57 protein-coding genes (1 of these 57 only partly in view) are annotated in these 55,103 nt (G+C 70.2%); 29 read left to right on the forward strand and 28 right to left on the reverse strand.

Annotation, left to right across the window (positions count from 1 at the left end; all coding sequences use genetic code 11):
* Together OG371_RS08400 and OG371_RS08405 are read left to right on the forward strand one after the other, a co-directional pair.
* Positions 1-717: the 3' portion of a glycoside hydrolase family 3 N-terminal domain-containing protein gene (locus OG371_RS08400; protein ID WP_329067257.1), read on the forward strand. Its footprint begins 483 nt before the window's first position; the window shows 717 of its 1,200 coding nt (coding positions 484-1,200); the start codon falls outside the window, past its left edge; it ends in the stop codon at positions 715-717.
* Between the two features lie 93 nt (positions 718-810).
* A complete protein-coding gene (locus OG371_RS08405) occupies positions 811-1,722 on the forward strand; it encodes an alpha/beta hydrolase family esterase (RefSeq protein ID WP_329067259.1) in 912 nt (303 codons plus the stop codon).
* Between the two features lie 54 nt (positions 1,723-1,776).
* On the opposite strand, the gene OG371_RS08410 is transcribed toward OG371_RS08405, so the two are convergent.
* Complete coding sequence (locus tag OG371_RS08410; RefSeq protein WP_329067261.1) at positions 1,777-2,637, reverse strand: hypothetical protein; 861 nt, start codon at positions 2,635-2,637, stop codon at positions 1,777-1,779.
* A 276-nt stretch (positions 2,638-2,913) separates the two neighbouring features.
* Here OG371_RS08410 and OG371_RS08415 point away from each other — a divergent pair, with 276 nt between their 5' ends.
* A complete protein-coding gene (locus OG371_RS08415) occupies positions 2,914-3,057 on the forward strand; it encodes a hypothetical protein (RefSeq protein WP_329067263.1) in 144 nt (47 codons plus the stop codon).
* Between the two features lie 5 nt (positions 3,058-3,062).
* Here OG371_RS08415 and OG371_RS08420 read toward each other — a convergent pair whose 3' ends face one another.
* Genes OG371_RS08420 through OG371_RS08430 form a run of 3 tightly spaced genes read right to left on the reverse strand, consistent with a single transcriptional unit; the run spans position 3,063 to position 7,618 of the window.
* The gene (locus OG371_RS08420) at positions 3,063-5,558 is read right to left on the reverse strand and encodes an Hsp70 family protein (protein ID WP_329067265.1); all 2,496 of its coding nucleotides are present in this window, start codon (positions 5,556-5,558) and stop codon (positions 3,063-3,065) included.
* Complete coding sequence (locus OG371_RS08425; RefSeq protein WP_329067267.1) at positions 5,542-6,087, reverse strand: hypothetical protein; 546 nt, start codon at positions 6,085-6,087, stop codon at positions 5,542-5,544. The genes OG371_RS08420 and OG371_RS08425 overlap by 17 nt, the downstream gene beginning before the upstream one ends.
* Before the next feature lie 10 nt (positions 6,088-6,097).
* Positions 6,098-7,618 (reverse strand): hypothetical protein, encoded by a 1,521-nt coding sequence (locus OG371_RS08430; protein WP_329067269.1) that lies wholly within the window; start codon positions 7,616-7,618, stop codon positions 6,098-6,100.
* A gap of 105 nt (positions 7,619-7,723) precedes the next feature.
* On the opposite strand from OG371_RS08430, the gene OG371_RS08435 reads away from it, so the two are divergent.
* From OG371_RS08435 to OG371_RS08445, 3 genes are read left to right on the forward strand one after another with little or no spacing between them, the layout of a single operon-like run.
* A complete protein-coding gene (locus tag OG371_RS08435; protein ID WP_329067271.1) occupies positions 7,724-8,743 on the forward strand; it encodes a C40 family peptidase in 1,020 nt (339 codons plus the stop codon).
* Between the two features lie 15 nt (positions 8,744-8,758).
* Positions 8,759-9,274 (forward strand): RNA polymerase sigma factor, encoded by a 516-nt coding sequence (locus tag OG371_RS08440; protein ID WP_329067273.1) that lies wholly within the window; start codon positions 8,759-8,761, stop codon positions 9,272-9,274.
* Positions 9,264-10,136, forward strand: coding sequence for a hypothetical protein (locus OG371_RS08445; RefSeq protein ID WP_329067275.1), 873 nt, complete (start codon positions 9,264-9,266; stop codon positions 10,134-10,136). Before OG371_RS08440 ends, OG371_RS08445 begins: the two co-directional genes overlap by 11 nt.
* An 8-nt stretch (positions 10,137-10,144) precedes the next feature.
* Here OG371_RS08445 and OG371_RS08450 read toward each other — a convergent pair whose 3' ends face one another.
* Entirely contained in the window at positions 10,145-11,173 is a 1,029-nt protein-coding gene (locus tag OG371_RS08450; RefSeq protein ID WP_329067278.1) for a LacI family DNA-binding transcriptional regulator, read from the reverse strand.
* A gap of 233 nt (positions 11,174-11,406) precedes the next feature.
* On the opposite strand from OG371_RS08450, the gene OG371_RS08455 reads away from it, so the two are divergent.
* The 6 genes from OG371_RS08455 (at position 11,407) to OG371_RS08480 (ending at position 18,312) form a co-directional block, all read left to right on the forward strand.
* Positions 11,407-12,669, forward strand: a complete 1,263-nt coding sequence (locus OG371_RS08455) for an ABC transporter substrate-binding protein (RefSeq protein ID WP_442876150.1) — start codon at positions 11,407-11,409, stop codon at positions 12,667-12,669.
* 2 nt (positions 12,670-12,671) lie between these two features.
* On the forward strand, positions 12,672-13,658 hold the full coding sequence (locus OG371_RS08460) for a carbohydrate ABC transporter permease (RefSeq protein WP_329067282.1): 987 nt from the start codon (positions 12,672-12,674) through the stop codon (positions 13,656-13,658).
* Positions 13,655-14,512 (forward strand): carbohydrate ABC transporter permease, encoded by an 858-nt coding sequence (locus OG371_RS08465; protein WP_329067284.1) that lies wholly within the window; start codon positions 13,655-13,657, stop codon positions 14,510-14,512. Before OG371_RS08460 ends, OG371_RS08465 begins: the two co-directional genes overlap by 4 nt.
* A gap of 2 nt (positions 14,513-14,514) precedes the next feature.
* Positions 14,515-15,903: a GH1 family beta-glucosidase gene (locus OG371_RS08470; protein ID WP_329072958.1), complete on the forward strand. Its 1,389-nt coding sequence runs from the start codon at positions 14,515-14,517 to the stop codon at positions 15,901-15,903.
* Between the two features lie 119 nt (positions 15,904-16,022).
* Positions 16,023-16,790 (forward strand): MerR family transcriptional regulator, encoded by a 768-nt coding sequence (locus OG371_RS08475; RefSeq protein WP_329067285.1) that lies wholly within the window; start codon positions 16,023-16,025, stop codon positions 16,788-16,790.
* Positions 16,791-16,866: 76 nt separating this feature from the next.
* The gene (locus tag OG371_RS08480) at positions 16,867-18,312 is read left to right on the forward strand and encodes an alpha/beta hydrolase (protein ID WP_329067287.1); all 1,446 of its coding nucleotides are present in this window, start codon (positions 16,867-16,869) and stop codon (positions 18,310-18,312) included.
* Between the two features lie 54 nt (positions 18,313-18,366).
* Here the strand turns inward: OG371_RS08480 and OG371_RS08485 are convergent, their stop codons facing one another.
* The gene (locus OG371_RS08485; RefSeq protein WP_329067289.1) at positions 18,367-19,080 is read right to left on the reverse strand and encodes an SDR family NAD(P)-dependent oxidoreductase; all 714 of its coding nucleotides are present in this window, start codon (positions 19,078-19,080) and stop codon (positions 18,367-18,369) included.
* 525 nt (positions 19,081-19,605) lie between these two features.
* Here OG371_RS08485 and OG371_RS08490 point away from each other — a divergent pair.
* Complete coding sequence (locus OG371_RS08490) at positions 19,606-20,949, forward strand: ricin-type beta-trefoil lectin domain protein (RefSeq protein WP_329067291.1); 1,344 nt, start codon at positions 19,606-19,608, stop codon at positions 20,947-20,949.
* 145 nt (positions 20,950-21,094) lie between these two features.
* The gene (locus tag OG371_RS08495; protein ID WP_329067293.1) at positions 21,095-21,340 is read left to right on the forward strand and encodes a hypothetical protein; all 246 of its coding nucleotides are present in this window, start codon (positions 21,095-21,097) and stop codon (positions 21,338-21,340) included.
* 30 nt (positions 21,341-21,370) lie between these two features.
* Here OG371_RS08495 and OG371_RS08500 read toward each other — a convergent pair whose 3' ends face one another.
* Positions 21,371-21,610, reverse strand: a complete 240-nt coding sequence (locus OG371_RS08500; protein ID WP_329067295.1) for a hypothetical protein — start codon at positions 21,608-21,610, stop codon at positions 21,371-21,373.
* A gap of 195 nt (positions 21,611-21,805) precedes the next feature.
* Positions 21,806-22,510, reverse strand: coding sequence for a GAF and ANTAR domain-containing protein (locus tag OG371_RS08505; protein WP_329072960.1), 705 nt, complete (start codon positions 22,508-22,510; stop codon positions 21,806-21,808).
* A 234-nt stretch (positions 22,511-22,744) separates the two neighbouring features.
* Here OG371_RS08505 and OG371_RS08510 point away from each other — a divergent pair, with 234 nt between their 5' ends.
* Positions 22,745-23,722 (forward strand): GlxA family transcriptional regulator, encoded by a 978-nt coding sequence (locus tag OG371_RS08510; protein ID WP_329067297.1) that lies wholly within the window; start codon positions 22,745-22,747, stop codon positions 23,720-23,722.
* A gap of 4 nt (positions 23,723-23,726) precedes the next feature.
* On the opposite strand, the gene OG371_RS08515 is transcribed toward OG371_RS08510, so the two are convergent.
* A complete protein-coding gene (locus OG371_RS08515) occupies positions 23,727-24,179 on the reverse strand; it encodes a winged helix-turn-helix transcriptional regulator (protein ID WP_329067299.1) in 453 nt (150 codons plus the stop codon).
* A gap of 82 nt (positions 24,180-24,261) precedes the next feature.
* On the opposite strand from OG371_RS08515, the gene OG371_RS08520 reads away from it, so the two are divergent.
* Entirely contained in the window at positions 24,262-25,446 is a 1,185-nt protein-coding gene (locus OG371_RS08520; RefSeq protein ID WP_329067301.1) for an MFS transporter, read from the forward strand.
* On the opposite strand, the gene OG371_RS08525 is transcribed toward OG371_RS08520, so the two are convergent.
* On the reverse strand, positions 25,413-26,306 hold the full coding sequence (locus tag OG371_RS08525; protein ID WP_329067303.1) for an NADP-dependent oxidoreductase: 894 nt from the start codon (positions 26,304-26,306) through the stop codon (positions 25,413-25,415). The two genes, OG371_RS08520 and OG371_RS08525, sit on opposite strands and share 34 nt — an antisense overlap.
* Positions 26,307-26,359: 53 nt before the next feature.
* Here OG371_RS08525 and OG371_RS08530 point away from each other — a divergent pair, with 53 nt between their 5' ends.
* Positions 26,360-26,953 carry a TetR/AcrR family transcriptional regulator gene (locus tag OG371_RS08530; RefSeq protein WP_329067305.1) on the forward strand — a complete coding sequence of 198 codons (594 nt, stop codon included), beginning with the start codon at positions 26,360-26,362 and terminating at the stop codon, positions 26,951-26,953.
* On the opposite strand, the gene OG371_RS08535 is transcribed toward OG371_RS08530, so the two are convergent.
* From OG371_RS08535 to OG371_RS08550, 4 genes are all read right to left on the reverse strand, one after another.
* Positions 26,950-27,801 carry an ion transporter gene (locus tag OG371_RS08535; RefSeq protein WP_329067308.1) on the reverse strand — a complete coding sequence of 284 codons (852 nt, stop codon included), beginning with the start codon at positions 27,799-27,801 and terminating at the stop codon, positions 26,950-26,952. The two genes, OG371_RS08530 and OG371_RS08535, sit on opposite strands and share 4 nt — an antisense overlap.
* 219 nt (positions 27,802-28,020) lie before the next feature.
* On the reverse strand, positions 28,021-29,157 hold the full coding sequence (locus tag OG371_RS08540) for an IS110 family transposase (protein WP_329067310.1): 1,137 nt from the start codon (positions 29,155-29,157) through the stop codon (positions 28,021-28,023).
* Between the two features lie 424 nt (positions 29,158-29,581).
* On the reverse strand, positions 29,582-30,112 hold the full coding sequence (locus tag OG371_RS08545; protein ID WP_329067312.1) for a DUF4232 domain-containing protein: 531 nt from the start codon (positions 30,110-30,112) through the stop codon (positions 29,582-29,584).
* A gap of 231 nt (positions 30,113-30,343) precedes the next feature.
* Positions 30,344-31,462, reverse strand: a complete 1,119-nt coding sequence (locus OG371_RS08550) for an FAD-dependent oxidoreductase (RefSeq protein WP_329067313.1) — start codon at positions 31,460-31,462, stop codon at positions 30,344-30,346.
* A gap of 98 nt (positions 31,463-31,560) precedes the next feature.
* On the opposite strand from OG371_RS08550, the gene OG371_RS08555 reads away from it, so the two are divergent.
* Positions 31,561-32,235 carry a TetR/AcrR family transcriptional regulator gene (locus tag OG371_RS08555; RefSeq protein WP_329067315.1) on the forward strand — a complete coding sequence of 225 codons (675 nt, stop codon included), beginning with the start codon at positions 31,561-31,563 and terminating at the stop codon, positions 32,233-32,235.
* Here OG371_RS08555 and OG371_RS08560 read toward each other — a convergent pair.
* The gene (locus OG371_RS08560) at positions 32,232-33,212 is read right to left on the reverse strand and encodes an ArsR/SmtB family transcription factor (protein ID WP_329067317.1); all 981 of its coding nucleotides are present in this window, start codon (positions 33,210-33,212) and stop codon (positions 32,232-32,234) included. The two genes, OG371_RS08555 and OG371_RS08560, sit on opposite strands and share 4 nt — an antisense overlap.
* A gap of 66 nt (positions 33,213-33,278) precedes the next feature.
* Between OG371_RS08560 and OG371_RS08565 the strand changes: the two genes are divergently transcribed.
* From OG371_RS08565 to OG371_RS08575, 3 genes are all read left to right on the forward strand, one after another.
* Positions 33,279-34,463, forward strand: a complete 1,185-nt coding sequence (locus tag OG371_RS08565) for an MFS transporter (RefSeq protein ID WP_329067319.1) — start codon at positions 33,279-33,281, stop codon at positions 34,461-34,463.
* A gap of 80 nt (positions 34,464-34,543) precedes the next feature.
* Entirely contained in the window at positions 34,544-35,962 is a 1,419-nt protein-coding gene (locus OG371_RS08570) for an FAD-dependent oxidoreductase (RefSeq protein WP_329067321.1), read from the forward strand.
* 78 nt (positions 35,963-36,040) lie between these two features.
* Positions 36,041-36,643 (forward strand): hypothetical protein, encoded by a 603-nt coding sequence (locus OG371_RS08575; protein WP_329067323.1) that lies wholly within the window; start codon positions 36,041-36,043, stop codon positions 36,641-36,643.
* Positions 36,644-36,646: 3 nt separating this feature from the next.
* On the opposite strand, the gene OG371_RS08580 is transcribed toward OG371_RS08575, so the two are convergent.
* From OG371_RS08580 to OG371_RS08590, 3 genes are all read right to left on the reverse strand, one after another.
* A complete protein-coding gene (locus OG371_RS08580; protein ID WP_329067325.1) occupies positions 36,647-37,444 on the reverse strand; it encodes a family 1 encapsulin nanocompartment shell protein in 798 nt (265 codons plus the stop codon).
* The gene (locus OG371_RS08585) at positions 37,441-38,499 is read right to left on the reverse strand and encodes a Dyp-type peroxidase (protein WP_329067328.1); all 1,059 of its coding nucleotides are present in this window, start codon (positions 38,497-38,499) and stop codon (positions 37,441-37,443) included. The genes OG371_RS08580 and OG371_RS08585 overlap by 4 nt, the downstream gene beginning before the upstream one ends.
* Before the next feature lie 89 nt (positions 38,500-38,588).
* Positions 38,589-39,224, reverse strand: coding sequence for a TetR/AcrR family transcriptional regulator (locus OG371_RS08590; protein WP_329067330.1), 636 nt, complete (start codon positions 39,222-39,224; stop codon positions 38,589-38,591).
* A 167-nt stretch (positions 39,225-39,391) separates the two neighbouring features.
* Here OG371_RS08590 and OG371_RS08595 point away from each other — a divergent pair, with 167 nt between their 5' ends.
* Genes OG371_RS08595 through OG371_RS08610 form a run of 4 tightly spaced genes read left to right on the forward strand, consistent with a single transcriptional unit; the run spans position 39,392 to position 43,880 of the window.
* Positions 39,392-40,195, forward strand: coding sequence for an SDR family NAD(P)-dependent oxidoreductase (locus tag OG371_RS08595; protein ID WP_329067331.1), 804 nt, complete (start codon positions 39,392-39,394; stop codon positions 40,193-40,195).
* Positions 40,196-40,223: 28 nt separating this feature from the next.
* Positions 40,224-41,351: a DUF5938 domain-containing protein gene (locus OG371_RS08600; RefSeq protein WP_329067332.1), complete on the forward strand. Its 1,128-nt coding sequence runs from the start codon at positions 40,224-40,226 to the stop codon at positions 41,349-41,351.
* Positions 41,352-41,367: 16 nt separating this feature from the next.
* The gene (locus OG371_RS08605; RefSeq protein WP_329067334.1) at positions 41,368-42,912 is read left to right on the forward strand and encodes an AMP-binding protein; all 1,545 of its coding nucleotides are present in this window, start codon (positions 41,368-41,370) and stop codon (positions 42,910-42,912) included.
* A gap of 38 nt (positions 42,913-42,950) precedes the next feature.
* Entirely contained in the window at positions 42,951-43,880 is a 930-nt protein-coding gene (locus tag OG371_RS08610; protein WP_329067336.1) for an aldo/keto reductase, read from the forward strand.
* Between the two features lie 66 nt (positions 43,881-43,946).
* Here the strand turns inward: OG371_RS08610 and OG371_RS08615 are convergent, their stop codons facing one another.
* Positions 43,947-45,095: a thioester domain-containing protein gene (locus OG371_RS08615; protein WP_329067339.1), complete on the reverse strand. Its 1,149-nt coding sequence runs from the start codon at positions 45,093-45,095 to the stop codon at positions 43,947-43,949.
* 469 nt (positions 45,096-45,564) lie between these two features.
* Here OG371_RS08615 and OG371_RS08620 point away from each other — a divergent pair, with 469 nt between their 5' ends.
* The gene (locus OG371_RS08620; RefSeq protein ID WP_329067341.1) at positions 45,565-45,951 is read left to right on the forward strand and encodes a hypothetical protein; all 387 of its coding nucleotides are present in this window, start codon (positions 45,565-45,567) and stop codon (positions 45,949-45,951) included.
* An 8-nt stretch (positions 45,952-45,959) separates the two neighbouring features.
* Here OG371_RS08620 and OG371_RS08625 read toward each other — a convergent pair whose 3' ends face one another.
* A complete protein-coding gene (locus OG371_RS08625; RefSeq protein WP_329067343.1) occupies positions 45,960-46,916 on the reverse strand; it encodes a GlxA family transcriptional regulator in 957 nt (318 codons plus the stop codon).
* Between the two features lie 125 nt (positions 46,917-47,041).
* Here OG371_RS08625 and OG371_RS08630 point away from each other — a divergent pair, with 125 nt between their 5' ends.
* Positions 47,042-47,743, forward strand: a complete 702-nt coding sequence (locus OG371_RS08630) for an alpha/beta fold hydrolase (protein ID WP_329067345.1) — start codon at positions 47,042-47,044, stop codon at positions 47,741-47,743.
* 22 nt (positions 47,744-47,765) lie between these two features.
* Positions 47,766-48,308, forward strand: a complete 543-nt coding sequence (locus OG371_RS08635; protein ID WP_329067347.1) for a carbonic anhydrase — start codon at positions 47,766-47,768, stop codon at positions 48,306-48,308.
* Between the two features lie 140 nt (positions 48,309-48,448).
* Here OG371_RS08635 and OG371_RS08640 read toward each other — a convergent pair whose 3' ends face one another.
* Positions 48,449-49,033, reverse strand: coding sequence for a helix-turn-helix domain-containing protein (locus OG371_RS08640; protein ID WP_329067348.1), 585 nt, complete (start codon positions 49,031-49,033; stop codon positions 48,449-48,451).
* A 95-nt stretch (positions 49,034-49,128) separates the two neighbouring features.
* On the opposite strand from OG371_RS08640, the gene OG371_RS08645 reads away from it, so the two are divergent.
* Positions 49,129-49,731, forward strand: a complete 603-nt coding sequence (locus OG371_RS08645) for a class I SAM-dependent methyltransferase (protein WP_329067349.1) — start codon at positions 49,129-49,131, stop codon at positions 49,729-49,731.
* Positions 49,732-49,963: 232 nt separating this feature from the next.
* Here the strand turns inward: OG371_RS08645 and OG371_RS08650 are convergent, their stop codons facing one another.
* From OG371_RS08650 to OG371_RS08680, 7 genes are all read right to left on the reverse strand, one after another.
* Positions 49,964-50,389 (reverse strand): hypothetical protein, encoded by a 426-nt coding sequence (locus OG371_RS08650; protein WP_329067351.1) that lies wholly within the window; start codon positions 50,387-50,389, stop codon positions 49,964-49,966.
* Positions 50,390-50,481: 92 nt separating this feature from the next.
* Positions 50,482-52,146: an alpha/beta hydrolase gene (locus OG371_RS08655; protein WP_329067353.1), complete on the reverse strand. Its 1,665-nt coding sequence runs from the start codon at positions 52,144-52,146 to the stop codon at positions 50,482-50,484.
* Positions 52,146-52,292 (reverse strand): hypothetical protein, encoded by a 147-nt coding sequence (locus tag OG371_RS47370; RefSeq protein ID WP_442876091.1) that lies wholly within the window; start codon positions 52,290-52,292, stop codon positions 52,146-52,148. The genes OG371_RS08655 and OG371_RS47370 overlap by 1 nt, the downstream gene beginning before the upstream one ends.
* A gap of 302 nt (positions 52,293-52,594) precedes the next feature.
* Positions 52,595-52,822 (reverse strand): hypothetical protein, encoded by a 228-nt coding sequence (locus tag OG371_RS08665; RefSeq protein ID WP_329067356.1) that lies wholly within the window; start codon positions 52,820-52,822, stop codon positions 52,595-52,597.
* A 77-nt stretch (positions 52,823-52,899) separates the two neighbouring features.
* Entirely contained in the window at positions 52,900-53,862 is a 963-nt protein-coding gene (locus OG371_RS08670; RefSeq protein ID WP_329067358.1) for a helix-turn-helix domain-containing protein, read from the reverse strand.
* A gap of 209 nt (positions 53,863-54,071) precedes the next feature.
* Positions 54,072-54,443, reverse strand: coding sequence for a hypothetical protein (locus OG371_RS08675; RefSeq protein WP_329067360.1), 372 nt, complete (start codon positions 54,441-54,443; stop codon positions 54,072-54,074).
* Between the two features lie 39 nt (positions 54,444-54,482).
* The gene (locus OG371_RS08680) at positions 54,483-54,872 is read right to left on the reverse strand and encodes an Imm1 family immunity protein (protein ID WP_329067362.1); all 390 of its coding nucleotides are present in this window, start codon (positions 54,870-54,872) and stop codon (positions 54,483-54,485) included.
* Positions 54,873-55,103: the final 231 nt, after the last annotated feature.

Below are 55,103 nucleotides of genomic sequence, written 5' to 3' on the forward strand. Positions count from 1 at the left end.
GCCCGTCAGCTCGCCGCCACGAAAACGCCGGCCGAGGTGCAAGCGCTCGGCGTCCAGCGCGGGCAGCAGCTGCGCGCCCGCGGGGTCACTGTCGACTACGCGCCCGACGCAGACGTCAGCGACGAACCGGACGACGCGGTGATCGGCGACCGCTCGTACAGCCCGGACCCGGTGAAGGTGCGGCAGTACGCGATGGCGTTCGCGAACGGGCTGCGCCAGAGCGGCATCACGCCGGTGCTCAAGCACTTCCCCGGCCACGGCCACGGCTCCGGCGACTCGCACAAGGGCACCGTCACCACGCCGCCGCTGGACCAGCTGCGGCAGGTGGACCTCCAGCCGTACCGCAACATCGCCGAGTACGGGAAGATCGAGGTGATGGTCGGCCACCTCGACGTGCCGGGCCTGACCAACGGCGTCCCGGCGTCCATCTCCCCCGCCGCGTACCAGCTCCTGCGCGGCGAATACCACTTCGCCGGCCCGGTGATCACCGACGACCTGGGCGGCATGAAGGCGATCACCGACCAGTACTCCCTGCCCGACGCGGTGCTCAAGGCCCTCCAGTCGGGCGCCGACGAGGCCCTGTTCTCCTCGGGCTCCGGCAATGTCGGCCAGGTGCTCGACCGGCTGACGAAGGCGGTCGCCGACGGGGACCTGCCGGCCGACCGCGTGGCCGCTTCGGTGCAGCGCGTGCTGACGTCGAAGGGCGTCTGCGGCTGAGCACTGCCGGGCGAACTCTATGAACTCAACACCGCCCTCGGTGTCCTCCGGTGTGATCCTGGTCCCGCTTGCCGGTCGATCAAGGAGGATCGAGTGTCGTGTAAACGTCTTCTCGCCGGAGCCGCGGTCGCGCTCGGGCTGAGCTGTCTCATCGCCGCTCCGGCGGCCGCAGCGCCGACGGGGATCGTCGACCGGCCGGTGGCCACCACCGGGTGCGGCAAGCCCGCGCCGGCCGGCGGGACGGGCCATCTGACGTCCGGCGGCGTCGCCCGCGATTACCTGATCCACCTGCCCGACGGCTACAACGCGCGGCGGCCGTACCCGCTGGTGCTTTCGTTCCACGGGCACGGGCGCACCTCGCAGTACCAGGAGGAGCTTTCGGGCTTCTCGAAGACGGACGCCATCGCGGTATACCCCCAGGGGGTCACCGGCACGGACGGCGAGTCGGCCTGGACCGGCGCGCCGTACTCCGCGCCGGTGGACGACGTGCTGTTCACCAGCGACCTGATCACCTCGCTGCAGCAGCAGCTGTGCGTGGACCCGGCCCGGATCTACGCCGCGGGCAAGTCCAACGGCGGCGGTTTCGTCGGCGTGCTCGCCTGCCGGCTGCCGAGCCGGATCGCCGCGTTCGCCCCGGTTTCGGGCGCGTTCTACCCCCAGGGCGGCGCGTGTCAGCCTTCGCGCCGGGCACCGTTGATCGACTTCCACGGCACGGCGGACACCACGATCCCGTACGGCGGCAACCCGGCCAAGGGCCTGCCGTCCATTCCGGACTGGCTGGCGGGCTGGGCCTCACGTGACGGCTGCTTCCCGCGTCCGCTGGAGTTCTCCTCGGCGCGCGACGTCGTGACGCAGTGGTGGCTCGGCTGCTCGCTGGTGCACTTCCAGGTGCAGCACGCCGGGCACGTCTGGCCGAGCACCAAGCCGAACCTGGACTCGGCGACGCCTACGACGATCGATGCGACGCCGGTGATCTGGCAGTTCTTCCGGGCGCATCCGCTGTAAGTGCTCGTGAGTGTTCATGCCGGTTCTAACCGTCATGAACACTCACGAGTCTCTTCAGGCGGGGGCGACCAGGAGCGTGACGGTGCGGTTGGCGTCCGGGTCGCCGTCCGGGTGGGCGGCAGTGGACTGGTCGGCGCTGCCCATCGCGAACGCCGTCAGCGGGAGGCCGCTCACGGTCGCCAGCACGCGGGCCGCCGACGCCGCCCGCGCGAGGGCGACCGTCGAGCCGCCGGTGGCGGGACCACCCGCGACTGTGACACCGTGGCCCAACACTGTCACGCGGACTGACTGTCCTTTGAGGACTTCGCCCCAGTGCTGGAGCGCCCGGCGTCCCTCGGCACTCGGCGACGTCGCGTTCGGAGCGAACAGGCCGGCGTCGAAGGACACTGAGACGTCCGTTTCGCCGGGCTTCGTGTGGACGCCCGGCGCGGCCAACGCGGTGGCGAGCGCGGCGAGGCGCTCGTGACGGGCGGCGGCCGCGGCGGCGTCACGGGACTTCGCGGCGTTCAGCCGGTCCAGCTCGGCCTGCAAGCTGGACGCGGCCGGTGCAGCACCGGCGGCCGACCCCGAGACGACCGCCGGCGCCGCCCCGAACGGCACCGTCACCACCACCACACCTCCCGCCACCAGGATCACGGCCGCCCCCGCCGCCAGCGCCCGCCACGGCACCTGCCGCCGACGCCCCCACCCCGACCGCACCCGCGCCACCCGCCGCCGCCCCGCCATGGCCGACGGTTCACCAGGCACCAGCTCCAGCACCCGCGCCCAGGCCTCATCGGCCGCGTCGAGGTTCCCGGCTTGGGCGTAGACCCGGGCGAGGAGGTCCAGGCGGGCTGGTTCACCGCCGCCGGGCCACGGAGTAATGCCACTGGCACCGCCGCTCGGCCGCGAGTTGCCGCCACTGTCCAGCGCCACCTCGGCATCTCCGAGCACCGAGGTGGTCGCGGTGTCCCCCTCAGGACCACTGCGACCGCCTCGCCCGGCACCACCGGAGTTGCCTCCCCCCGCGCGGCCGCTGCCGCCGCCGGAGCCATCCCCCGCCGACCCACCGCCACTCCGCCCAGCACCGCCGGCGCGGTCCGCCGCTGAGCTACCACCGCCACTCCGCCCGGCACCGCCGGAGCCATCCCCAACCGACCCACCGCGGCCGAATCGCCCGGCAGCGCCAGAATCGTCCCCCGCCGAGCCGCCGTGGCAGCCCCGCGCCAGGCCGCCGCCACCACCAGCACCGCCGCCGGATTGCTCCAGCAACCGCACCGCACCGTCGAAATCCCCGCCCCGCGCAGCTTCAGCCGCCTCGGCGAGGGTCAGTTCCCCGCCGAGCGTCTCCAGTGACCCGGTCATTTCCGCTCCTGCTGGATGCCGCTGTTCGGGGTCCCGCGGCCGTCGTCCGGCAACAGCGCGCGCAGGCGGCGGTTCAGGCTCGGCAGCGCAGGCCAGTTGCTCGTCGCGATGAGGCGTTCACCTTCGCGGACCAGTTCGCGGGCCTGGGCCGGGGAGGACATCCGCTCCTGCGACGCGCGCAGGGCGTTGAAGATCTCGACGTCGAGTGAGCCGTCGCGGCGCAGGAGGCGGACCTGGAGGTCCAGTGCCTGCTCGGAAAGCTGCTCGGCGGCGGGCACGTCGCGCGTGTTCTGCAGGTCGGCGTAACCGCGTTCGATGTCCGCCAGCTCCTTGCGGTCCTCCTCGGCGCCGACGCGGTCGACCAGGTCACGGCAGTGCTCGATCTGGTCGCGCACCCGCTCCAGCACCTCCGGGACGCGCAGCTCCTCCTCGATGTCGTCCAGCTCGGCCTGGACGCCGCGGATCCGGGCCTCCGCGGAGACGGCCGCGCTCTCGTCCGTGGCCGCGGACGCCACTTCCTCACGAACCGACGGCACCACGCCCTGGTCGTCGAGGCGCATCAGCAGGCCGCGGGCCCGGTCCGAGCGCGTCACCTCGACCTGCGTGCGCAGCTGTTCGTGGCGCGCCTCCACCTCGTTCATCAGGCGGCGCAGCGTCGGCGGGTCGGGCACGGTGCGGGTGTTCAGGTCGACCGCGGCGTCGAACTGCTCGTTCAGCAGCGGCACCTCCGCGACCACCGAGACCAGCCGGGATTCGTTCATCTCGAAGAACATCTGCACCTCGCTGCCGCGCGGCAGGTCGCGGCGCAGGTCCTCGGCCCGGATCTCGATCAGGCCGACGGCGAGGTTGCGCTCGCCGCGCTTGCGCTCGCCCTCGACGATCGGGATCCGGATCGCCGCGCCGGCATCACTGCGGCGCAACGTGACCGTGGTGTGGAACGGCTGATTGGCCTTCGCCGGCAGCGTGGTGTTCTTCAGCAGCATCGGGGTGAACGTGCCGTCGGCCTCGGTCAGGCCCACGGAGTTGACCACCGTCTGCCCGGTCATCTCGTTGACCCACTGGGTGATCGTGATCGAGTCCGGGCTGACCGGCACCCGCGCGCCGGAGGCGTCCATCAGCTCCACGTCGAACCGGTTGCGCGCCAGATCGGCCAGCAGCACGTCGACGGTGAACGTGCCGTCGACGGCCAGCGCGACCTCCGCGGTCCGGTACGAGGGGCGGCGGCCCGGGTCGTTCAGCGCGATCCGGAACCGGCTCCAGTCGGCGCCGCCCGGTGTCGAGCAGCGGCCGGAGACCGGCACGGAGGTCAGGCTCGTGGTCGGCGGATAGGACAGCTCCAGGGTGAACTCGCCGCGTTTCGGCGCGACGGTGGCGCGCGGCAACGCGACGGTGCCGGCGTAGACCGCGGCACCGCGCGCGACCACCGTGCTCGGGTCCTGGCTGTGGTCCAGCCGGATGCCTAGCCCTTCGGTGGGATCCGCGAGCAGCTCGCGCAGGCTCGGCGACAGCGTCGGACCGCCGACCAGCAGCAGCCGGTCGATGTCCGACGGCCCCAGGTTCGCCTTCGCCAGCGCCTCCCGGCACAGCTCGATCGCCCGCCGGTAGAGCGGCCAGGCCAGCTGCTCGACGTCCTCACGCCGCAGGGTGTACTCGAACATGTCCTGCTGCCCGTCACCGCGGTCGAGGTCCACCATCACCTGCGCCTGGCCGGTCTGCGAAAGCGCGATCTTGCCCGCCTCCGCCCCGGTGCGCAGGAACGCGAAGTTGCGCCGCCATTGCGGGTTGTCCCGCCGGAAGTCCTTCAGCCCCAGCTCTTTCGCCGCGGCCGGGGCGAGCAGCCGGTCGACGATCGCGGCGTCGATGTTCTTGCCGCCGAGGCTCGTGTCGCCCGCGTGGTCCAGCACCTTCAGCTCGCCGTCGACGGTGCTGACCACGGCCGAGTCGAACGTGCCGCCGCCGAGGTCGAACACCATCCAGTACGCGCTGCTGGTCTCGTTCTGGAAGCCGTACGCGAAGGCCGCCGCGGTCGGCTCCTGCACCAGCGGGCACGGCGCGGTGAAGCCGGCCAGCTTCGCGGCCTCGCTGGTGGCGTTGGTCTGGTTGAGCAGGAAGGCCGCGGGCACGGTGATCACCGCGGCCGCGGGCGCCTCGCCCCCGAACCGGCGGGCGGCGTCGCCGCGCAGGGTCTTGAGCACCTCGGCCGAAAGCTCCACCGGGCTCATCGAGACCGCGGACCGGGCGAACCGGCGCTGCACGTCCGCGAAGCCCATGGCCTGCTTGAACTCGATCTGCACGTTCTCCGGGTCGCGCTCGAGACGGTCGCGGGCGGCGGCGCCGACCTGGATCACCCCCGCCTTCGGGATCCACACCGCCGACGGCGTGTAGTCGCCCTGGGCGTTGCTCTTGATCACCGTGACACCGCCGCCGGCCAGCACCGCCAGCGCGCTGTTGGTCGTGCCGAGGTCGATGCCGAAGTCAATGGTGTCGCGCATTCCTGTCCTCCGTCTGGCCGGGGGCGACCGGGCATCCCACGATGACCTGCCCCATCTGGATCCGGCGGTCGGCCAGGTACACCGACGGCCGCACGGTCTCCACCACCCGCTCGGCGGTGAAGCCGGGTTCGTCTTGGAACAACAGGACTTCCAGCGCCAGGCCGGAGTCGAAGGCCATCCCGTCGTGGTCCTGGACGGCCACTCCGGCGGCTTCGAGCGCCTCCTGGCTCATCGTGAGCAGCCGGCCGGCCTGGCGCGCGGCCCGGTCGTCCGCGCCGTCGAGCCGTTTGCGGGCCCGCCACAACGCCGTCGCGGCGGTAGCCAGGTCCGATTCGGACAGTGCCGGGCCCCCGGTGTCCGCCGGCCGCCGCTCGGCGGCCGCGAGCGCGGCCGAGACCTGGGTGACCAGTTCCCGCAGCCGTGCTCGTTCCTCCTTGCCCCACAACGGTTCCTCGATGCGGAACTCCCGGTGCTGCCGGCGTTGCCGGGCTTCGACGCGCCACCGCGCGTACGTTCCTCGAACAGTCAAAGCCGTCTCCCTAGTCTCGTCCGGCCAGCGAAGACGGCACCGCGATCAGCAGCACCACCGCGGTGGACACGGTCAGCCAGCCCGCGATCGCGGTCCCGTTCGCGTGCGCCACCCAGAAGCCGGTGGCCACAGCCGCCTGGGTGAGGAACAGCAACGGCATCCGGGCCGGGCCGGCGTAGGCGTTGCCGGTCGCGGCGACACTGCACAGCAGCCCGAGCGTGCCGATCACCAGGCACGGCAGCAGCGGCGAGGCCAGCAGCGTGGACAGGAACACCATGCCGAGCGCGACGTGCAACAGAGCGAAGAACGTCGCCGGGCCTTTGGCCGGCGGCCGCGCCGGCACCGGCCCGCCCTGCCGCAGCCGGCGCATCGTGGCGATCATGCGCCGGGCCTGCTCCTGGTCCCCCGGCCTTCGCGAATGGGCGAGGATCTGCTCCAGCGCCTGCTCGGCCTCGGCGTAGCGGCGCAGCCGGGTCAGGGTGGTGACCCGGCTCCACAGCTGGCCGACGTCGGTCGGAGGGAGCGGCGCCGTGGTCGCGGACTGCTCGTTGCGCGTGATGGTCGCGAGCGTCTCGGAGTCGGTGCTCAGCCGGCGCGCGAGCGCGAACACCTCACGCGCGAGCTGGCGGGACGAGGCCGGCACTTCCGAGAGGGCGACGCCGATGTTGTTCGCCGCGATCGCCGCCGTCTCCCGCAATCGGCCGGCGCGCCGGTAATCCTCGAACGGCATCACGCGCTCGAGCCGGTCCAGCATCGGGGCCAGCTCGTTGAGCGCGCGTTCCGCGGCCTCTCTCGCGCTACCGTTGTCGATGAGCTTTCGCAGCTCCTTCAACAAGTCCTCACCGCGGCTGAAGGTGTCGCCGGCGGCTTCGGTGCGCGCGGCGGTCTCGGTGGCCTTGTCGACGCCCCACATCGAGAGGAAGCCGAGCAGCCGGTCGGGCTCCGGCGAGGTGGCGGCCAGCGAGACGAGCGGGGCCACCAGCGCGGCCGGCAGCGCGGCGCGCAGACCATCCACTGTGGACTCGTCGAGCCGCCGGTCGCCGCTGGTGCCCACCCGGTGGCGCAGGTGCTGCCAGAACGCCTCGCTGCGCTGGGTGAACGCCCAGTTGCGCGCGGCGTCGTTCCACAGCGGCATCGGGTGGTCCTCGGTCCGTTCGGCCTCGGCGTCCAGCGCCGCGGCGTGGGCCTTCACCGCGGCGTCGTGCCGGTCGTGCAGCTGAGGCGGGCAGTCGCAGTCCTCGGGTGCGCCCCAGTGGCCGAACAGCTCGTCGACGAGCCGGTGCTCGGTGTTGCCCAGCTCGTCGAACGCCGAGCGGACCTGGTCCGGCGTCGCGTCTTCGGGGACGCCCGGCGGGCGCGCGCCGACTTCGAGCGCGCCCAGCACCCGCAGCCGCCGCTCGCGGACGGCCCGGCGGGTGGCCGTGGCGGGCAGGCCGGTGATCCGGAACGGGTTGCGGCGGTACAGCTCCGGCGTCGCGACGGCCTTCAGCCGTGTCGCGGCCGTCCGGCTCCGGCCCTCGTTCGCACCCATGCCGCAGAAGTTAAGGCGGGACGGCCGGGACCGGTCCCGGCTCCTGGGTGACCGGGGTCACTGAAAGTCGGTGGAACCTCGGGCGGCCGAGCGCGTGTACCCGGCATGAACAGCAGAAAGCACGGGACCCGGCGCTGGGGCTGGCCGCTGGTCCTGGCCGTGGTCGTCGCGGGAGCGGTGGGGACCACGGCGTCGGCCGCTCCGGAGCCGACTCCCCTCGAGAAGTACCGCGAACTCTCGCAGCAGGCCGAGAAGCTCAGCCAGGACCTGCTCGGCGCGCAGGCCGACCTCGACGCCAAGCAGGCCGACCTCGCCCGCGCCGGGCAGGACCTCGCGGCGGCGAAGGACGCCGGCACGAAGGCGGCGGGCGAGCAGCAGCGGCACCAGGTCGACGTGGACCGGTTCGCCGGCGCCGCCTTCACCGACAACTCCCAGCTGAACCGGCTTTCCGCGCTGCTGAGCGGCGGATCCGTCACCGACTACCTGCAGCGATCGTCCGCGCTGGACGTGGTGGCCGCGAACCAGCAGGCGGCGCTCGACACCCTGGCCGACGCCACCCACGCGGCGAACGACGCCACCGCCAAGGCCGCCGACGCCGAGCACCGCGCCCAGGCCGCCCGCGACGCCGCGGCCAAGCTGAAGTCCGACATCCAGGCGCGGCAGCGCTCCCTGGACGACCAGATGCACCAGCTCGAGGCCGCCGCCGGCAACCTGACCTCCGCCGACCGCAAGGCGCAGCGCGACGAGGGCGGCGCCCCGCCGGACGTCCGCGCGCCCGCGGGAGCCGCGCAGGCCGCCGTCGACGCCGCGCTGAGCCGGCTGGGCAAGCCGTACCAGACGGGCGCGACCGGCCCCAACGCGTTCGACTGCTCCGGGCTGATGCTCTGGGCCTACGCCAAGGCCGGGGTGAGCCTGCCGCGCACCAGCCGGGCGCAGTCGACGTTCGGCACCGCGATCCCGCGCGATCAGCTCCAGCCCGGCGACCTGGTGTTCTACTATTCGCCGGTCTCCCACGTCGGGATGTACCTCGGCGACGGCAAGATGGTGCACGCGCCGGACACCGGGGACGTCGTGAAGATCTCCCCGCTGCTGCAGAGCCAGTACGCCGGGGCCCGCCGCCCGTAGCCGAGGAAGCCACCGATGCCCGTACCCGCCGTCACGGCCGACGAGGTGGTGACGGTGCTGCACGCCCAGTGGACCCCGCTGGTCCGGCTGGCGACGCTGCTGGTCGACGACCAAGAGGCCGCGCGCGACCTCGTCCAGGACTGTTACGAGGCCGTGCTGCGCCTGCGCCCGGAGGTCGGCGACGAGGACCACCTCGTCGCCTACCTCCGGCGCGCGGTGGTCAACCGCGCGCGCTCGGCGCTGCGGCGGCGCGGCATCGTGCTGCGGTACCTGGCGAAGCTGCGCCCGCACTCCGCCCCGCCCGCCGACCGCGACCTGCTGACCGCCGAAGCCCACCGCGAGCTGCTCGGCGCGCTGGACCGCCTGCCGCCGCGCCAGCGCGAGGTGCTCGTGCTGCGGTACTACTGCGAATTGGGGGAGGCCGAAATCGCCCGCACCCTGGGCATTCCGCCCGGCACCGTCAAGTCGACGGCCCACCGCGCGCTGGCCGCCCTCCGCCGCCGGATGAAGGACGGGACGCATGAACTCTGACCCGAGCCTCGAAGACGACCTCGCCGCCGCCCTGCGCGCGCGGGCCGAGTCGGTGCCGGACACCCCCTGGCAGCCGCGGGCGAGCATGCGACGTGACGCCGCGAACCCTTGGCGGGAAAGGAAACCCCGCCGCGTGGGCGCGATGCTGGTGGCGGCCGCCGCGGTGGCGCTGGCGGTGGTCGTGGTCGTCGTCTCGCAGGGGCCCGCCACGGCGCCCACCGCTGCGTCCATTTCGGACACTCCGGGGCACCTCGCGCCGGGCCACTTCTACTACTCGCTGTCGGTCTCGGCGGACGGTTCCGGGGAGCGGGTGCGGAGCGAGATCTGGCAGCCGGAACCGTCGACGGGCGTGTGGCTCCGCCGTAGCCAGGTCGGGAACGGCGACCCCGCGACGTCAAGCGGCCGCTGCCTTTCGTTCAACACCCTCGCGGCGACCGACGCCTGCACCCTCGCCCCGGGCTGGGCCAACCCGAGCCCGGAATTCCTCGCCCACGCCCCACGCGACCCGGCCGTGATCGCGGCGCAACTGGCGGCGGCAGTCCCGGGGAACAACGACACGGTTTCGCACCCGTCGAGCGCGTACGCCACGCTTGCCGTCCTGCGCGTCGCCGCCCGCGCGAACGGGCTGCCCATCGATCTCTCACGCGCATTGCAACGCACGGCTGCCTTGCTGGCCCCGGCGAGTGCTTCCCGGAATCTGGATGGGGTTCCGGGCACTGCGTACACCGCGTCGTCTTCGGACGGGCTTGGGGCGGTGGTGATCTTCGATGCGGAGGGTACTTACATCGGCAGCCCGGCTGAGTCGTTCACTCGCGGAGTGGCGACCGAGGCTGGGGCTCCGCCGGTGAAACTGTTCCCCTGAACCGAAAATCAGCTCGACTCGCGCACCGTCAGTGACACCGGCAGAACCTGGTGCGCCGGCTTGATCTCCTGACCTTCCAGCAACTGCATCAACGTCACGACCATCGCGTGCACCTGCTCGCGCGGGTCCTGGTGGACCGACGTCAACGGCGGCGTCATGGCCGGCGCCAGCGTTGCGTTGTCGTCGAAGCTGACCACGGCGACGTCGTCCGGGATGTGGCGGCCGGCGGCGGACAGGGTGCGCAAAGCGCCGACCGCCATCATGTCGCTCGCGACGAACACCGCGTCCAGGTCAGGGGCCCGTTCCAGCAGCGCCGACATCGCCCGCGCGCCGCCGGCCAGGGTGAAGTCAGATTCCTCGGCCAGGCCCGACGGGTCGAGGCCCGCGTCCACCAGCGTCTTGCGCCAGCCCGCGAGCCGGTCGATCGGGGCGCCCTGGTCCTGGGGGCCGGCGATGGTCGCGACGCGACGGCGGCCCGCCTCCACCAAGTGTGAGACGGCCAGGCGCGCGCCGTTCTCGTTGTCGAAGTCGACCACGTGCACGCCGCGGCGGAGGTCGGCCGCCTGGCCGCCGAAGACGACCGGCACACGCAGCAGCCGCAATGCGCGCGGCAAAGGATCAGCGCGGTGGGGAGCGAACACCAGCACCCCGTCGACGTGCCCGCCCTCCAGGAACCGGACCGTGCGAGTCAGATCTTCGCGGGTATCACTGAAGATCAGCACCATCTGGCAGCCGACGTCGGCCAGCTCGCGGTAGCCGGCGCGCATCACCGCGGTGCGGTACGGGTCGTCGAGCAGCCGGGCCTCAGGCTCCGAGAGCACCACTGCGATCGCGCCCGTCCGCCGCGTGACCAGCGATCGCGCGGCCTGGTTCGGCGAGTAGCCGAGGTCCCGCGCGGCGGCCAGCACCTTCTCCCGCGAGCGGGCGCTCACGTACGTGTCGTCGTTCAACGCCCGCGAAGCCGTCGACCGGGAAACCCCGGCGAACGCCGCCACGTCCTCCAGCGTCGGCCGTTCGTCGTCCGATTTGGGCGCCACTGGGTTCACCTCCGGTCCGGTTGACGGCGCTGCCCTGATGATCGCGCCCAGCTTAGCGGGACCGATCCGGGAGCGCTCCCGGAAGGAAACACTCTGATAACCGACCTTGACATGGGCAAGTACCTGCCACAGACTCGGCAGCCATCTGGGAGCGCTCCCAGAAACCGACCTTCAAGGGGTTGACGACGGTGACAACGTTCCGGAAGGGCCTGGTCCTCGCACTGGGCATCACGATGACGGCGCTGGGCGTGGCGGCCTGCGGCGGTGGCGGCAGCAGCAGCGACGTCCCCGCGGCCGCCGGGCCGAACGAGCACGTGGACCTGACGCTGGCCACGTTCACGGAATTCGGCTACGAAGCGCTCATCCCGGAGTACGAGCGGCTGCACCCGAACATCACGATCACCCACCGCAAGACCGGCCAGGGCGGCCCGTACGCGCAGGACATGATGACCAAGCTCGCCGCCGGCTCCGGGCTGGCCGACGTGCAGGCCGTGGAGGAGGGCCATCTCTCCGACATCCTCGACAAGTCCTCGAAGTTCAACGACCTGGCCAAGATCGGCCCGGCCGACGCGACCGCGGACCGCTGGCTGCCGTGGAAGTACGACGCGGGCAAGGACAAGGACGGCAAGCTGATCGGCTACGGCACGGACATCGGGCCGGACGCGATGTGCTACCGCAAGGACCTGTTCGCCGCGGCCGGGCTGCCGACCGATCCCGAGGCGGTGAAGTCGCTCTTCTCCAGCTGGGACAGCTACTTCCAGGCCGGGGCCGACTACGTGGCCAAGACCGGTGGCAAGGCCTGGTTCGACTCGGCGGCGCAGAACTTCAACGCCATGGTCAACCAGCTGCCGGTCGGCTACCTCGACAAGAGCGACAAGCTGACGCTCGACACCAACCAGGGCATCAAGGACGCCTGGGCGAAGGTGACCGGCGCCGTCGCGAAGGGCGAATCGGCGAAGCTCACCGCGTTCAGCAACGAGTGGAACTCCGGGTTCAAGCAGAACGCGTTCGCCACCAAGGTCTGCCCCGCGTGGATGCTCGGGGTGATCAAGGAGCAGGCCGGCCCGGAGAACGCGAACAAGTGGGCGGTCACCGCGGCGTTCCCCGGTGGCGGCGGCAACTGGGGCGGCTCGTACCTGACCGTGCCGACGCAGAGCAAGCATCCGCGTGAAGCCGCCGAGCTGGCCGCCTGGCTGACCGCGCCGGAGCAGCAGATCAAGGCGTTCGAGGCCAAGGGCAATTTCCCCAGCCAGGTCAAGGCGCTGGCCAGCCCCGAGCTGCTGAACTCCACTGACGCCTACTTCGGCGGCGCGAAGGTCGGCGAGCTGTTCGCCGAGCAGGCCAAGAAGGTGACCCAGGCGCAGTACAAGGGCCCGGGTGACGGGCAGATCCAGGACACCGTCGCCAGCGCGGCACTGCAGGCCGTGGAACAGGGCACCTCCGCCGCGGACGGCTGGCAGCAGCTCGTGGACGGCGCGAAGAAGCTCACCCGCTGACGATGACGGTCACCGACAAGCTCGCCGCGGACCACCCGGCCGAGGTGCGGACCCCCGCGCCCCGGCCGGGCTGGCGCGACCGCCTCGCCCGGTGGGACGTCAAGGCCTCGCCCTACTTGTACGTGGCGCCGTTTTTCCTCGTGTTCGGCGTCGTGGGGCTGTTCCCGCTGCTCTACACCGCGTACGTCTCGCTCTTCCACTGGAAGGCGGGCGACGACAACCCGGACTTCATCGGCCTCGACAATTTCAAGGAGCTGTTCGCCGACGCGCAGTTCTGGCACGCGCTGGAGAACACCGTCAGCATCTTCCTGCTCTCCAGCATCCCGCAGATCATCATCGCGATCGGGCTGGCCGCGCTGCTGACCACCGGGATCCGCGGCGCGACCGGCTGGCGCGTCGGCATCCTGCTGCCGTACGCGGCGAGCCTGGTGGCGCTCGGGATCATCTTCGCGAACCTGTTCGGCCCGAAGTACGGTCTGGTCAACGGCCTGCTCCAGACCATCGGACTGTCCCCTGTGGACTGGCAGGCGAACCGATTGGCCAGCCACGTGGCCATCGCGATCATGGTGAACTGGCGCTGGACCGGCTACAACGCGCTGATCGTGCTCGCCGCCATGCAGGCCATCCCGCGGGAGCTGCACGAGGCGGCGCTGATCGACGGCGCGGGCTCGGTGCGCCGGTTCCGGCACATCACCCTGCCGCTGCTCAAGCCGACGCTGATCTTCGTCACCATCACCTCGACGATCGGCGGCCTGCAGATCTTCACCGAGCCCAAGCTGTTCGACGCCATGCCCGGTTCGAACAACGGCGGCTCCACCCACCAGTTCCAGACCGTGACGCTGTACCTGTACCAGACCGCGTTCGAGAACTTCGACCTCGGTTACGCGTCCGCGATCGCCTGGCTGCTGTTCCTGATCATCGTGGTGATCGCGCTGGTGAACTACCTGCTCACCGGCCGGCTCGCGCGCACGCCGGGGAGGAAGAAATGACCACGCTCACCGGAAATCTGCGCGCCCGGGCCGGCCGCCTGGGCAAACCGCGCAAGGCCACCTACTGGGTGCTGGCCGTGTTCGTGCTCGGCTCGCTGTTCCCGTTCTACTGGTCGTTCCTGGTGGCCAGCCGGGACAACGGAATCCTCACCGAGCGCGTGCCACCCCTGCTGCCGGGCGGCAACTTCTTCGCCAACGCCGCGCGCGTGTTCGACACTGTGCCGTTCTGGAAGGCGCTGGCCAACAGCGTGATCGTGTCCGGCACGGTCACTTTGACCACGGTGCTGTTCTCCTCACTGGCCGGGTTCGCCTTCGCCAAGCTGCGTTTCCGCGGCCGCAACGGGTTGTTCGTGTTCATCGTGGTGACGCTCGCGGTACCCACCCAGCTGGGCATCATCCCGTTGTTCATCGCCATGTCGAAACTCGGCTGGGCCGGCGGGCTGCAGTCGGTGATCGTGCCGAACCTGGTCACCGCGTTCGGCGTGTTCTGGATGCGGCAGTACACAGTGGACGCTGTGCCGTACGAGCTGATCGAGGCCGCACGGGTGGACGGGTGCAGCATGATCCGGATCTTCTGGAACGTCTGCCTGCCCGCGGTCCGCCCGGCCGCGGCGATCCTGGCGATGTTCACGTTCATGATGTCCTGGAACGACTTCCTCTGGCCGCTGGTGGTGCTGAACGTCGGGAACCCGACCGTCCAGGTGGCGCTGGAGAAGCTGCAGAGCGGGTACTACGTGGACTATTCGCTGGTGCTCGCGGGCACCACGCTGGCGACCATCCCGATCCTCATCGTCTTCCTCCTGCTCGGCCGCCAGATCGTGGCCGGGATCATGCAAGGTGCCGTGAAAGGGTGACCATGTCCGCAGAGCCGCTGCCGGAGCCGGAGCCGGCCTTCCCCGAGGGGTTCCTCTGGGGCGCTGCCACCGCGGCGTTCCAGGTGGAGGGTTCGACCACCGCCGACGGCCGGGAGCCGTCGGTGTGGGACGCCTTCGCCGCGCGGCCCGGCGCGGTGGCCGGCGGCGACACCGGCGAGCCGGCCGCCGACCACTACCGGCGCTCGGGCGAGGACGTCGAGCTGATGCGCTCGCTCGGCCTCGGCGCGTACCGGTTCTCCCTGTCCTGGCCCCGGATCCGGCCCGGCGGGCGGCCGAACGAGCGCGGCATCGGGTTCTACGACCGGCTCGTCGACCGGCTGCTGGCGGCCGGGATCCAGCCGTGGGCCACGCTGTACCACTGGGATCTGCCGCAGGCGCTGGAGGACGTCGGCGGCTGGACCTCGCGGGACACCGCGTTCCGCTTCGCCGAGTACGCCGAGACGATCGTGCCCCGGCTCGGCGACCGCGTGGCCGGCTGGTCCACGCTCAACGAGCCGTGGTGCGCCGCGATGCTGGGCTACGCCAAGGGGATCCACGCGCCGGGCCGCACCTCGCCCACGGCCGCCGTCGCCGCCACCCACCACCTGCTGCTCGGGCACGGGCTGGCGATGGACGTGCTGCGGCGGCACGCGCCGGGCGTGCCGTCCGGCGTCACGCTGAACCTTTACCCCGTCAAGGCTTTCTCGGACGGCGAGGCGGACGCCGAGGCCGCCCGGCGGGTGGACGGGCAGCAGAACCGGCTGTTCCTGGACCCGGTGCTGCGCGGGGGCTACCCGGACGACGTGGCCGCGGACCTCGCGCCGTTCGGCTTCGACGCCGTGGTGCGGGACGGCGACACCGCCGTGATCGCCGCACCCGTCGATTGGCTCGGCGTGAACTACTACCGCGGCTACCACGTGACCGGGACGCCGCGGCCGGGCAGCACCCCGGCCGGCGCGGAGTGGCTCGGCGCGGACGACGTCCACTTCCTGCCCGACCCGGCCGCCCCGCGGACCGACTCGGGCTGGGAGGTCCAGCCGGCCGGGCTGACCGAGTCACTACTCCAGGTCCACCGCGGCTACCGCCCGATCCCGTTGTACATCACGGAAAACGGGGCGTCCTATCCGGACGTCCTGCGCGATGGCACCGTGGCGGACGCCGACCGCGTCACATTCCTCGACGCGCACCTGCGCGCGGCGCACGCGGCCCTGGCCCACGGCGTGGACCTGCGCGGTTACTTCTACTGGTCGCTGCTCGACAACTTCGAGTGGGCCGAGGGCTACGCCAAGCGCTTCGGCCTGGTGCACGTCGACTACGCGACCCAGCGCCGGACGCCGAAGCAGAGCGCGCACTGGTACTCCGGCGTGATCAGCCGCAATGCGCTGTCCTGAGCGGGTTTCCGGCCCTGGCGGATGAGCCCGCGTCAGACCTCAGGTTGATCTTGCCTCCCCCTTCCGGCGGAAACCGCCGGCTCGCCTTGACCACGACGTAGCGTCATGGTTTCCACTGGGTGAGCCGGCGCATCCGCGTCGGGTGGAACCAGGGGCAGGGGGACGGCGTGGGGTGGTGGAGCACCAACCAGCTCGCCGAGCTGGCCGGCACGACCGAGCGCGCGATCCGGCATTACCACCAGGTGGGCCTGCTCGCCGAGCCCGCGCGCCGGGCCAACGGCTACAAGCGGTACGGCGTGCCCCACCTCGTGCGCGTGCTGCGGATCAAGCGCCTGACCGGGCTCGGGCTCTCGCTGGCCCAGATCGCCGAGCTGGGCGACGCCGACGAGCATCCCGAGAAAGCGTTGCGGGCACTGGACAGCGAGCTGGCCGAGGGCATCGAACGGATGCAGCGGGCGCGCGCCGAGCTCGCCGTGATCCTGGACCAGGCCGCGCCGACCGACCTCCCGCCCGATCTGGGCCGGGCGCTGGCCGACGCGGGCTCCCCGGCGACCGAGCGTTCGCTGAGCGTCGTGCTGAGCCAGGTGCTCGGCCCGGCGCCGCTCGACGCCTACGTGGAGACACTGCGAACGCACGGTTCGGAGCCCGTCCTCGCCGAGTTCGACGCCCTGCCCGCCGACGCCGACGAGCGGACCCGCCAGGATCTGGCCGAGCGGATGCGTGAGGCGCCCTCGGTCCGGAAGCTGCTCGCCGAGTTCCCGACCTTCCAGGAGACGAGCGCCGGCGCGCCACACGGCGAGGAGTTCGCCCGGGCCGCGATCGTCCGGGCTGTGGCCGAGCTGTACAACCCCGCCCAGATCGACGTGCTGGCGCGGATGGACTGCTAGCGGATTCCCGTTCGCGGCAAGCTTTTCACCCCATTGTCGCGACGCTTTGTCGCGCCCTCATGAAGGAAGTAAACAGATGCGCAGAACCTTGTCCATAACCCTCGCTGCCGCCGCATTGGCGGCAGCGGTGGTCCCGGCGGCTTCGGCCTCGACGGAGGCGACTTCGCTGAACTCGGTGGCGTGGGGCCCGTGCCCCGCCGACGTCACCGCGCCCGATCTCCAGTGCTCGACCATCAAGGTCCCGGTGGACTACCGGAAGCCGGACGGGCCGAAGTTCGACCTGGCGATCTCCCGGCTGCCGAGCACGAACCCGGCGCACCGCCGCGGTGTGCTGCTGACCAATCCGGGCGGTCCCGGCGGTGAGGGCCTGGATTACCCGCACATCCTCAACATCATCAAGCTGCCGGCCAGTGTGCGCGACGCCTACGACGTGATCGGGTTCGACCCGCGCGGCGTCGGCCACAGCGCGCCGGTGACGTGCGATCTGACGGCCGAGCAGAAGGCGTTCGGCAACTTCCCGCGGTACGCGCACAACCAGGCCGACGTCACGAAGGCGGCCGAGGAAGCGAAGACCCTCGCCACTCAGTGCGCGACGTCGAAAACGGCGTCGATGCTGCCGTACATCACCACCGCGAACTCGGCCCGCGACATGGACCGGATCCGGGTGGCGCTGGGCGAGCAGAAGGTGTCGTACCTCGGTTATTCGTACGGCACCTATCTCGGCGCGGTGTACACCACGATGTTCCCGGAGCGCAGCGACCGGATCGTGCTCGACAGCAACATGGGCCCCGGCGGTTACGACTTCACCGCCATGCGGAACTTCGCCCTGGGCCTGCAGGACCGGTTCCCGGACTTCGCGAAGTTCGCCGCCGCCAATCCCCAGTACGGCCTGGGCAGCACCACGGAGCAGGTCACCGCGAAGTTCTACGAACTCGCCGCCCGGCTGAAAAAGGCCCCGGTCCACGGAATCGACGACAACGCGTTCCGCGGGCTCACCTTCGGCAATCTCTACGGCAGTGATTACGCCTATCTGGCCGGGGCCTGGCACGACCTCGACACGAACCAGCCCGTGTCCCCGCAGCCCGTGCCCCCGAACCTGGACAACCTCAGTTCCAGCCGGCTGTACACGATCTGCGGCGACTCGCGCTGGCCGCGGACGATCCCGGCGTACCAGGCCGCGATCGCGGTGGACCGGGTCCGGTACCCGATGCTGGGCGCGTCCACGGCCAACGTCAGCCCGTGCGCGTACTGGCCGTCCGACCCGGTCGAGCCGCCCGTGCGCATCGGCGACCGCGGGCCGTCGAACGTGCTGATGGTGCAGAACCTCCGCGACCCGGGCACCCCGCTCGCCGGCGCGCTGAAGACGCGGCAGGCTCTCGGAAACCGGGCCCGGATGGTGACCGTGGACCAGGGCGGCCACGGCGTCTACCTGATCACCCGCAACCAGTGCGCGAACGACACGGTGACCGCGTTCCTGGCGAACGGTCAGCGTCCGGCGCACGACCTCGCCTGCGCGGGCTGAGCGTGGAACCGGCAGCACCTGACCCCAGGTGCTGCCGGTTTTCCTTGTCCGGCCTCAGATCGCGGTGCGCCCACCGTCGACGGCAATGGTCGCGCCAGTGACATAGCCGGCCCGCGGCGAGGCGAGGAACGCCACCACCTCCGCGATCTCTTCCGGCTGCGCCACCCGCTTCAGCGCCGTAGTGGCACCGAGCGCTTCGAACCGCTCCTTGCCCTCGGGCCGGGTGTAGACCGGCCCGGGCGCGACGGTGTTCACGCGCACCCCGCGTGGGCTGTACTCCGCTGTCCAGCCCTGGGTGAGCGACGCGAGCGCGGCCTTCGTCGCGCCGTACGCGGTGCCGGTCGGCAAACCGAGACTGCCCGCCATGCTCCCGATGTTCACGATGCTGCCGGCCCCCTTGCGCGCCATCGCCGGGGCGAAGGCCGCCACCAGGTAGTACGGCGCGCGGACGTTGCCGTTGAACATCGCGTCGAAGTCCTCGACCTTCAGGTCTTCGGATGGGCCCCACGTGGCCCGGCCCGCGTTGTTGACCAGCACGTCGAGCTCGCCGACCTCGTCGGCGAGCCGCCCGATCGCGGCGACATCGGTCAGGTCCGCGGCGATGAAGCGGGCCGAGCCGCCTTCGCCGGTGATCTCGCCGACGACCTCCGCCCCGCGCCCGGCGTCCCGGCCGACCACCACCACGGTCATCCCGTCGGCGGCCAGGCGCTTCGCGATCGCGCGGCCGATCCCCGACGTGGCGCCGGTGACCAGGGCTTTCACAGACATGACCTACTCCTGTCGTTCTTCGTCCAGACCAGGCTGTTCGCTATGGCCGATCCTATCGATCTCGTCATCGGGCACGCCGGTGCGCGGAAGCCATTCTTTTCGCCCGCTCGAATAGCCCGAGCCCCATTCAGCGGGACACCCGATTCGGTTTACCGGACAAAGCGGACGCGGCCGGTTGACCAGCGGGAACTCGGTGGTCTGGACCAGCAGGGTGAACCCGTTGCCCCGGCCGCGACGAGCGGGTATAACTTTCTTCACAACACGGATTAAGTCGGCAAGAGAACTCCCCTCCCCATCGCCCCCGAAATTGCCGGCTCGCTTTTGTGCCATGCCGTTTTCGATTCGGTCATGGGCGCGATGCCCCACGCGTACGCGGCGACGAAGCCGCCACCGCGGGGTTGAACTCCGGCCCCGGGTCGCTTCGGCATGCCCTCGGCTGGCCCGGCGGCCGGGCCGCGAACCGGACCCGCCCGCCGTGGCCCGCCGCGCTCTCCCCTCCCCGACTTCCCCCTGGAGATCACGGACATGCGCATCTCGAAGCTCAGAGCGCTCGCGGTCGCGGCGCTGCCGGTCGTGGCCGGCGTCGCGCTCACCCTCACCCCCGGCGCGAGCGAGGCCGCGCCCCACGCCGGCGGCGCCTTCCCCGCCCACTACGCGGCGCCGTACCTACAGGTCAGCGACTCCGACATCGGCGACCTGGCCGCCGACCAGAGCGCCACCGGCACGAAGTTCTACACGCTGGCGTTCCTCACCCCGTCGTCCGGCTGCAACCAGCTGTGGGAGGCGAACGGCACCGGCGTCGGCTCGTTCAAGTCGCAGATCAGCGCGCTGCAAGCCGCGGGCGGCAACGTGATCCCGTCGTTCGGCGGCGCGCAGGGCGGTGAGATCGCGCAGACCTGCACGGACCAGAACAGCCTGACCGCCGCGTACGCCAACGTGGTCAACACCTACGGCACCCCGCGGCTGGACTTCGACATCGAAGAGGACACGATCAAGGACACCGCGGCGAACCAGCGCCGCAACTCCGCGCTCGCCGCGCTGCAGCAGCAGAACCCGAGTGTCCAGGTCGACTACACCCTCGCCGTCGCCCCGGACGGCCTGCCCAGCACGCAACTGGACATCCTGCGCGACGCCAAGAACAAGGGCCTGAAGGTCAGCGTCGTGAACCTGATGGTGATGGACTTCTACGACGGCCAGCCGGTGATCAGCGACGCGCTCGCGGCCGCGCGGTCCACCGCCGGCCAGCTGGCGAGCCTGTACGGGATCTCGACCTCGGCGGCGTACGGGATGATGGGCCTCACGCCGATCGCCGGCAACAACGACGACGGCGCGCCGTTCAGCCAGTCCGACGCCCAGCAGCTGGAGACCTTCGCCGCGCAGAACGGTGTGCAGGAGCTGTCGTTCTGGGAAGTCCAGGACTACGACAAGGCCACCGGCTACGCGTACTCGCGGATCTTCAACGCCATCTCCGGCGGCACCACGCCCCCGCCGACCGGCGGCAAGCAGATCACCGGTTACGGCGGCAAGTGCGTCGACGTCGCGGGCGCGAACAGCGCCAACAGCACCGCGGTGGACCTGTACACCTGCAACGGCACCAACGCGCAGCAGTGGACCTCGACCGGCAGCACGCTCCAGGCGCTCGGCAAGTGCCTGGACGTCGCCTCGGCCGGCGTCGCGAACGGGACCAAGGTGCAGATCTACGACTGCAACGGCAGCGCCGCGCAGCAGTGGACGCACAACGGCTCCAACGAGCTGGTGAACACCGGCTCCGGCAAGTGCCTCGACGCCACCGGCCCCAGCTCGGCCGACGGCACGCCGTTGCAGATCTGGACCTGCACGGCGGCTTCGAACCAGCAGTGGACGTGGTAAGGCGGTAATTAACCGACCTGGACGCCACCAGCCGGTGGGGAGTTTTCCTTGCTCCCCACCGGTTTTTCCGCGTTTTCCCCGTCATGAGCCGCGTCGCGCGCCGTCGGACCCACGTCAGGCCCGGCGAGGAGAAGCGAGGAGCGCGATGACCGTCCAGAGCCACCACCCCGTGGAGGACGCGGTCGGCGAGGTCGGCCTGTGGCTGACCGGCGAGTTTTCCGGACGGCTGCCCGCCCCGGCCGTCGCCGAAGTGGTGCGGGTGACCCGGCGGGACCTCGAGGGCCGCATCGATCCGGAAGACCTCGGCGAGATGCTGCACCGGATGAGCCGCACCCGGCTGCTGCGCATGCTGGCCAGCCCGAGGACTCGTGAGTGTTCAGGACGGTTCTAACCGTCCTGAACACTCACGAGTCTTTTGCTGCTAGACCCCGGTTCCGCCCGAGTTCGGCAGCACGCGGCTGCTGAGCGGCAGGGTGTGCGGCCGCTCCGGCGGCCACCAGACCTGGGCGGGCGGCGGGGGGACCTCGTCGTCGGGGAGTTCGAGGGCGTCGAGGCCGCGTTGCCAGCGGTTCCAGTGCGCGGAGCACAGCCCGCGCCACAACGAAGGCTCCGCGCATTCCAGCCGTCGGCACGGCTGCACCTGCTGCCTGCTGCTGTCCATCACGTTCGCGACTCCCACTGTGACTCGGCTCCCGGCCCGGCCCAGTCTGCCTCGGGAGCGGCCCGAACACCCCGCCCTCGCCGGGAACACAACCCTTGCGCACCAACGGAACGAGGAGGCCAGCCTACTCCTGCCGGATACTCCCGTGTCGACCTCCCGGCGCCGGGCGGGCACCCGTTCAGCGGTTGACGGGCACTAGCCCGCGGTGAGATCACGAACGAAGCGGGCCGCGACCTCGCGCAGCTTGACGTTGGTGTGCTGCGACTCGGTGATCAGCCGCTGCATGGCCTGCTCCTCGTCGATCCGGTGCACGGCCATCAAGATCCCCTTGGCCTGCTCGATCACCGCGCGGTTGCGCATCGCGGCGTCGAGGTTTTCGGCGAGCTGCAGGGCCTGCTGGTACCGGCGCGCGGTGCGCAGCACGGACACCACGACCACCGTGTACAGCCGGAGCACCTTGGTGTCGAGCTCCTCGAACCCGTGCGCGCCGTAGCCGAAGAGGTTCACCGCGCCGGAGAGCTGATCGTCGACCCACAACGGGGCCGCGAGGTAACTGCCGACGCCTTTTTCCTTGGCCGCGGCGGTGAACATCGGCCATTCCTCGCTCGCGGTGCTGACGCTCAGGCGCACCACCTCGCCGGTCGCCGCGGCGCGCAGGCAAGGTCCTTCGCCGGCGGCGTACTGCGCTTGATCCAGCGCGTACGCCGTGTTGTGGGTCCACGCGGCGGTCTCGGGGCCGCTCTCGCGGACCAGGGTGATGCTGGCGAGGTCGGCGCCCTCGATCACCCTGGCCGCCTCGCCGCAGATCGCCTCGAACACCTCGGCGTTGTCCGGCGCGGACTCCAGGGTCCCGGTCAAGTCCGCCATCGCTGCGGTCAGCTCGTCCAGCCGCTCGGCCATCTCGTCTCCGCTCGTCGCCACGACGATCCTCTCGTGCCTCTTCCGTGGCACGATGCCCCGGCCGCTGTCTCGCTCAGCGGATCCAGCCGGAATCGTACCGCGCCCCGAGACCCCGGGGCGATACCCTTCCGGCTGCGTTGCCATGATTCAACGGATTCTCGCCAAGGCCCCTGACCAGGTCTTTTCCGTTTCGGCCAGGTTGGCTGGAACTCGTTGCCCGGGTAAGTTAATGCCATGCACACTGTCGCCGTGCTCGCGTTGGACGGGTTCGTCCCCTTCGATCTGGCCACCCCGCTGGAGGTGTTCGCGCGCACCCGGCTGCCCGACGGGCGCACGCCGTACCGGGTGCGGGTCTGCGGGATGACCACGACCGTCGAGTCGGAGTCGTTCACCCTCACCCCGCGCCACAGCCTGGCCGCGCTCGCCGAGGCGGACACCATCATCCTGCCGGGCTGCGCGGACCCGGCCGCGCCCGTGCCCGGCGAGGTGATCGAGGCCCTGCGCGCGGCGGCCGCCCACGGCACGCGCCTCGCGTCGATCTGCACCGGCGCGTTCATCCTGGCCGCCACGGGATTGCTCGACGGCGGCCGCGCGACCACGCACTGGCTCGCCGCCCCGGCGCTGGCCGCGGACCACCCGGAGATCGAGGTCGACCCGGACGTGCTCTACGTCGACAACGGCCAGTTCCTCACCTCGGCGGGCGCCGCGGCCGGGCTGGACCTCTGCCTGCACCTGATCCGCCGCGACCACGGCTCGGCCGTCGCCGCCGACTGCGCGCGCCTTTCGGTGATGCCGCTGGAACGCGAGGGCGGCCAGGCGCAGTTCATCGTGCACGAGCAGCCGCCGGCTCCGCAGGGTTCGGTGCTGGAGCCGTTGCTGGCGTGGCTGGAGGACAACACCGCGCGCGAGCTGACGCTGGAAGACATCGCGGTCCAGGCCCGGATGTCGACGCGCACGCTGAATCGCCGTTTCCGCGAGCAGGTCGGGACCACGCCGCTGCAATGGCTGCACCGCGCCCGCGTCCGCCAGGCCCAGTACCTGCTGGAAGCGACCGGGCACTCGGTCGACCGCATCGCCGACCAGGTGGGCTTCGGCTCGGTCACCGCGTTCCGGGAACGGTTCAAGCGCGTGGTCGGCACGAGCCCGCAGGCTTACCGGACGGCGTTCCGCAATCCGTCGCAAGCCGAGTTGGTCCGGTTAGGACAGTCCTGAACGGTCACTCCCCGGACGGCACGCGCTCGACGTGCGTGGCGGCACTGTCGAGCGTGACCCCGTCACGATCGAGCACCCGCACCACCGGCACCGCCTGACCAGTCGCGTCGTCGATCAGCGCGGAATGCGCCTCACCGTCCGCGAAAGCGTTGCGCTCGCCCCACTGACGCAGGCTGACGATGACACCGAACAAGTCCCGGCCGCGCTCCGTGAGCCGGTACTCGGTCCGGGTGCCGGCGTCGTTGGGCACTGACGCCAGGATTCCCGAATCCACCAACGTCCGGAGCCGGTCACTGAGGATGTTGCGGGCCATGCCGAGGCTGCGCTGGAACTCCGTGAACCGGCGGGCGCCGTCGAAGGCGTCGCGCACGATCAGGAGCGACCAGCGGTCGCCGATCAGGTCCGCGGCCCTGGCCACGGGGCACTGCGGGTCGGTCCAGTCCCGTCGATGGGTCACGCCACCGCTCCGATCGGTTGCATTTCGAAACTGAATGTCCTAACTTTGGTTTCAATCTACAACCAAGACGAGGGGGATGGCCATGGAACGGCCGGTGAAGGCCCTGCTGGCGACCATCTGCGCGGTCGCGGTGGCGAACGTCTACTACGCCCAGCCCCTGCTCGACCGCCTCGGCACCGAGCTGTCCATCCCCACCGGCGAACTCGGCTTCGTGGTCGGCGCCGGGCAGGTCGGCTACCTGCTCGGGCTCGTGGTCCTGCTTCCGTTGGGGGACCTGGTTTCCCGCCGGACGCTGACCGTCAGCCTGCTGGCCGCGACGGCCGCCGGGACCGGGCTGGCCGGGTTCTCCGCCAGCCGGGCCCTGCTCCTGATCGGGCTGCTGATCGCCGGGTTCTTCTCCGTGGTCGTGCAGGTCGCGGTCGCCTACGCCGCGGCACTGAGCGACCCGGCCGAGCGCGGCCGCACCATCGGCGCCGTGACCAGCGGGGTGGTGGTCGGGATCATCCTGGCCCGGACGGTCTCCGGGACCGTCGCGGATCTGGCCGGCTGGCGCGCCGTTTACCTCGGCACCGCAGTGCTTTCCCTCGCGCTGACCGCGCTGGCCTTCACCCGGCTCCCGGCCGAAACCCGGACGGTGGCCAACCCGGCGCGGACCTACGTCACGGCACTGGCATCGGTCGGAGTGCTCACCCTGACCAATCGGGTCTTCCGCGTCCGCGCCGTGATGACGCTGTTCCTGTTCGCCTCGTTCGGCGTGCTGTGGAGCGGGATTTCGTTGCCGCTGAGCGGATCGCCGTGGCACCTGTCCACCAGCGAGATCGGCCTGTTCGGGATTGCGGGCCTCGCCGGGACACTCGGCGCGGCCCGCGCCGGCGCCTGGTCCGACCGCGGCCACGGCGGCGCGCTGACCGCCGTGGCGCTGGCCGTGCTCATCGGATCCTGGGCGGCGACCGAGTCGGCCCCGCGATCACTGGTCCTGCTGGCGCTCGGCGTTGTCCTGCTCGACGCGGCCGTCCAAGCCGTCCACGTCACCAGCCAGAACCAGATCGTCGCCACCCGGCCCGCCGCGAGCAGCCGCCTGATCGGCAGCTACATGGTGTTCTACTCGGTCGGCAGCGCGCTCGGCGCCGTCACCGCGACCACGCTTTACGCCGCGTCGGGCTGGGCGGCGGTCAGCACCGCCGGCGCCCTCTATGCGGTGGCGGCGCTGGCGGTCTGGACGGTCGGCCGGCTTCAGATGACGATGACCCGGCGTCCGCGCGTGTGACCGGCGTGGCTGTCGACGTGCGCCGCCGCGGCGTCCGCGAGCGAGTACGACTTCTCCACCGGGATGTGGAGTTTTCCTTGTGAGATCAGGCTTGCCGCCTCGACGAGCGCGTCCGGCACACTCCCGGCCACGCCGGAGAACCGGACACCGAGCTCCGGCGCGCCGAGGTCGGCGATGGTCAGCACCTTGCGCGGATCCCCGGTCAGCTCGACGAGTTCGCGGATCACCCCCGAACCGGCCAGGTCCAACGCCGCGTCGACCGGGCCGAGCCGGCGCACGCGTTCGACCCAGCCCTCGCCGTACGTCGTGGCGACGGCGCCCAGGCTCCGCAGGTAGTCCTGGTTCGCGGCCCCGGCCGTGCCGATCACCGTGATGCCGCGTTCGCGGGCGATCTGCAGCAGCGCCGAGCCGACTCCGCCGGACGCGCCGCTGACCAGCAGCGTCTGCCCGGGCCGCACCCCGACCTCGCGCAGGAGGCGCAGCGCCGTCTCCACCACCGACGGGTACCCGGCCGCTTCCTCGAACGTCAGCCCCTCGGGCATCCGGGCCCAGGCCGACAGCACGGCGAACTCGGCGTAGGTGTCGGCGCCTTCCCCGAACACGCGATCACCGACCTCGATTCCTTCAACGCCCGCACCGATTTCGTCCACCACTCCGGCCGCGTCGATCCCGACGCCGGAAGGCAGTTCCGTCGGATGGGCGCCCAGAACCTGGCCTTCCCGAACCCTCCAGTCGACGGGGTTCACGCCCGCCGCCCGCACGGCGATGCGCACCTGGCCGGGTCCCGCGTGGGGCTCCTCGGCGTCTTCGAGGCGCAGGACTTCCGGACCGCCGAACTCGGCGAAGCTCACTCTCTTCATGCCTTCGAACGTAGCACTAACGGTTAGTGTTTTGCATCTGGTAGTGTCAGATCATGACCACGCCGCCCGGACGCCGTGAGCGCAAGAAGGCCGCGACCCGGCAGAAGATCGCCGACACCGCGCTGCGGCTCTTCGCCGAGCGCGGGTACGACGCAGTGGGCATCCGCGACGTGGCCGCCGAGGCCGACGTCGCCGTCACCACGCTGTTTTCCCACTTCGCCTCCAAAGAGGCCCTGGTGTTCGAGCAGGACGAAGACTTCGAGCTGCGCCTCACGCGGGCGGTCACCGACCGGGCGCCGGACGATCCGCCGATCCCCGCGCTGCGCCACGAGATCCACGCCCTGGTGCGACATTGCGCGGCGGACAGCACCAATCCGCTCTGGCGCATGATCGACGGGTCACCGGCGCTGCGGAAGTACGAGGAGTCGATGCGGCTACGTCACGCGGAGTCGCTGGCCACGGCCATGGCCGCCGACCCCAGTCTGGGACTGACCACAACCGCGGCCCGGACGATCGCGCGGTTCGTGATCGACGCCTATTCGCTGGCCCGCGAGGCAGCCGACCCGGACACCGCGGTGGACGAGATCTTCCGGATGATCGAGGCGGCCTGGGCCGTCGCCGGCGCGCGGGAAACCGTTACGCCCTAAGGCTTCTTCGGGTGGTTCGCGTCGTATTCGTGGACCGCCGAGCGCTGGGTGCGGGTGCGCAGGAGCACCTCTTCCGGCTCGTCGTCCACGTCGTTCAGGCCGAGTTCCACCGCGCGGCGGATCTGCTCCCGGTTTTCGCGCACGACCGAAGAGAAGAAGTCGTCGATGCGGGGGTCCAGCAGGACCTCCAGCAGCACCCGGAACGACGTGTCCACGGTGGCGCGCACGATCTCGTCGTGGAAGGGCAGCCGCTTGAGCCGGCCCAGCTGCGGGTCCTCCGACAGCTTCTCGGTGATGATGGACCGCAGCTCGACCTTGTTCTCGTTCAAGGACTTCGCCAGGTTCTCCGGGTAGTTGCCGGTCTCCAGCACCTTCACGACCTCGTCCAGCACCGCGACGGTGATCGGCTTCTTGATGGCGCGCACGATCGGCTCGGACAGCTTGTCGACAAGCCGGTAAGTGAACTGCTCGCCCACAGCGCGGTCCGCGCCCCGGCCGATCCGGATCAGCAGCAGGAGCACCACCAGCACGTGATGCTGCGCGACGAAGTTCGGATGCGCGATCGGGATCATCGCGAACACCTCGTACCAGTTGCGCGCGATGAACGCCGCGCGCCAGCCGACCTTGCGCCAGCGCCAGAGGAAGTGCAGCAGGAAGATCCCGCACACCACGCAGTCGACGGTGAACAGCCACTGCCCGTCGCCGCCGGTCTGCGGGGTGAGCAGCAGGTAGACCGGCAGCCCGACGGAGATGAGGGCGAGCACGAACATCACCCAGTCGTCCGTGTGCACGTTGCCGGGGAGGATCCCGCTGTTCAGCTCGTGCTCCCGCGGGCGGGTGGTGGTCATGCCTTCTCCAGTGGTCAACGGGGAGCGTCGAACGCGGTATCGCCCGATCATGGCACGCCACGCTGACCACAGCCGCGCGACACCGCGCGGGCGGCGACCCGGCGAAGATCTACCCGCACACCAAGCTGGACGGCACGCCGACGAAAACCGGCAGCCGCTGGGCCCGCTCGCGGCGAATCGGCGGCGGGGAATGCGCCCCAATGATGCTCCTATGGTTGGTCAAGGGGTGAGGTGTTGGAGGGCGGCGAGGTCTGCTGTGAGGTGTGGGTAGATGTTGCGGGCGATGTAGCGTTTGAGTTTGCGGATGATGTGTTTTCCGTTGCTGCGGTTGGGTGTTCGGTGTGTGGTGACGTAGTCGCGGGTGGGTTGGTGGGTGGCCATGCGGGTGATGGTGATGCGGTAGAGGGCGGCGTTGGCGTGGCGGTCGCCGCCGCGGTTGAGTCGGTGCCGGTCGGTGAGGCCTGAGCTGGCTTGGTGGGGTGCGGTGCCGGTGAGCATGGCGAAGGCGGGTTCGCTGCGGAGGCGGTCGGGGTTGTTGCCGGCGGTGATGAGCAGTTGGCCGGTGGTGTCGGGGCCGAGGCCGTGCTGGGCGAGGGTGCGGGGCGCGATGAGGGTGATCAGGGCGGTGAGCTGGGTGTTGAGCCGGGTGACGGCCTGGTCGTAGTGGCTGATCATGGTGGCGAGATCGTGCAGCGCGATGCGGGTGGCGGTGCCGGCGTCGAGCAGGGCGTGGGCGAGGCCGGTGCCGGTGTTGTCGGTGCCGGGCAGGGCCAGGCAGGCTGCCAGCAGCCGTGCCGGGGTGAGTCCGGTGAGCTGTTCGCGCAGATCGTCGGGTGCGGTGACGAGCAGGGCGCGCAGGGTGTTCCAGGCGGCGGTGCGGGCTTTGATCCAGGTGTCGCGGGTGCCGCGCAGCACCCGCACCGACTCGATCGGGCCGGTGCGGAGTTTAGGGGCGGCGGTGGCGTCGCCGGACTGCGTCGCCGCGGCGGCGCTGATCGCGTCCAGCGGGTCTGTCTTGCCTTGCCGGCGTCGTTTCTGCCGGTTCGGCCGGTTGACCTCCACCACCCGGACGTGCTCACCGGTCAGGTAGCGGGTCAGCCCGGCCCCGTAGGAGCCGGTGCCCTCCACCCCGACCGCGGTGACCGTGCCGAAGCCACGCAACCAGGCCAGCAGTGCCTGGTAGCCGGCACCGGTCGCGGCGAACCGGCGGGTGCCCAGCACCTGCCCGAGCGTGTTCTTCACCGCGGCCCAGTGGAAGTCACGATGGGTGTCCACCCCCGCCGTGATCACCTGCCCGGTGGCCGCGGCATCGGCTGTGACAGGGGCGGGCTGGGTTTTACCGGGGAGTTTTGCCATGCTGGTCGTGTCGTTCCTTCTCGGATGGTTCTGGGCGGGCAACGGCACCCCACCGAACCGCGGTGAGCGGACAACACTGTGATCAGCGGCCTGCGGCTACAGGCTCCTATCAGGTCACACACCCCGCACCCGGTGAGGCAAGCGGGACCACCGGGCCGGCCGACAGATCATTGGACAGACACCAACGGTCAGTGGCATACAGAGTCACACCGGCCCGGTGACCCCACCCCCACATCCTCACAGTGGCGTTCGGTGTGTGGAATCGAGGCTGGGCGCGGAGCGCCTCCGTTGAGGGTGGTGGTGGGGCAGGGCTGGAGCACCCAATGCCGCATTGGGTGCGTTGAACAAGGGCTGGGCGCGGAGCGCCTCCGTTGAGGGTGGCGGCGGGGCAGGGCCGGAGCACCCAATGCGGCATTGGGGCGGATCAGCGAACGGGGGCAGCGCCCGCCGTCACGGGGCCGACGGTCAGGCTGTGCGCGTCGGCGGAGTTGTCGAGCGGGCCCTGGTTCCAGGGCAGCGTGATGTGCGGGTCGGAGTCGGTGCCGCGCGGGTCGGTGGTGCCGGGCGCGGTGACGGTGACGCTCGAGGGGTGCGCCTGGTTCTCCGGCGCCTCGATTCCGGTCCAGTGCAACAACATCGTGGCCGCCTGGCCGTCGGCGATGGTCACCGTCGGCGCGAGGTCGGTCGCGAGCGTCACGGTGATGCCGTCGGCGCCGGTGAGCGCGACGGGCAGCGCGCCCTGGAAGTTGCAGGACACCCCGGGCTTGGCGGTGAACTGCACGTACGCGTACCGCTGGCCGGCGCCCGGGTCACCGGCGAGCAGCGCGGTGTCGACCTGCCCGGCGGTGCAGCGGTAGTCGGTCGGCATCGCGGACGCCGTGCCGGCACCCGCGAAAACCGCGGTGGCCCCGGCGATCGCGGCCACGGCGGCGAGGTGGCGAAGTCCGATGGTCATGGTCAGTGTTCCTCCTCTTCGCGAGCGGACGATCCGCCCGCCGCGCGACCGGCGGTGATTCTTTCATCACCCGGCGCGCTCACTCGTGAAATATGCCCACCACTCGAACGGATTACCGCCGTAAGTGGGATTGGCCGCAAGGAGGCAACCCTGAGCGCCCGTGGACGTCCAGGACCTACGGACTTGTCACAAACTTGTTTGACCTCAGCGGAAAGCGCACGCGGAAAAGAATCAGCTTCCAGTGAAGGAGTTGATCAAGGTGTGCGGGGTGCCTTCGCCCAGCATCAGGTAGAGATCGGCGGCCCCGCCATTGGCCGCGGCACTGCGCGCGAACATGGCCTGCTCGTATTCGGTCAGCGCGGTCTCGACGTCGCCGGGAAACGCCGCGATCGCTTTGCCCAATTCGGCGCCGTCGTACAGAGCCAGGTTCGCGCCTTCGCCGTTAGGGGCCGCGAGATGTGCGGCGTCGCCGAGCAAGGTCACTCCCGGTGTCCGGTCCCATCGGTGCTCGACGGGCAGGGTGTGGATGTGACGCAGGACCGGCGCCGTCTCGCCGTCGGCGATCAGCGCGGTGAGCCGCGGCGCCCAGCCGTCGAACTCGTCCGCGATCCGGGCCGCGGCCGCGGCGGGATCGGTGAAATCGATGCCGGCAAACCAATCCAGCGGCCGGGCGAGCATGACCCAGGTGTGCAGATTCCCGTGGCGCTCCCGGTGGGCCAGGATCCCCCGGCCCGGCTCGAGCACCATCATCGCGCCGCCGCCGACGGTTTTCGCGCTGGTCGGGTGCCGGGTGTCGCCGTCGAACAGGTGGGTCTCGATGAACGAGATGCCGGTGTATTCGGGCACCGCACCGGAAACCAGTGACCGGACGCGGGACCAGGCGCCGTCCGCGCCGACCAGCAGGCTCGTGGTGACGGTGGCGCCGTCGGCGAAACCCACCTCGTGACGGCCGTCGCCGAGCGCGCGCACACCGTCGACCTTGTGTCCCCAGTGGACAGTCCCGGCCGGGAGCGAGTCGAGCAGCAGCTGCCGCAGTTCACCGCGCTGCACCTCGGGATTACCGCCCGTGCCGTCGTCGGGTACGTCGAGCAGCAGGCTCCCGGTTCGATCCAGCAACCGCATCGCCTGCCGTCCCTCCAGGACGAGCTTGCGGAACTCCCCGGTCAGGCCCGCGGCCTCCAGCGCCGGCTGGCCGTTGTACCCGCGGATGTCGAGCAGCCCGCCCTGAGTGCGCGCCGAGGGCGACGTTTCCGCCTCGTAGACCGTGGCCGGAACGCCGTGGATGTGCAGCACCCGCGCCAGCATCAGACCGCCGAGGCCCGCGCCGATGATCGTGACCGGTGTGGTCATGGTGTTCCTTCCCCAGCTCGCCGACCCCCGTTGGATCGTCACTCCAATCAGGTTAGCACAGGTTTGGATCGACGCTCCAAACCTGCGATACTGGGCGCATGGCCAAGAAGACGGAGAAGCGAGCCCCCCGGCGCACGGACGGCCTGTCCCGGGAGGTGATCATCCAGGCGGCGACCGAGCTCCTGGACAACGGCGGCGAGAGCGCGCTGACCCTGCGCGCGCTCACCGTCCACCTGCACACCGGTTACGGGGCGATCTACCACCACGTCGCGGACAAGAACGACCTGCTCGCGGCCACCGCCGACGACCTCATCACCCGCGTGCTGTCCGGCGCGGCCACCGGCAAGGACCCGCGCGAAACCTTGCGCCGCCTCGCTTTGGGGCTGTTCGACACGATCGACGCGCACCCCTGGGTCGGGGCGGAGCTCTCCCGTCAGCCGTGGCGGCCCGCGCTGCTGGACTTCTACGAGAGCATCGGCAAGCTGCTGGCCGCGCTCGACGTCCCCGAGCGAGCGATCTTCGACGCCGCCGGCACGCTCGTGAACTACGTCATCGGCGTCGCCGTGCAGAGCGCCGCGAACGCCCGTCACCTCGAAGGCGGCGAGGACCGGGCGGCCTTCCTCGACTCCACCGCCTCCCGATGGGCGGAGCTCGACCCCGATCGGTACCCGTTTGTCCACGCGTCCATCACCAAGCTGCGCGAGCACGACGACCGCGAGCAGTTCCTCGCCGGCGTCGACATCTTCCTGAGCGGAATCGCCGCTCTGCGTTAGCCGAGCAGCGCTTCGCCCAGCGGCGTCGTCAGATAGAGGACGCCGCGGCCGGACCGTTCACGAACGACGAGGCCGGTTTCGCGCAGCACGCGCAGGTGCTGGGAGACGGCGCTCGGCGTCACGGCGAAAACCCGGGCCAGGTCGGTGGTCGTGGCGGGTGAGCGAAGGGCTTCCAGCAGTCCGGCGCGCATCGGGCCCAGCAGCTGGGTCACTGCGGACGACGGCGGGCGAGTGCCGGCCGTCCAGAGCGCGCCGACGCCGCGCGCCGGGTAGCGGACCGTGGTCTGGGTGGTCGTATTGCCTTTGATCAGCACGTACGCCGAGCCGAGCGCGACCGGCATCAGCACCAGTCCGCCCGGGCCGCGGTTCACCACTTTCTCGGCCCGCCGGCGTTCGCCGTCAAGAGTCAGGCGGCCGTCCGCCCAGTGCAGGTCCGGGTGCAGGTCGGCGAACAGCCGCGCGGCGCCGCCCGCGGCCAGCTGCCGGGCGCGGTAGGCGACGTCCGCGTCGAGCACCGCCCGGATCCGCGGCCAGTGCGGGGCGATCAGCCGGTCGTGGGCCGTCCGCAGCTCCGCCGCGATCGCGCGCAGGCCGGCCGCCGGGTGCGCGGCGAGTTCGGCCGCGGCGGGCGGCAGGTCGTCGCCGAAGACCCGCTGGAGGCTGGCGCGGACCTGACGGGCGGTGGTGCGGCGCAGAGCCGCGAGGTCTTCGTCCAGCGAGGTGCCGGCGCCGGCGGGCGCGGGCACCAGGAAATTGGGCCAGCGCGGGCGATCTCCGGTGATCAGCGGCCAGGTGCGCGGCAGGTCGAGCGGCCGCGCGGCCAGCTCGTCCGACGCCCAGCGGAACCACCGCAGGTGCAGCGCCCGGCGGTCCTGCCCGCCCAGTTGTTGCAGGGCCGCAATGGTTTCCGACAGCGGGGAGACGGCGAACCGGGTCTCCGCCAGCTCGGCCACCCCGAGTTCGACCGTCGTCGCCACGGCCCGAGTATGTAGCAAAGAGCTAAATCCTGTCGGACGACGGCCGCCGCGCCCGAAGATCGCATCATGCCCCGTCTCCCCTCCTCGTACTGGCGCCTGTGGTGGGCCGGCGGCATCGACAACGTCGGCGACGGGGCCTTCGCGGCGGCCGTCCCGCTGCTGGCGGTCACGATCACGCGCGACCCGCGGCTGGTGGCGGCGGTCTCCGCGGCGACGTACCTGCCGTGGCTGCTGCTCTCGCTGCCGGCCGGCGCGCTCGTCGACCGGCACGACCGCGTGACGCTGATGTGGCGTTCGCAGGCTGTCCAGGCGGCGCTCGTCGGGACCGTCGCGGTGCTGGCCTCGACCGGCCGGAGCAGCCTGATTTCACTGGCCGTGGCAGCGTTCGCACTGGGCTGCTGCGACGTCGTCTTCGACAACGCGAGCCAGGCCTTCCTGCCCGAGATCGTGCCGAAACCATTACTGCACAAGGCAAACGGCGCTCAGCAGGCGATCACGACGGTCGGCGTGCAGTTCCTCGGGCCGCCGGTCGGCAGCGCGCTGTTCGCACTCGCCGCCGCGCTGCCGTTCGGCCTCGATGCCGGTTCCTTCGCGCTGTCCGCGAGCCTGCTCGCCACGCTGCCACGCGCGCGAAAGCCACCGGCGCGCACGGCGATCGCCGACGGCCTGCGCTGGCTCGCGCGGCACCGGCTCCTGCGCACGCTCGCGATCTTGCTGGGCGTCAACACCTTCTGCGGCCAGCTCGCCACCGCGACGCTGGTCCTGCTGGCCACCGAGACGCTGCACGTGTCCACCGCCGGCTACGGCCTGCTGCTCGCGGGAGCGGCGTTCGGCGGCCTGCTCGGCGGGCTGGTGAACGCGCGGATCGTCACCGCGTTCGGCGCGCTGCCCGCCCTGCTGGGCGCGCTCGCCGGCAACGTCTTGGTGTTCGCCGCCATCGGCCTGAGCCCGGACGCGGTGGTGCTCGGCGTCCTGCTCGCCGCCAACGGTTTCGCCACCACGCTGTGGAACGTGGTGACCGTGAGCCTGCGCCAGCAGGTCGTGCCGGACGAGCTGCTCGGCCGCGTCACCAGCGTGTACAAGCTGCTGGGCAAGGGCCTGATCCCGCTCGGCACGCTGACCGGCGGGCTGGTGGCGCACGCCTTCGGGCTGCGCGCTCCGTACCCGGTGGCGGGAGTCCTGCGTGGACTCGCGCTGCTGGCCGCGCTGCCGGTGCTGGTGAGTGCCCTGCGGACGAAATCCGCCGGCTGACCGATCGGCCGGCGGCAGTTACCCTAGAAATGTCTTTCATGTTTTACGCCCGTCCTGACCTGCGGCAAAGGAGTCCCGACGTGCCGAGCACCGCATCCCGCTTCCGCAGCCTCAGCACCGGGTTGCCGCCCGGCCCCGGCCGAGTTTTCCTCCGGCGGGCGGTGGTGCTGGGCGGGAGCGTGGCCGGGCTGATGGCCGCGCGGGTGCTGAGCGACCACGCCGAGGAAGTCGTCATCGTTGAGCGCGACGAGCCCGGCGCAGGTGCCAAGCCGCGTCCGGGAGTGCCGCAGGGCGGCCATGTGCACGCCCTGCTGCCGGCCGGGGCGGTGCAGCTGGAGCGGTGGTACCCCGGGTTCACCGAGGAGGCGGTCGCGGGCGGCGCGATCATCCCGCCGTCCGACGGCTCCCGGACCCGGCGGTTCATCAACGCCATCGCCCGGCCGCAGGCGCCGGAGCCGCTGTTCCTGCTGGGCACCCGCCCGTACCTGGAGGATCTGGTACGGCGCCGGACCCTGGCCATCACAAACGTCCGGCAGGTGACCGGCCGCGCGGAAGGGCTGGTCTTCGACGGGGACCGGGTGACCGGCGCGAGTTACCGCCCCGAGGAGGACGGCGAGCCGGTCACCTTGGAGGCCGACCTCGTGGTCGACGCGATGGGCCGCGCCAGCCGCCTCGGCGACTGGCTGGAGGGGGCCGGCTGGGAACGCCCGCCGATGCGCCGGATGCCGATCAAACTCAACTACGCCACCGCCTTGTTCCGCTACGACGAGAGCATCACCGACATCTGCACGGTCCTCTCGCAAGCCGGCGCGGACGTCACCCCGGACGGGGCGGCCCGGATCGGCGGCGTCCTGCGGGTGGAGGGCGACCGCTGGATCATGCTGATCTCGGGTTACGCCGACGACCGCCCGACCCGCGACCCGCAGGACTTCATCACCCGGTGCCGCCGCGACTTCCCGGCGGTGTTCGGCGACATCGCCGAGCGCGCGGAGATGCTCGGCGAAGTGCTGACCTACCACCAGGCCGACAGCCGGCGGCGGGATTTCCACGCGCTGCGCCGGTTCCCCGCGGGCCTGATCGCCACGGGTGACGCGGTGGCGTCGTTCAACCCGGTCTACGGGCAGGGCATGACCTCGGCGGCCCTGCACGCCTCCTGCCTTTCCGCCTACCTGCGGGCCGAACCGTCGCTGCGCGAACCGGCCAAGGCGTACTTCGACCAGGTGCGTGTCATCGTCGACGCCGCCTGGCAGATCTCCGCCTTCGCCGACCTCGAACTCCCGCACGTCGACGGGCCGTACCCGCCCGGGTACCAGGTCATCCGGTGGCTCACCGGCCGGATGTTCACCGCGTCGCTGACCGATCCCCGGACCGACGACCTCCTGAGCCGGGTGATCAACATGCTGGCCCATCCGAACTCACTGGCCAGCCCGGCTGCGGTGGCCCGCGCGCTGTGGGTCAGCTGGACACGCCGGCCGAAACCCGCGGCCACGACGGCATGATCAGGACAGCCAGGCCCGGTTCCCCCTTGCGCCGCTTAGGCTTCAAGCGCACTGCCCCAACGAGTCGGGAGAACGGCCATGCGCGGCACCTCGGCGGTCGCCGGATCCAGCCTGATCGCCCTCGCCCTGCTGAGCGGCTGCGCGAGCGGCGGACAGCCCGCGGCCGACGCGCCGTCGACACCGCCGGTTTCTTCGGTCGCGCCGCCGCCGGTGTCTTCCGCCTCCGCGCCGTCCGCGGCCGCGGCGAGCCCGGACCCGCGGGGCTGGGCGCTGCTGATGTGCCTGACCACCAGCTCGATCTCCATGGCACCACTGGTTTACGCCGGTTCGCCGCACGCCGACCCCGGCGGGTTCACCCAGCGGGCGCGGAGTTCGGCGCAGCTCGTCCGCAGCGCGGTGACGTCGGTCGACTCGATCCCGCACACCGGGGTGGACGACGTCGACGCCATCGCCACCCGGCTGCGCCAGTCCGTCGACTCGGCCGCACCGAAGATCACCGCGTTGTACGACCAGGGCGCGGCAGGCTCGGACGCCGCGGTCACCGCGCGCCTGGACCAGGCGAACGCGCTGCTCGCAGGCATCCACCCGGACGGCGGCGAACTCTACGACGCGGCGCAGTCTTCCGAGACCATCGGCGCGGCGTACCGAAGCGCGTCGAGCTGCCCGATCCAGCGCCCGTAGGCCTCAGGCGGTCAGGCCGACCGCAGCTTCGGCGGTGTTCACCAGGAACGTCAGCGTTTCCTGGAAATAAAGCTCCACAGTGGACGAATCGTGGCCGAGGTAGCCGATCGACAGGTCCTGGCCGAGGTGCAGCTCGTAGTCGCCGCCGCGGGTGGAGAGCACGCAGGCGCCCTCGATGGCCGGGGTCCAGATGATGTCGCCGTCGATGATCTGCTTCAGGTGGTCGATCACCGGATAACCGTGGCTGGCTGCCTCGATCGCGGCGGTGTAGGCCGCTTTGCTCAGCAGCACCGCGTACGGGCCGACGACGCCGGCCGCGCGCAGTTCGGCCAGCGCGTCACCGATCACGCGCGGGTACTCGCTCGCCTCCGCGGGCAGGGCGAGCGGGCTCAGCGACGAGGCCGGGCGGATGCCGTCGATGCCGGCGTCGGCGAAGCCGTCGAAGACCACCCGGTCCTCGGCGTATGCGATGTTCTGCGCGCCGTCCTTCACCGGCTGCCAGTCGGCGTCCTTCGCGCCCCACTCCACCGAATCGACGGCGTCGCGGCTGACCGTGAACGGCACCCGCAGGTCGACGATCCGCTGGGCCGTGCGCAGCCGCGCCTGCACCCCGGTCAACGGCGATTCGATCTGGTCCAGGTGCCCGGTGCCGACGGCCGACAGCGACAGGTCACCGGCCACCACCACGTCGACGACCCGGCGCGCGGAGGCCAGCTCGCGGAACGTGCGGCGGGCCTCCTCCTCGATCTCCGACCAGGCGGCCGAGGAGATCGGGGCGAGTTCGCGATGCAGGTTGTTCATGACCGGGCACTCCTTCGCAGACTGCCGATGCCGAGTGACGCATCGGGCTCGGATGGCGGCTCGTTTTCCGGCTCCGGCCGGGATTCCGACCCGGAGACCGGCGGGGACGACGGCGCGGGCGGGTCCTCCAGGAACTCCGCGGTCGGCACGTAGAACAGCGCGCCGGTGACGACCGTGGAGAAGTCGAGAATGCGGTCGTAATTGCCGGGCGGCGACCCGACGAACATGTTCTCCAGCATCCGCTCGATCACCGCGGGCGATTTCGCGTAGCCGATGAAGTAGGTGCCGAACTCGCCGTACGCCGGGCGCCCGAACGGCATGTTGTCGCGCAGGATGTCCAGCTCGTTGCCGTCCTCGTCGGTGATCACGTTCAGCGCGATGTGGGAGTCGGCGGGCTTCTCCTCGTCCGAAAGCTCCACATCGGACAGTTTGCGCCGCCCGATCACCAGCTCCTGCTGCTCGGTGGACAGCGCGTTCCACGCCGTCATGTCGTGCAGGTACTTCTGGACGACGACGTAGCTGCCGCCGTCGAAGTCACCGTCGTCATCGACCAGCACGGCCTCGCTCGCGCCGCGGCCGGTCGGGTTCTCCGTGCCGTCGACGAAGCCCAGCACGTCACGCGCGTCGAAGTAGCGGAAGCCCTGCACCTCGTCGACCACGGTCACCGCGCCTTCGAGCCGCGCCATGATCAGCGTCTCCAGCTCGAAGCACAGGTCCATCCGGTCGGCCCGGAGGTGGAACAGCAGGTCGGCACGGCTGACCACGCTCTCGTGCCGGTCGCCCTTGAACACCGGCAGCTCGTGCAGCTCGCCCGGGCGCGGCCCGCCGTAGATCCGGTCCCACGCCGCGGAGCCGATGCCGGTCACGCAGGACAGGCCGCCGGTCAGCGACCGGAACCCGACCGAGCGCTGGAGTCCGGGCAGGTCCGTCAGCAGATCCTTGACGGTGTCCTCGGCGCCCTCGTTCACCCGCACCACCAGGAAGATCGCCGCCCGGGTCAGCGGCCCGACCACGTCCTGCGGCTCGGGCGGCAGGTCCGCTGAAGCCTCGGTCACCCCGCCCGCCATCAGCCCCACACGCCCCTCCCGTCACCGGATATCAGCTCGCGCATCCTAACCCGGTACCCGATTTCGGCCCCGCTGACTCACACGGCTGGGGAATCGGCGCAGACCAGCTGTTCCAGCAGGCGCGGCACGCTCTGCTCGAGGTCTTCAGCGGCGCTGTCCCGGCCCGCCAGGTGCTGGAGCAGGGCCCGCTGGAACAGGCCGTCGAAGGTGGCGTACGCGACCGGCGGGGTGACCTTCGCGGGCACGCCGGCGAACTCGGCGTAGCGCTCCACCACCCGCCAGACCATGGCCTCGCGCTGCTCGTCGATGTCCAGCACGTCGGCGCGGAAGGACTCCTCGAACAGGCTCTGGTTGCGCAGGTCGTACCAGAGCCGGTGCATCACCGCGTCGGCGCGCAGGGTGCCGGCCATCGCGGCGCCGAAGCCGCGCTTGAGGTCCTTGGCGGAGTGCGCGGCGGCCACCACGTCGTCGTACCGGGTGACGCAGACTTCCTCGAACTGGCGGACCGCGTACGTCAGCAGCTCGACCTTGTCCGCGAAGTAGTAGTGCAGCACGCCGTGGGAGAAGTCCGATTTCTGCGCGATCTCCCGCAGGCTCGTGCGGGCGTAGCCCAGCTCGGAGAGCGCCTGCAGCGCCGACTCCGCCAGCTGCGCGCGCCGCTGGGCGAACTTGTCCACGCTGCGGCGCGAGATCCGCTCTCTCGCCTCGGTCACCACGGTTTCCTGTCGCCTCGGGAAGTCCACGCAGTTCGCGGACCTCTCGCAGTCTAGCGTCGCACGAGATCTTGACGACTGTCCAAGAAAATCTTGACGATCGTCCAAATTTCGCTGATGATGTGAGCCACGCCGCATCCGAGGCCTGTCTCAAGGAGGAGATGTTGATGGTTTCGTACGACCTGACCGGGCGGAAAGCACTGGTCACCGGTGGAGCGCAGGGCCTCGGGGCCGGTATGGCCGAAGCGCTGGCCGCGGCCGGCGCCGCCGTCGTCATCGGCGACGTGCAGGAAGACCTGGGCCGCGCGACGGCCGACACGATCAAGCAGACCGGCGCCACCGCGGGCTTCGTCCGGCTCGACGTCACCGACGACGCGGACTGGGAGCGGGCCGTCACCGAGGTGGTCGCCGAACTCGGCGGGCTGGACATCGTGGTGAACAACGCCGGGGTCGAGATCACCGGGCTGGTCGCCGACCTCGACCCGGCCGGCGTGCGGAAGATGCTCGAGGTCAACGTGCTCGGCACTTCGCTCGGCGTGAAGCACGCCTTCCGCGCCATGCGCCCGGGCGGCCCGGCCGGCAATGGCGGCGCGGTGGTGAACATCTCGTCAGTCGCGGCGACCATCGCCTTCCCCGGCATCGCAGGGTATTCCGCGACCAAGTCGGCCGTGGACCGGCTCACCCGGGTGGCCGCGATGGAGTCCGGGAAGCTCGGCTACGGCGTGCGCGTGAACTGCGTGTACCCCGGCCTGGTGCCCACGCAGATGGGCAGCCAGCTGGCGCAGGACGTGGTCGATGTCGGGCTCTTCCCGAGCGTCGAGGACGCGATCGGCGCCGTCGTCGCGCAGACACCGGCCGGGCGCCTCGGCGAGGTCTCCGACATGGCCGACGCGGTGGTGTTCCTCGCCTCCGACGCCGCCCGTTTCATCACCGGCGCCGGCCTGCCGGTCGACGGCGGCATGGGCATGTGACCGCGCTCCTCCAACGAAAGGCTGATTCATGACCAGCGCCAAGCCCGTTGTCGTCTACGGGGCCTCCGGTTACACCGGCCGGCTGATCTGCGAGTACCTGCGCGAGTACAACGTCCCCTTCATCGCCGCCGGCCGCGACAAGGCCCGGCTGCAGGAGACGCTCGACCACATCCCCGGCCTCGACACCGTGGACCACGAGGTGGTCGAGGTCGCGCACGAGGTCGAGCCCTTGAGCGAGCTGTTCGCCGACGCCAAGGTCGTCTGCAACACCGTGGGCCCGTTCAGCGAGTACGGCCACGAGGTCGTCGAGGCCTGCGCCCGCACCGGCACGCACTACCTCGACACCACCGGCGAGCAGGACTGGCTGATCACCGCCGAGGAGCAGTACGGCGCGCGGATGGCCGAGCAGGGCCTGCTGCTCTCGCCCGGCGTCGCGCAGATGTACACCACCGGCGAGATCGCGGCGAACCTCTGCCTCGAGACGCCCGGACTGGACACTTTGGACATCCTGGTGTTCTGGAAGGGCTACCCCACCGTCGCCTCGACGAGGACGATCCTGGTCAACGCCGCGCTTTCTTCGGCGTATTACCTGGAGCAGAACGAATATCAGCAGTGGCCCGCGGACGGCGGCCCGCAGGACGTGGTCGTGCCCGGCTATCACGAGGTCGGGCTGGCGCTGCCCTGGGGCGGCACCTCGCACCCGGTGTGGTTCAAGCGCGACCCGCGGGTGGCGAACGTCAAGGCCCTCGGCGGGGTCTTCGACCGCGCGCTGATGCAGGGCGTGCCGCAGATCGTCGCGGCCGTGCTGGAGCAGGTGAAGGACCTGCCCGAGGCGGAGAAGATCAAGGTGCTGCACGAGCAAGCCGCCGCGGTGCGCGACGAGATGCCGCCGCGGGAGAACCAGCGGCTCAACACCTCCCTGGACTCGGTGCACGCGTCCGGGCCGCTGGGCCGCGCGCACTGCGTCATCCACGGCACCTGCAACTACAAGCAGACCGGGCTGATGCAGGCGTACGCCGCGTACTCGCTGTTGCAGCAGCCGCCGAAGCAGGCCGGGTTCGCCTCCGCCTGCCAGGCGTTCGGCCACCGCGAGCTGCTCGGTGTGCTCCGGAGCTTCGGCCTGGTGTCGAACCCGATCCTGACCGTGCACGCCTGACCCCGGAGGACGAGCGGTGCGACTGAGCGACTACCTCGACAAGGGCGCCTCCCTGGACCCCGGAGCGCCCTGCCTCACCATGGCCGGCACGTCCTTCAGCTACGGCGACGTGCGCGAGCTGTCCTGGCGGGTCGCGCGGGCGCTGGCGCGCTCGGGCGTCCGGCCGGGCGGCAAAGTCGCGATCCTGTCCGGCAACGACCCGGTCTCCTTCGGCTGCGTGTTCGGCATCAGCCGCGCGGGCGCGGTGTGGTGCCCGGTCAACCCGCGCAACGAGGCGGCCGAGAACTCGGAGCTGCTGGACCTGTTCGACTGCACCTGCCTGCTGGTGCAGGAGTCGTTCGCACCGCTCGTCTCCCGGATCCTCCCGCTGCTGCCGAAGCTGGCCACGGTGGTCTGCCTCGACGGCTCGATCCCCGGTACCGTCTCGCTGCCGGACTGGCTCGACGGGCTCGAAGACGGGCCGTGGGAAGTCCAGCCGCCGGACGACGTGGTGATGCTCGTCGGCACCGGCGGTACCACCGGGCGGCCCAAGGGCGTGGTGCTCACCGGGCACAACGTCGAGACGATGTCCGCGCTGACGCTGATGAGCTACCCGTTCTCCGGGCGGCCGCGGTACCTGGCGCTGGCGCCCCTGACCCACGCGGCCGGCGTGCTGTGCTTCCCCGTGATGGCGCTGGGCGGGGAGATCGTGGTGATGCCGGCGCCGGACCTCGACGAGTTCCTCACCCTGGTCGAGCGGCACCGCATCACCCACAGCTTCCTGCCGCCGACGCTGATCTACCTGCTGCTGGACCGGCCCGCGCTGGCGTCGACGGACCTTTCGTCGCTGCAGTGTCTTTGGTACGGCGCGGCGCCGATGTCGGCCACCAAGCTGGAAGAGGCGATCACGCGGATCGGGCCGGTGCTCGGCCAGCTGTTCGGGCAGAGCGAGGCGCCGATGATGATCTCGACGCTGGCCCCGGCCGAGCACTTCCACGCCGACGGCTCGCTCGCCCGCGAGCGCTTCACCTCCGCCGGCCGGCCGACGCCGCTGACGCAGGTCGCGATCATGGCCGAGTCCGGCGCGCTGCTGCCGCCCGGCGAACGCGGCGAGATCGTGGTCCGCGGCCCGCTCGTGATGCCGGGTTACTACCGGGATCCCGACGCCACCAAGGCTGTGCGCGAGCACGGCTGGCACCACACCGGCGACATCGGCTACCTGGACGCCGAGCACTACCTGTACATCGTGGACCGGGCCAAGGACATGATCATCACCGGCGGCTTCAACGTCTACTCGGCCGAGGTCGAGCAGGCCCTGATGACCCACCCGGCGGTGCAGGACTGCGCCGTGGTCGGGCTGCCGCACGAGAAGTGGGGCGAGCAGGTGACCGCCGTCGTCAAGCTCCACAGTGGACAGATCGCGACGCCGGACGAGCTGCGCGCCACGGTGAAGGAGCGCCTCGGCAGCGTGAAGACGCCGAAGGCGGTGCTCGTCTGGCCGGACCTGCCCCGCTCGAAGGTCGGCAAAGTACTGAAGACCGACGTCAAGGCGCGGTTGCTGGAGCTGCGGATCGGGGGATGATCGGGGCCGACACCATCGGCAGCGAGGAGCACCCTGACATGACAAAGCCCGTGGCCTGGTACGGCTGCATGGGCCTGGGCGGCGGCTGGGACACCGAGCCGTACCGGCCGGCCGACGTCGACGCGGCGGAGGCGGCCGTGCGGGCCGCGCTGGACATCGGGATCACCGCGTTCGACCACGCCGACATCTACCGCCACGGCAAGGCGGAGGCGGTGTTCGGCGAGGTGCTGGCGCGGGATCCCGGTCTGCGCGAGCGGATCCTGATCCAGTCGAAGTGCGGCATCCGGCTGGGCTCGCCCGGCTATTACGACCTGCGCGGGCCGCGCATCACCGAGCGCGTCGAGCAGAGCCTGACGCGGCTGCGCACCGATCACCTCGACGTCCTGCTGCTGCACCGTCCCGACCCGCTGGCCGACCCGGCCGAGATCGCGGCCGCCCTGCACCGGCTGCACGAACAGGGGCTGGTGCGGAGCTTCGGCGTGTCCAACATGAGCGGCGCGCAGATCGCGAGCCTCCAGGCCGAGCTGGACCAGCCGCTGGTCGCGAACCAGCTGGAGATGAGCCTGGCGCGGCGCGGCTGGGTCGAGGCGGGCGTCCTGGTGAACACCCCGGAGGCGGCGGCCGTCGGCTTCCCGCACGGCACGCTCGAACACTGCCGCGCGCACGGGATCCGGTTGCAGGCCTGGGGCGCGCTCGCGCAGGGCGCCTACACCGGACGGCAGCGGACGCCGGAGGAAGTCGCGACCGCGGAGCTGGTCGTCGAGCTGGCCAAGGCGAAGGACACCACACCGGAAGCCGTGGTGCTGTGGTGGCTGCGGCGCCACCCGGCCGGCATCGCGCCGGTCATCGGCAGCTCCACCCCGTCCCGCATCGAGGCCTGCCGCGACGCCGTGACGCGCGAACCGGAACTCACGCACGAGGAGTGGTACGCCCTCTGGACCACCGCGCGAGGCGCCGCCCTGCCGTGACAAACGCAAAAGCGGGGCCGGTCCACTGTGGACCAGCCCCGCTTTGCGCGGTTCAGACTGCGTTCGTCACGCGCTGCGGCGGCGGCGAACCAGCAGCAGCATCGCGCCACCGCCGAGGACCAGCGCGGCGCCGATCCCGATCGGGAGCGAGGCGTCGACACCGGTGTTCGCCAGCGGGGCCTGGCCCGAGTTGTTGCCGGCCGGGGTGGACGGCGGCGCCGTGGTCGGCACCGCGCCCGCGGCGGTCCAGCTGACCGAGGCGTTGGCGCTGACCGAGGTCTTCTCCGACTGCGCCACGATCAGCGACTGCGCCGGCTGCTTGGCGTAGTTCTCGCCGACGAACAGGCGCCCGGTGTCCAGGTGCCCGACGGCCTTCAGCACGAACTGGCCCGTGCCGTCCTTGGCGTCCTTGGGGATGTCGACGTACAGCTTGGTGCCGTCCTTGACATCGCCGGTCTTCAGCGCGTCGCCGTTGGCGTCGGTGAGCTTGACGCCCTCGGGCAGCTGGCTCGCGAGGTCGGTGACGTCACCGGTGGTGGCCACGGTGAACGGGCCGATCCGGCTGCCCGCCGCGCCGTCGGCCTTGGCCGGGGTGACGCTCAGGGTCGGCTTGGGCTGCTGGCCGATGCCGGTGTTCGCGCTGCCGGTCAGGTAGTCGTAGAGCGCGAGCACGTCGGCCGAGGCGTCGGCGTTCTCGTACGGCAACGGCTTGTCGCGGTTGAGGTTCTTGCCATCGCTGAAGTGCCACACCGCGGCCTGCGTCGCGGTGACGGCCTCCTGCTCGGACAGCCCGTCGTGGAGCGTGACGCCCTTCTTGCCCAGCGTGCTCTGCAGCGCGGCGGCGCCGTTGGCCGGGAAACCCTCGTGCAGCACCCAGTTGATCTTGTCGCTGTTCTTGGTGAACGGCGACTTCGGGTTCGGGTACTTCGTCCACGGCTGCTCGACCATGGTCTGGTCGGTGCGCAGGTCGGTGTCGATCTCGACGCAGTACATCTTGAGCATGCTGCCGTCGGAGAGCTTCAGGCCGAACAGCTCGGTGACGAAGCTGCTGCCGCCCTCGAGGTTGACGCTGAACCCTTCGGTGCCGCTCTTGGGGATCACCTTGCCCTGGGCCGCACCGTCGTCGGCGTTGGCGGCCGGCGCCGCCACCAGCACCGCGGCGGCCGCGGCGAGCACCGCGATCCCGCCCTTGACCAGCCCTGACCTGCCGTGCATAAGTCTCCTATCCGAAGCCCTGAACCCACCAGACCGTCACGAGCCGCGTGAGACCACAATCCCCGATCACCCGGCCACCCATTTGGGCGAAGTTCCACCCATTCAAGCGATACGGGAGCATACACGCGTCACACACACGCTCACTCGGGGTGTACCTAAAGCTGCCACCTCGTCCGTTCGGGCCGCGTGACGCCATTCTGCACGGGGCGAAGACGTCCATTCCCGACGGACGTTCACCACGCCGCCGGACCGCGTTCACCGGCCTTTTCCCGCACAAAAACGGGGCGGCTGCGGCCATTCAGCTGCGGGAACTGCGCCGGTCGGCGGAGGCGTCGCGGCACAGTTCCCGCTAAGTTCGCAGCCAGTGGCGATATATCATTGAATGTCCGAATCAACGAACCGGGACCCCTCCCGCGCCCGCGGCCTTAACCTCTTGGCGCTTCCGCTGCCGACAGCCCGGGGAGACGTGATGAGGGCGTTCGCCGTTCTGCTGCTGAGCCTGGGCGAGCTGCTGATGACCGTGTCGAGCGGCACCGGGGCGCTGATCGGCCTCGGCATCTGGTACTTCGGCGTGCTGGTCCTGCTGGACCTGTTGATCGGCGGCGGGTTCGCGGCGCAGATCCTGTGGGGCATCGGGGTCGGCGGGGCGGTGCTGGTGGCCGGTTCGACCGAGCTGCCGCAGGCCGCCGTCTCGGATTCCGGGCAGCCCGTCATCTGGGTGGCGACCGGCGTGATGGCCTTGTCCGGGCTGCTCCGCATCACCTCCAGGGCTCCGCGGGAAACCGGTCCTGGGCACGAAAGCGACGCGGAGCCGGGCGGGCTCAGTTCCCGGCCGCCGGACCGGCCCGAGCCGTAACCGACGGGTCAGGAAGCGGCCTTCGCGCCGGGAAAAAGCTGGCGGTACCGCATCGGGGACAGGCTGGTCGCGCGGCGGAAATGCTGGCGCAGGTTGGCCGGGGTGCCGAGGCCGACGCGGGTGGCGATCTCCTCGACGGTCAGGTCCGTGGTCTCCAGCAGCTCCTTGGCCCGGCCGATGCGCTGCTGGTGCAGCCAGGTCAACGGCGTCACCGAAGTCTGTTCCAGGAACAGCCGGTGGAAGTGCCGCGGGGACAGGTGCGCCTTCGCCGCCATCCGGGCCACCGTGACGGGTTCGTCCAAATGGGACAGCATCCACTGCTGCGCGGCGGCCAGCGCGTCGTCGCCCGGTGGCACTGCCGGGGTCTCGATGAACTGCGCCTGCTCGCCTTCGCGGCGGGGCGTCGCCAGGATCCGGCGGGCCACGTGGTTGGCGACCGAGGCCCCGAGGTCCTTGCGCAGGATGTGCAGCGCCAGGTCGACGCCCGCGGTCACGCCGCCCGAAGTCAGCACGGAACCGTTGTCCACGAACAACGCCGCGGGGTCCACCGTCACCTTCGGGTACTGGCGGGCGAGGGCGTCGCACAGGGACCAGTGAGTGGTCACTTTCAGGCCCTCGAGCAGGCCCGCCTGCGCGAGGGCGAACGTGCCGGAGCAGATCGACACCATCCGCGCGCCCCGGTCCGCCGCCGCCTTCAGCGCGCCGACGGTCATCTGGTCCAGTCCACCGGCCGCCGCCCCGCCGTAACCGGGCACGATCACGGTCTGCGCCTTGCGGAGCAGGTCCAAACCACCATCGGGGACCACGCTCATGCCACCGGCGACGCCGGCTGGGGCGCCGTCCACCGTCGCGGTCGTGACGTCGTAGAACTCGGGCGCCTCGCGGGCGAAGACGTGCATCGGGATGGCGAAGTCCAGCGGCAGCACCTGTTCCAGCAGGACCACCGCGACCCGATGCTTGCTCATGCGCCGAAGGCCAGCTCGCTCATGGCAGCATCCTATCGCCCTGCGTCAGTACTGCCACTGTCCGGCCGGGCCCGCCAAGCGCCAAACTCGGGGCACAGTCCCTACTGGCGAAGGAAAACACCACCGTGCCCCCAACCCCTCCGACGATCGTGCTCGTCCACGGCGCCCTCACCGACGCCTCCGTCTGGCACGCCGTCACCGCCGAACTCCAGCGGCGCGGTCACCGCGTCCTCGCGCCCGCGATGCCGATGCGCGGCCTCGCCTCGGACGTCGCCTACCTGCACAGCTTCCTGCGCACGATCGACGGCCCGATCACCGTCGCCGCCCATTCGTACGGCGGCTCGGTCATCTCCGACCCGGCCGCGCTGACGCCCGCGGTGCGCTCGCTCGTGTTCGTCGCCGCGTTCCAGCAGGACAGCGGCGAAACGGCGGGCGAGCTCAACTACCGCTTCCCCGGCAGCAAGCTGACCCCGGACACCACGCTGGTGCGCGAGGCCCCGGACGGCAACGACCTGTACCTGCGGCCCGAGCACTTCGCCGAGGTGTACGCCGCGGACCTGGACCCGGCGACCGCCGCCGTGCTCGCCGCCGCCCAGCACCCGATCAACCCCGCGGCGCTCGACGAGTCGTTCACCGGCGAGGCCACCTGGCGCACCCTCCCATCGTGGGCGCTGGTCTCGACCGCCGACCACTCGATCCCGACGGAAGCCTTGCGAGACATGGCAAAACGAGCCGGCTCGACGGTCGTGGAGCTGGATTCCGCCCACGCCGTGCCGATCGCGCACCCCGCCGAAACCGCCGCGCTCATCCTCGCGGCCGCCGCCTGAACACCCCTGGAAAGGCAGATTCTTGTCCCACAACACCAACCTCGACCGGGTGCTCGACCGGAACCGCGCGTTCGCCGCGACCGACGTCCGGACCGAAGTGCCCGAGCTCCCGTTCCTGCCGCGGCAGGGCCTGTACCTGATCACCTGCCTCGACTGCCGCGTCGACCCGGCGCAGGTGCTCGGCGTCGGCATGGGCGACGCGCTGGTGCAGCGCAACATCGGCGGCCGGGTGACGCCGTCGGTGCTCGGCGATATCGCTTACGCCGCTTACCTCGTCGGCGCCAAGGCGCCCGAGGGGCCGTGGTTCGAGGTCGCGGTCATCCACCACACCGGCTGCGGCTCCGCCCTGCTCGCCGACGACGAGATCCGCCTCGGTTACGCCGAGCGAATGGGCGTGGACGAGCGGAGCCTGCTGGACACCGCCGTCCTGGACCCGGCGCACACCGTCGCCGTGGACGTCGAGCGCGTGCGGCAGTACCCGCAGATTCCGGACGAGGTAAAGGTTTCCGGCCACGTGTACGACCTCGAAACCGGCCTGGTCACCACGGTGGTGCCCGCCGGCTGACCCGGTCCGGGTGCCGCATTTCCTGGCGCGCCCGACCATGCTCGATCCCTCGTGGCCCCGACCGCCACGGTCCTCGTGGCCGCGACCGCCTTCCGGCCGGGCAGCTGCCCACCCGGCCGGAAGCGGCGCCGTGAGCAGGATCAGCCGGCCGGAGCCACCCGCACGTGGGCGCGTTCACCCTGCCGCCCGATCAGGCTGAGGAACTCGACCGGGCCCGCGCTGGTGGCGCCGAACCAGTGCGGCGTCCGGGTGTCGAACTCCGCGGCCTCCCCCGCTTTGAGGAGCAGGTCGTGCTCGCCGAGGACCAGGCGGAGCGTGCCGTTCAGCACGTAGGCCCAGTCGTACCCCTCGTGGGTGCGCAGGATGGGCTCCGCGTCGTCGCGGCCGGCGGGCAGGACGAACTTGTAGGCCTGGATGCCACCCGGGCGCCGGGTCAGCGGCAGGACCGTCGAGCCGTCCTCGCAGGCCACCGGGCGCAGGTGGACGCGGGGGTCGCCGGTGGCCGGTGCATCGACCAGCTCGTCGAGCGTGACGCCGTACGCCCGCGCGAGCGGCAGCAGCTGTTCGAGCGTCGGGCGGCGCAGGCCGGCCTCGAGCCGCGACAGGGTGCTGGCCGAGATGCCGGTCTGCTCGGCCAGCGCGGTGAGCGTGATCTCGCCCTGCGTCCGGAGGCGCTTGAGCCGCGGCCCGACGGCGTCCAGGGCCCGGTCGATGGTCTTGTCCATGCCGCCAGTTTGCCATTCGGCAAGATACTTTGCCAATATGCCCGTGGCCGGCGCACGGTGGTACTCGAACCGAGAGAACCACCAGGAGGACACCGGTGAACGAGCACCACGAGACCCACGACTTCGACCGGCCCTACTGGGAACGGCACTGGCAGCAGTCCCACCGGAACGGGCCCGCACCAGCGCCCAACCCGTACCTGATCAGCGAAACCCGCGACCTGAAGCCGGGCACGGCGCTCGACGCCGGATGCGGTGAAGGCAGCGAGGCTCGCTGGCTGGCCGAGCACGGCTGGGACGTCACGGCCGCGGACATCTCCGCCGAAGTCCTCGCCCGAGCCGGCCAGATCCCGAGCCACGTCGACTGGGTCCAGGCGGACTTGACCAGCTGGACGCCCAGCCAAGAGTTCGACCTGGTGATGACGCACTACGCGCACCCGTCGATCCCGCAGCTGGCCTTCTACGACCGCATCGCCGAATGGGTCGCACCCGGCGGCACCCTGCTGATCGTCGGGCACCTCCACGGCGACCACCCCGCCGAAGCCACCGCGACGGCCGCGGGCATCACCGCGCGCCTGGAACCGGCGAAGTGGGCCATCGTCACCGCCGACGAGCAGGCCCGCACCCTGACCGCCATGGACGGCCGGACCGTCTCGCTGCACGACGTCATCGTGCGCGCGACCCGGCACCAGGACTCGTGAGTGTTTAGAACGGTTAGGGCCAATCATCACTTGGTTACCTACCTGTGACGTCGAGAGGTTTACGCAAGGCAAGCCCGTCCTCCCCACGCGTACCGGCCCCCTTCTACACCAGATACAGATACCTGCTTCTAGCTGCGACTAGTCTGAACAGTTTTGGTGAGAGGACATGCCGTGCGGCGCGGGGAAGTCCGGCGTGGATGGCGTCTCGGAAGTTGTGCTCGCGGGCCGCATGTCATGACTTGGGCTCAGGTGTCCCGTGAGGCCAGACACACGGCGAACTGGCCCCGATGCTCAGGCGACCAAGAACCTTTCCCGTCGTGGTGGCCGTGAGGCTCATCAGGTAGTTGTCCTTACTGCTGGCATTGGCGAACTTCTTGTTTAGCCAGGTATCTGTGCGGACGGTCCAGTCGTTGTTGACCCACCACTTCTTAAGGTTTTCGTAGTAAGTGTTGTTGTGTGCGCGATCCGGTCCATCCACCCAATAGGTTATTCCCAGGCTAAACTGGCCAGTCTCGTGATCGAAATCATCGGTACACGGCATTGGCTGAAGCGGTAGTTCCGTCAGCTTATATCCAGCCGGAAAGGAAGCCTCGGCAGCTGCATGCACGAAACTCAGCACCCTTTGCTGGGCTTGCTCGGCCGAGAGAGTGGGTTGCATCGATCCACCTCCACAGGAAATTGGGGTTAACAGCAACATTCCCAACGTGGCAAGTAAAAGCGGTCGCGGGAACTTATGCGTCGTATTATGCATCATGGTTTATTTCCAGCGATGATATTTCCCATGGCTGCGAGCGAGTCTGAATCCCTGTTCCAGTAGTCACTGTGGGAAGTGAGGGGATTGCTGGGGTTGGAATGGAATTGTTGTCCGCCGAACCATGCGGTGGTGGGGTCGGGGCCGAGGGGGTCTATATGGTCGAGGCCGATATCGGGTCCGTCGAAGTTGGTGAGGATGGGGATGGGGTCGGTGGGTGATTTGGTGGAGTAGATGTGCTGGCCGACCTGGTCCTGGGGCGTGCCGTCGAGGTGGAGTTGGTTGGCGTGGTCGACGCCGACTCCAGGACTGGCGACCATGACAACATTGTTGGCGGGCAGGCCGAGGTCGCGGGCGGTTTGCCCGACGACGGTGGTGCCGTAGCTGTGGCCGACCACGGTGGTGTTCACCGGCCCTTGGTGCGCGGCACCGAGTCCGTCTTGGAAGTTGCGGAGCGAGGGTTCGGCCTTGTCGGCGAAACTAGTACTTGCCGCGTCCGGAATAATGCTCTGCGGCGCGTCGTATCCCACCCATGTGATCACCGATGTAGACGGTGACCCCATTTGAGTCGCCATATGCATCATCGAGTCAGACCGGTAGATGTCGGTAGCCATGCCGTCGTTGAGTCCGGCGGTGGTCCCGGGGACGTATGTGGCGACGTTGGCTGACTGGTCAGGGTTGCCAATGGCGACGATGGCCTGCCCAGAGTTTGCCGGGTTGATACCGAGCAGGTAGGCGGGCGGCTGACCGGGCAAGGCATGGTCCAGCCGGGTTTTGATCTGGTCCATTCCGGTGATCTTGCTGTTGAGCGCGTCCCGCTCTTTTTCTAAGGACTCGTATTCTTCTTGCTGCTGTGGGTCGCTGCGCTTCATACCGTCCAGCCGGTGCTGAATATTGTCCTTTTGCTGTTGCAGGCCCTTGTAATCCCGGTCAAGTACGATTCGGTTGGCGCGGTCCCGGTCGGTCGCCGGGAGCCCATTCATGGCGCCGATCGCGCCCGGCCGGTCACGAATGAGAATATCCCGCCCGGCATTCGACAGGGTCGCCCACCACGCGGCGTTCTGCGCCGGGGTCGCGTTCGGCGGTGGCTCCGGCAACGTCAAGCCGGGATCTTTCATCCCGTCCGCAGCGGCGGCCGTGACCGTCGATTCGTCCCCGGTGCCGAACTGCCCCGCCGCCGCCCGGTCCAGCACCGACGCCAGATCGGCGTCGATATCGTTGGCTGTGCGCAGGACCTGCGCCACCTCGTCCACCAGTTGCGTGCGTGTCCTTGCCCGGTCCTCCGGGTGCAGGTCGAGCGGCACTTGCTTGCCCGCGAAGGTGTCGACGAGACAACCAGCGTCGGTGATCTGGAACCCGTACTTGCGGGCCAGCTCTTCGGCGTTAGTGAGGGCGTGCTGGACACCGGTGATCGCGTCGGCGGCCTGCGCGACCGTCTTGCCCAGGATGGCGGCGCCGGCGGCGATGGTGTCCAGACCGTGCATCAACGCGCGGTGCTGGGTGCCCGCGTCGTCCGACGCTGGTCCGCTCCACCCCTCAATCGGCAAGGTCTTGCCGTAGTCGTCGCCGGAATGGATGAGGATCTGGGTCCGGATCTGCAGAACGGAGAAAATCTCGTTCAGCGTGCCGGGGCTCCATCGCCGGACGTCGGCCAGTGACACCATCAGCGCGGCCCCCGCATGCTCGGCGCGGCGGACGGAAACACCCCGGCGGCGGTATGGTCACCCTGCTGGTAGCGATCGGCAGCGGTGTTCAGGCTGTCCGCGAAGTGCTGCGCTTCGCTGCACCACTCGGTGAACGTCGCCGCCAACGCTTCCTGACATCGCCCGGCCGAGGCCGCTGCTGTACCGCCCGGCACCGCTGCACCCACCCGCCCCGCCGGTTCCGCGCAATCCGCACCACGCAGGACGCCTACCTTCTCACCAGCGGATCTGCCAGCCGCTCTCAGCGCGTCCGGCACCGTTGTGAACCCCATCTCGACCCCTCCCCGTGATCAATCCATCACAGGCTACGGGACGACCGCCGGTCAACTCCACCACCGGCGCGGCACCCCCGCAGACCTACCCATCCCGACACGGAAGATCTACTCAGGGGGTTGGTGAGTAGTCCTACTCAGGGGCACGGCTCCGCGTTGCCGGTGTCTCTGGGCGGGGCGGTTTGTGCAATGAGTCCGTCCAGATGTGCGGCGAGTGCCGCCGCGCTCCGAGGCGGCACGGTGCCCGCTTCCATCGCCTGCCGCAGCTTTCCGGCGGCCTCGACCAGAACGGCGCGCAACTGAGCCGCACGGTCGATCTCGGGAACCTCTGGTCGCTCCGGCGGAATGCTGTCCGTCCCCGTCATCGGGCCTCGTCTCCCTGCTCCCGGTTGATTCAATCGGGAGCACGCTTGGTTACCTACTTGTCACCTGCGGATCTGGCTTAGGTGCGGCCTGTCGGCCGCGCAGTCGTCTCGACGCGAGCGCGGCCGGCGGTCACCTCCCCAGCCAGGACTGACAGGGGCGTGAGGTCGTCAAGGTCCCGCTGGGACTCGAGCGAACCGGCCAGCCTGCGCACTTCCCGGTTGAGCCAGTCGATCGACTCCCCGCGCGATAGAGCGGTGCGGCGAAGCAAGGGCGTGGCCCTCGTGTAGGAGCCTGCATGCTCGTTGACGAGGAACGCGCCCATGTTGTAATGCGGGCAATACACCACCGGCGGTGAGTCGTCCATCATGAACGTGGCGAACGCCCCGACCAGCACCGCGTTCCGGGGATCGCGGCGACGCAGGACGCGGACACCGATACTGCGGGACATCGTTGCCGTGTCGACGATGAAGCGCAATTGCCGGAGCATGACCTCCTCATCCGCGAGCGGATGGCGAATCGCTTCATCGCCGATAAAGAACTCCGCCGGAACCGGGTCGCCGCCGAACAGGGCACCTCGACGCCGCATCCGAGCCTCCACATGCTCGTCGAGTTTCTCGGAGCTGAACGCCTTGGCATCACAGGTCAGCCGCGCATAGTCGGGAATCTGCAACAGATCCGGGATCACCACAGGCGCCCACACCGTCATCGAGGCAGCGGCGCGTTCATGGGCCACCAGCGCCGCGAAGTGCCCAGGGCTGGACTGCGGCCCCGCCGTGAACCAGTCAGGACCCACGGCCCCGAACGCAAGGGCCAAAATCCACTTCTTCACCTCACCGGTCACCCCCAACGCGCCCAGCACCCCGCCCACATCCTCAACCGCAGGCACCCGCGAACCACTCTCCCAATTCGACACGTGCCCCGGAGCCCGGCCGATCCGCCGCGCCAGCTCCCGCAACCCGAACCGGGCACCCACCCGGGCATCACGCAACGCCGCACCCAGGACCCGGGCTCGCGGGGACAGCATCTCCGTACTCTTCATCGCTGATCGCTTCCCCACTGAGCAGGCAAGCAGCATGATTGCCCCGAAATGGCGCACAGCCCGAACAGCTTATCCATATGTCCGCCGTGGACGGCATCGATTCCCTGTGCTGCGACCTGCTGCCTTTCTTTGGCCGGCTCTGGTCCGGGCGGCTTGAGTCCCATACCTTGATTGTTCCTTAAGCTTCAGTATTCTGGTGGGTTGGATGTTCATTCAAATTTGCTCTTGAGGTGCACGGCGTAAACGTCCGCGTGAGCTGTAAAGCTCAGTCGATCGAGCATCAGGTCTTGCAACAGGGCATTGTGCGACAAGTGGCGGAGGCTGGGAACGACGACGTGATGCGAATCCGTATGAATAAGCTCAACCACGAGTTCTTCAAATGCCTCACGTGAACCGCAGTTGAACTCGGAAAAGAATCGGACGAAATAGAGCCCACGAGCCTTGGCGTATCTAACTACTTGGTTCTCAAGTCGACAAACCTTGCGGTCGGGAACATTGCACGGAACGCGCATGTAGCCGTAGGTGGATCCTATCGCCATCCTCGGGGCGTCGAGGACCGCCGCCAGCCCTGAGTTGCTCATACGTTCTTACCTCGATTTCTATTCCCACGCTGAGAGCTTTTAGTATGCGTCGTAGGGTCGCCACTCGATGCACGTCGGCCGCTGTCGTGTCTCCAGCCATTCAATCAACGCCGCACGCGCATCCAGGATCGGAATGGCGGCTGTGCGCGGGAAGACTGCGCCCGTCGAGCCATTGAAAATCAGATTCACGTCAGGAAGCGGGCGGCGTGAGTTGAACGAGTTAGTGATCGGCATGTCAGGATCGCGGTTGTTCATGTAGTTCAGCGCCGCGAAGCCCGTCGGAGGGGAGACACTGATTCGGAATTGCTGGTCAGGAAAGGGCCCACTTTTGCCGTGGTGGAATTCGACATCGCCGACCATGAGTGTTGTTTCCCAGTCAACGTGGTCGGTCTTCAATATTTCGTCAATAAGCTGAGTCGATTCCTGCATTCCGCTCGTGACGCGGGCTACGCCAGTGCTGAGGGATGCCGTAAGAATCATGGGTCACGTCGCCGTTCAGTGAGGGGCCTTCCAGGCCGGGAGCGCCCCGGCCTTGCGTGTCCAACCGTCACGCCGCGTGGTAACGCGGTCTATATCGCTGTGAGCATGCAGCATGCCCAAGGCGGCATAGCACCAGGTCGGCGCATGATTTCGCCCGCATGCCGTTCACTCACCGGTGCG

Source organism: Amycolatopsis sp. NBC_01480 (assembly GCF_036227205.1).
Lineage (GTDB): Bacteria > Actinomycetota > Actinomycetes > Mycobacteriales > Pseudonocardiaceae > Amycolatopsis.

Bases quoted from the DNA above. Each gene is read 5' to 3' on its own strand.
- OG371_RS08520 (WP_329067301.1), top strand. From the start codon at position 24,262: ATGGAACGGCCGGTGAAGGCCCTGCTGGCGACCATCTGCGCGGTCGCG.
- OG371_RS08420 (WP_329067265.1), bottom strand. From the start codon at position 5,558: ATGCGCGACACCATTGACTTCGGCATCGACCTCGGCACGACCAACAGC.
- OG371_RS08580 (WP_329067325.1), bottom strand. From the start codon at position 37,444: ATGAACAACCTGCATCGCGAACTCGCCCCGATCTCCTCGGCCGCCTGG.
- OG371_RS08435 (WP_329067271.1), top strand. From the start codon at position 7,724: ATGAACAGCAGAAAGCACGGGACCCGGCGCTGGGGCTGGCCGCTGGTC.
- OG371_RS08615 (WP_329067339.1), bottom strand. From the start codon at position 45,095: ATGCACGGCAGGTCAGGGCTGGTCAAGGGCGGGATCGCGGTGCTCGCC.
- OG371_RS08465 (WP_329067284.1), top strand. From the start codon at position 13,655: ATGACCACGCTCACCGGAAATCTGCGCGCCCGGGCCGGCCGCCTGGGC.
- OG371_RS08495 (WP_329067293.1), top strand. From the start codon at position 21,095: ATGACCGTCCAGAGCCACCACCCCGTGGAGGACGCGGTCGGCGAGGTC.
- OG371_RS08485 (WP_329067289.1), bottom strand. From the start codon at position 19,080: ATGTCTGTGAAAGCCCTGGTCACCGGCGCCACGTCGGGGATCGGCCGC.
- OG371_RS08550 (WP_329067313.1), bottom strand. From the start codon at position 31,462: ATGACCACACCGGTCACGATCATCGGCGCGGGCCTCGGCGGTCTGATG.
- OG371_RS08525 (WP_329067303.1), bottom strand. From the start codon at position 26,306: ATGAAGAGAGTGAGCTTCGCCGAGTTCGGCGGTCCGGAAGTCCTGCGC.
- OG371_RS08680 (WP_329067362.1), bottom strand. From the start codon at position 54,872: ATGCAGGAATCGACTCAGCTTATTGACGAAATATTGAAGACCGACCAC.
- OG371_RS08480 (WP_329067287.1), top strand. From the start codon at position 16,867: ATGCGCAGAACCTTGTCCATAACCCTCGCTGCCGCCGCATTGGCGGCA.
- OG371_RS08490 (WP_329067291.1), top strand. From the start codon at position 19,606: ATGCGCATCTCGAAGCTCAGAGCGCTCGCGGTCGCGGCGCTGCCGGTC.
- OG371_RS08600 (WP_329067332.1), top strand. From the start codon at position 40,224: ATGACCAGCGCCAAGCCCGTTGTCGTCTACGGGGCCTCCGGTTACACC.
- OG371_RS08655 (WP_329067353.1), bottom strand. From the start codon at position 52,146: ATGGTGTCACTGGCCGACGTCCGGCGATGGAGCCCCGGCACGCTGAAC.
- OG371_RS08510 (WP_329067297.1), top strand. From the start codon at position 22,745: ATGCACACTGTCGCCGTGCTCGCGTTGGACGGGTTCGTCCCCTTCGAT.
- OG371_RS08610 (WP_329067336.1), top strand. From the start codon at position 42,951: ATGACAAAGCCCGTGGCCTGGTACGGCTGCATGGGCCTGGGCGGCGGC.
- OG371_RS08455 (WP_442876150.1), top strand. From the start codon at position 11,407: ATGACGGCGCTGGGCGTGGCGGCCTGCGGCGGTGGCGGCAGCAGCAGC.
- OG371_RS08440 (WP_329067273.1), top strand. From the start codon at position 8,759: ATGCCCGTACCCGCCGTCACGGCCGACGAGGTGGTGACGGTGCTGCAC.
- OG371_RS08530 (WP_329067305.1), top strand. From the start codon at position 26,360: ATGACCACGCCGCCCGGACGCCGTGAGCGCAAGAAGGCCGCGACCCGG.
- OG371_RS08540 (WP_329067310.1), bottom strand. From the start codon at position 29,157: ATGGCAAAACTCCCCGGTAAAACCCAGCCCGCCCCTGTCACAGCCGAT.
- OG371_RS08565 (WP_329067319.1), top strand. From the start codon at position 33,279: ATGCCCCGTCTCCCCTCCTCGTACTGGCGCCTGTGGTGGGCCGGCGGC.
- OG371_RS08470 (WP_329072958.1), top strand. From the start codon at position 14,515: ATGTCCGCAGAGCCGCTGCCGGAGCCGGAGCCGGCCTTCCCCGAGGGG.
- OG371_RS08595 (WP_329067331.1), top strand. From the start codon at position 39,392: ATGGTTTCGTACGACCTGACCGGGCGGAAAGCACTGGTCACCGGTGGA.
- OG371_RS08670 (WP_329067358.1), bottom strand. From the start codon at position 53,862: ATGAAGAGTACGGAGATGCTGTCCCCGCGAGCCCGGGTCCTGGGTGCG.
- OG371_RS08535 (WP_329067308.1), bottom strand. From the start codon at position 27,801: ATGACCACCACCCGCCCGCGGGAGCACGAGCTGAACAGCGGGATCCTC.
- OG371_RS08640 (WP_329067348.1), bottom strand. From the start codon at position 49,033: ATGGACAAGACCATCGACCGGGCCCTGGACGCCGTCGGGCCGCGGCTC.
- OG371_RS08665 (WP_329067356.1), bottom strand. From the start codon at position 52,822: ATGACGGGGACGGACAGCATTCCGCCGGAGCGACCAGAGGTTCCCGAG.
- OG371_RS08430 (WP_329067269.1), bottom strand. From the start codon at position 7,618: ATGGGTGCGAACGAGGGCCGGAGCCGGACGGCCGCGACACGGCTGAAG.
- OG371_RS08445 (WP_329067275.1), top strand. From the start codon at position 9,264: ATGAACTCTGACCCGAGCCTCGAAGACGACCTCGCCGCCGCCCTGCGC.
- OG371_RS08650 (WP_329067351.1), bottom strand. From the start codon at position 50,389: ATGCAACCCACTCTCTCGGCCGAGCAAGCCCAGCAAAGGGTGCTGAGT.
- OG371_RS08505 (WP_329072960.1), bottom strand. From the start codon at position 22,510: ATGGCCGAGCGGCTGGACGAGCTGACCGCAGCGATGGCGGACTTGACC.
- OG371_RS08545 (WP_329067312.1), bottom strand. From the start codon at position 30,112: ATGACCATCGGACTTCGCCACCTCGCCGCCGTGGCCGCGATCGCCGGG.
- OG371_RS08500 (WP_329067295.1), bottom strand. From the start codon at position 21,610: ATGGACAGCAGCAGGCAGCAGGTGCAGCCGTGCCGACGGCTGGAATGC.
- OG371_RS08620 (WP_329067341.1), top strand. From the start codon at position 45,565: ATGAGGGCGTTCGCCGTTCTGCTGCTGAGCCTGGGCGAGCTGCTGATG.
- OG371_RS08675 (WP_329067360.1), bottom strand. From the start codon at position 54,443: ATGAGCAACTCAGGGCTGGCGGCGGTCCTCGACGCCCCGAGGATGGCG.
- OG371_RS08555 (WP_329067315.1), top strand. From the start codon at position 31,561: ATGGCCAAGAAGACGGAGAAGCGAGCCCCCCGGCGCACGGACGGCCTG.
- OG371_RS08625 (WP_329067343.1), bottom strand. From the start codon at position 46,916: ATGAGCAAGCATCGGGTCGCGGTGGTCCTGCTGGAACAGGTGCTGCCG.
- OG371_RS08575 (WP_329067323.1), top strand. From the start codon at position 36,041: ATGCGCGGCACCTCGGCGGTCGCCGGATCCAGCCTGATCGCCCTCGCC.
- OG371_RS08460 (WP_329067282.1), top strand. From the start codon at position 12,672: ATGACGGTCACCGACAAGCTCGCCGCGGACCACCCGGCCGAGGTGCGG.